The organism is Roseicella frigidaeris (assembly GCF_003258945.1).
Lineage (GTDB): Bacteria > Pseudomonadota > Alphaproteobacteria > Acetobacterales > Acetobacteraceae > Paracraurococcus > Paracraurococcus frigidaeris.
Window position 1 is genome coordinate 54,934 of the sequence record NZ_QLIX01000006.1, and the last position, 55,449, is coordinate 110,382.

Genomic DNA, 55,449 nt, shown 5'->3' on the forward strand with positions numbered 1-55,449 from the left:
AGGATGGCGTCATCGCCGAGGCGGCCATGGACGCGCCGGGCTGGGCCATCGCCAGCCTCGACCCCGCCCGGATCGAGGCGGTGCGCCGCGAGGGCGCGGTCCTCAACCACCGGGACTGGCCGCGGACACCCTTCGCCGCCGCGGCGCCGGCGGCGTTCGCGTGAGCCCCAGCCCCCGTCCCAGCCCCGGCCTTGGCGGCCCGGCCGCGACGCCGGCCCGCGCGTGACGCTGGTCTACCTCCTCGCCGGCGAGGCCAGCGGCGACCTGCTCGGCGGCCGGCTGATGGCCGCGCTGCGGCGCCGCCGACCCGACATCGCCTTCGCCGGCGTGGGCGGCGAGCGCATGGCCGAGCAGGGGTTGCAGAGCCTCTTCCCGATGCGGGAGCTGTCGTTGATGGGGCTGCTGGAGGTGGTGCCGCGGCTGCGCGGCATCGCCCGTCGCCTCGACGAGACCGAGGCCGACATCCTGGCCCGCCGTCCGGCCGTGCTGGTGACGATCGACGCGCCGAGCTTCACCCTGCGCGTCGCGGCGCGGGTGCGGCCGCGCGGCATCCCGGTGGTGCACTACGTCGCCCCGCAGGTCTGGGCCTGGCGGCCGGGGCGGGTGCGCAAGATCGCCAGCCGGGTCGACCGCATCCTGGCGCTGCTGCCCTTCGAGGCGCCCTTCTTCGAGGCGGCGGGCATCCCGGTGAGCTTCGTCGGCCATCCGGTGCTGGAAAGCGGCGCCGAGACCGGCGATGCGACCCGTTTCCGCGCGGCGCATGGCCTCGGGCCGGAGGACCGCCCGGTGCTGGTCATGCCCGGCAGCCGGCGCGGCGAGGTCCGGCGGCTGCTCGGCCTCTTCGGCGAGGCGTTGCAGCGGACGGCGGCCGCGGTGCCGGGGCTGCGGCCGGTGCTGCCGCTCGCCGGCCCTGTCGAGGCGGCGGTGCGCGAGGGCACCGCCGCCTGGCCGATCCGGCCCATCCTGGTCCGCAGCCCGGCGGAGAAGCACGACGCCTATGCGGCGGTGGCCGGATCGGGCGGCGCCGGGCTGATCAAATCCGGCACCTCCAGCCTGGAGATGGCGGTGGCCGGGGTGCCGCATGTGGTGGCCTACCGGGTCAACCCGGTGACGGCGGCGATCGTCCGGCGGCTGATCCAGGTGCCGCATGCCTCGCTGGTGAACCTGCTGGCCGAGCGCGAGGTGGTGCCGGAGCGCCTGCAGGAGGCCTGCACCCCCTCGGCCCTCGCCGGCCTGCTGAACGGCCTGTTGCAGCAGCCCGCCCGGGCCGCGGCGCAGCGCGCCGGCTTCGCCGAGGTGCTGGCGCGGCTGCGGCCGCCCGAGGGCCTGCCGAGCGAGGCCGCCGCCGCCGCGGTGCTGGCGCAGATCGACCGGGAGGGCGGCGCGGCCCGCTGACGACCAGGGCGGCTGACCTGATGCGGAATGCCAGGGCGCTTCCCGTGAACGCCGGGTCATGGGAAGCGCCTTAGGCTATTGTTTTCAGAGCATCTTCACCTGTCCGGATGAGGTCATCCGGACAGGATCTGCTCTAGGACAGGCGCGGCGCGCGGCGGCGCCGGGCGGGTTGCGGCTGGTCACCGGCCACCGCCTGCTCGATCCGCAGCGCGGCGTCGAGCGCCCGCAGCCCGACCTCGCCGCTCGCCTCCACCGGCGCGCCCTGCTCGATGCTGGCCGTGAAGGCCGTCTGCTCCGCCTCCAGGCTGTCATGCTCCGTCCAGGTGGCGCGGTCGATGCCCCAGCCGGGCATGGTGGCGACCGGCTCGGCGCCGCCGGGATGCAGGCGTTCCAGGCTGCGGGCGAGGAAATCCACCCGCGTCTCGCCCTCGGGGCCGAGTAGCCGCAGCCGCCGCTCCAGCCCGACGCTGATCCGGCTCGCGGTGATGGTCGCGGCGGCGCCGCTGGCGAAGCGGAGCTGGGCGACGACGAAATCCGGATGGTCGGACATCACCCGCCGCCCGACCGCCGCCACCTCGACGAGCGGCGAGGCGGCGAGGCTCAGGATCAGGTCGATGTCGTGGATCATCAGGTCCAGCACCACCGACACGTCGAGGCTGCGCGGGCGGAAGGGGGCGACGCGGATGGCCTCGAGGGCCAGCGCCCCCTCGGCGGCGCCGCTCTCGCGCAGGGTGCGGATGGCGGCCGAGTAGCGCTCGATATGCCCGACCTGCAGCACCAGCCCGCGATCGCGGGCGCCGCGGATGATGGCCTCGGCCTGGGCGGTGGTCGCCGCGATCGGCTTCTCGACCAGAAGATGCCGGCCGGCGGCGATCGCCTGCAAGGCATAGGCATGGTGGAAGGCGGTGGGGACGGTGATGATGACCGCGTCGCTGCCGTCGATCAGCCCGGCGGCGTCGCGGGCCTGGGAGCCGCATTCGGCCGCGACGGCCCGGGCCCGGGCCGGATCGGCGTCGTGCACGCCCGAGAGGACGCCGCGCGCCGCCAGCTTGAGGGCGTGGAAGCGCCCGAAATGCCCGGTGCCGATGACGCCGATCCTGAGAGCCATGCCGCCCGTCCGATCCCCTGGGAGGCGCCGGGCGCCGCTCCCAGCGCCTGCGGGACCAGCCGGCCGCGGCCCGGAGATCCGGTGCCGGACCGCCTGCGGTGCCAAGCGGACGGCACCTGCGGTCCGCCGCGGGGACGGAACGCCCGCCCCTGCCGGCGCCCTCTAGCGGATGGCGGCCGGGGGCTCAAATCCCGCCCGGCCGCAGGGGGTGACATGGGGCCGACATGGGGGCGGCGGCGCCCCCGTGTCTTCCTGCTCCTCGCCCCGGCCTCAGGCCGAGCGCCGCGCCACCATGCCCCAGACCGCGAGCACGATGACCGCGCCGACGATCGCGCCGATGAAGCCGGCCCCCTCGCCGGCACGGTACCAGCCGACCGCCTGGCCGAGATAGGTGGCCACCACGGCGCCGACGATGCCGAGCAGCGTCGTGATGATGAAGCCGCCCGGGTCGCGCCCCGGATGCAGGAATTTGGCGACCAGCCCGGCGAGGAAGCCGATGATGATGGTCCCGATGATGCCCATGGTGATCCCTCCAGTGCCGCCCGGTTAAGCCCCGGCGGCGACGTTGGTTGCATCGCGGAATGGCCCGCCGGCGGCGCCCCGGCCCGGGCCCGGCGCCGAGGCTTGCATCCCTCGGCCCCCGTCGTCACATTCCCGGCCGAATTTCCAGGGGGGCCGTGCCCCCGAAGGACGAGCCAGCCCATGAGCCCGACCGCGCCATGATGTATTTCGCGCGCTGGAAGACCCTCTCCATCCTGGCGGTCTGCCTGCTCGGGGCGCTGCTCTGCATCCCCAATTTCGTCCCGAAATCCGAGCTGCCCACCTGGGCGCGGCAATTCTCCCTCGGCCTCGACCTGCGCGGCGGCTCCTATCTGCTGCTGGAGGTGGATCTCGACGCCGTGGTGCGCGAGCGGCTGGAGGGGCTGGCCGATGGCGCCCGGACCCGGCTGCGGCAGCAGAATATCGGCTATTCCAACCTCGCCGCCGAGCCGGCGCAGCGGCGCCTCTCGCTCCGCGTCCGTGACACGGCCCAGGCGGCGGCCGCTGCCGGGCTGCTGCGCGAGCTGGCCAACCAGATCCCGACCGGGCTCGGCACCAGCACGCCGGACATCGAGGTCGCCAGCACGCCGGATGGCACCCTCACCGCCACACTCACCGAGGCCGGGCTGCGCGCCAAGGCCACCGGCGCGGTGGAGCAGTCGATCGAGATCGTCCGCCGGCGCATCGACGAGACCGGCGTCGCCGAGGCGCTGATCGCCCGCCAGGGGCAGAACCGCATCCTGGTGCAGCTGCCCGGCGTCGAGGACCCGAACCGCATCAAGGACCTGCTGGGCAAGACCGCCCGCATGACCTTCCATCTGCTGGACGAGAGCGCCAACCCGGCCGCGGCGACGCCGCCCCCCGGGGTGATGTTCCTCACCGGCGAGAACCGCGCCGGCCAGACCGAGCGCCATGCCGTCCGCCGGCGGGTGGAGGTGGACGGCGCCAACCTCACCGATGCCCGCGCCGGCCAGGATGGCCGCAACGGCGAATGGGTGGTGAACTTCACCTTCGATTCCATCGGCACCCGCCGCTTCGCCGAGGTCACGCGCGCCAATGTCGGGCGGCCCTTCGCCATCGTGCTCGACGACAAGGTGATCACCGCGCCCGTGATCCGTGAGCCGATCACCGGTGGCCGTGGCCAGATCAGCGGCAATTTCAACGCCAAGTCGGCCGCCGACCTGGCCGTGCTGCTGCGCGCCGGCGCGCTGCCGGCGCCGCTCACCGTGGTCGAGGAGCGGACGGTCGGGCCCGAGCTGGGGGCGGATGCGATCCGGGCCGGCATCATGGCGCTCGGCGCCGGCGCCCTCTTCGTCTTCCTCTATATGGGCTTCGCCTACGGCCTGTTCGGCTGGCTCGCCGACATCGCGCTGCTGGTCAACATCATGCTGATGCTGGCGGCGCTCTCGGTGCTGGAGGCGACGCTGACCCTGCCCGGCATCGCCGGCATCGTGCTCACCCTCGGCACCGCGCTCGATGCCAACATCCTGATCAACGAGCGCATCCGCGAGGAGGTGAAGAACGGCCGCACGCCCATCTCGGCGCTCGAGGCCGGCTTCACCAAGGCCTCCGGCACGATCATGGATTCGAACCTGACGAACCTGATCGCCATGGCCTGCCTCTACATCTTCGGCAGCGGCACGGTGAAGGGCTTCGCCGTGACGGTGGCGATCGGCACCATCGTGCAGATGTGGACCGCGACCACGCTGGTCCGCCTCATGGTCTCCTGGTGGTACCGCGCCCGGCGGCCGAAGGAGCTGCCGGTGCTCGAGGGCGGGCGCGGCCTGCTCGACCGGCTCTCGCGCCCGCTCTTCCGGCTGGTGCCGGACGTGACGACCATCCCCTTCATGCGCGGCGCCCGCGCCGGCCTCATGGTCTCGGCGGTGCTCTCCACCCTGTCGCTCATCGGCGCCTTCTATCCCGGGCTGCAGAAGGGCGTCGACTTCAAGGGCGGCATCACCATGGAGGTCCGCACGCCGGAGGCGGCGAACCTCGCGGCGTTGCGCTCGGCGGTCGCCGCCCTCGACCTCGGCGATGTCGGCTTGCAGCAATTCGGCGACGACAGCACGGTGCTGGTCCGCCTGCCGGTGCAGGGCGACGAGGCCGGCACCCAGACGGCCGTGAATGCCGTGCGCGGCGCGGTCGAGCGGGTGGCGCCGGGGACGCGCATCCTGCGCGTCGAGGCGGTGGGCAACCGGGTCTCGGACGAGCTCTTCCGCGGCGGCATGATCGCCCTCGGCCTCAGCCTCGTGGCGATGCTCTTCTATATCTGGTTCCGCTTCGAGTGGCAGTTCGCCATCGCGGCCATCGCCACCCTCATCCTCGACACCACCAAGACCGTCGGCTTCATGGTGCTGTTCGGCGTCGAGTTCAACCTGACCACCGTCGCCGCCATCCTCACCGTCATCGGCTTCTCGGCCAACGACAAGGTGGTGGTGTTCGACCGGATGCGGGAGAACCTGCGCAAATACAAGCAGATGCCGCTGCGCCAGCTGGTCGACCAGTCGATCAACGAGACGCTGAACCGCTCCCTCGGCACCTCCATGACGCTGCTGCTCTCGGCGGTGCCGCTGGCGCTCTTCGGCGGCGACACGCTGGCGGGCTTCGCCTGGGTGATGCTGTTCGGCATCGTGGTGAGCGCCTCCTCCTCGGTCTTCATCGCGGCGCCGATCGTGCTGTTCACGGGGCGGAACCGCCTGCGCCGGGGCGAGGCAAGCCCGCCCAAGCCGGCCAAGGCCGGGGCGCCGGTCGGCATTTGAGACGGCGCATCCGGAACGACAGCCACGCCCTGGGACACTCTGCACACCGAAAGAGCCCTCTCAAAATTGTCTCATCCTCGCTGAAATCTACCGTGGCCCGGGGAGCGATTCGCGGTATATTCCCGCATTAGTGTTATCGGAAGCGTGGCCGTGCACTCTTCAGGCGTATCTCCTGGCAGCACGCGTGGAGAGCAGGTCCTCGTCCTTGCCCGCGATCCCATCCAGATCGCGGCGGCCACCGCCGCCACGGCGCGCCTTGGCTGGCTGACCCGCTTCGTCCGCAGCGGTGACGAAGCGCTGGCCCGCCTGGCCGGTCCCGGCCCCGCCCCTGGTCATCTCGTCTGCGATCCCGTGGCCGCCGGCGCCGCCTGGCCCGGCCTGCTGGCGACCCTCGCAGATCCGGCCACCCGCACCGCCCTGATCCTGCTCGCCCCCGCCCCCGGTGCCGCGCATTGGGCGCCGCCCGTGCCCGGGGAGGCCGATGCGCTGGCCCGCGCCCTGGCCGCTCCCGGACCTGCACCCGGCCCCGCGGCCGGCGGCCCGCCGCAGGACGGCCATTCCGCCGGGGCGCTGCGCGAGAGCCTGGCGCGGGGCGAGATCAGCGTGCACTACCAACCGGTCGTGCGGCTGTCGGATCGCCGGCCGGTGATGGTCGAGGCGCTGGCGCGCTGGCACCGGCCGGAGGCGGCGGTGCCGCCCGATGCCTTCGTGCCGCTGGCCGAGCGGCATGGGATGGGGCGCAGCCTGTCGCTCAGCGTCGCCCGCACCGCGGCGCTCGAGATCGGCCACCTCTGGCCGCGGCTGCGGCTCGGCGTGTCGATCAACCTGCCCTTGGCGCAGCTCCTGCAGGGCGACCTGCAAACCTGGCTGCGGCAGGCGCTGGGCCGGCACGGGCTCGGGCCGCGGCAGCTGGCGCTGGAGCTGACCGAGACCACGCCGGTGCACGACCTGGCCCGGCTGCACCGCGTGCTGCTGGGGCTGCGCCAGGCCGGCTATCGCGTGCTGCTCGACGACGTCACCCCGGGCGATGGGCGGGAGGCGCTGCTTCACCTGCCCTTCGCCGGGCTGAAGCTCGACCGGTCGCTGGTGCAGCGCCTGCCGGTCGAGGCGCATGGCCGCCAGGAGGTCCGGCGGCTGGTGCGGCTGGCGCGGGCGCAGGGGCAGACGGTGGTTGCCGAGGGCATCTCCGACCGCCGCATATGGATGGCGGTCTGCGATCTCGGCGTCGATTTCGGCCAGGGCTACGCGGTCGGGCGGCCCTTGCCGGCGCCGGCGCTGTTCGGCTGGTGGGCACGCTGGCGGCGCAGCCGCCTGGCCTAGAGCAGATCCCGATCAGGTGGACCCACCTGATCGGGTGAAGAGGCCCTGAAAACAATGCTCTAGAGCCGATTGCGTTCGGATGGACCCATCCGAACGCGGGGCGATTCCCGCGTCAGCCATAGACCTTGCGGTAGAGATCGATGATCTCGGTCTCCTCCGGCACCCGGGGGTTGTTGGCCGGGCTGCCGGAGGCGAGGGCCTGGCGCGCCATCAGCGGCAGCAGCCCCTCCCAGCGATCGGCGGGGATGCCATGCTCGCGCGGCGTCGGCACGCCGAGTTCCTGGTTGAGCGCCCGCAACTCCTCGAGCAGCTTCGAGCCGGCGACCTGGTCGGCATCCTCGACCGTGGCGACGCCGATGGCCCGCGCCGCCTCGGCATAGCGCGGCAGGGCGTCGTTCAGGCCGAATTCGGTGACCGCCGGCAGCAGCATGGCGTTGGAGAGGCCGTGCGGCACATGGAAATGCGCGCCGATCGGGCGCGACATGCCATGCACCAGCGCCACCGAGGAATTCGAGAAGGCGAGCCCCGCCTGCATGGCGCCGAGCATCATCGCCTCGCGCGCCGCGGCGTTGCGCGGCTGATGGTAGGCGATGCGGAGATGCCGGCCGATCAGGCGCATGGCCGAGAGGGCGAGGCTGTCGGCATGCGGGTTGGCCCGCTTCGACACGAAGGCCTCGAGCGCATGGGTCAGGCTGTCGATGCCGGTATCGGCCGTGGTGCGCGGCGGCACGCTGAAGGTCAGCTCGTGATCGACGATGGCCGCGAGCGGCAGCGCGCCCAGGCCGGCGATCAGCATCTTCTCGTCGGTCTCGGTGTCGGTGATGACGGTGAAGCGTGTCGCCTCGCTGCCGGTCCCGGCCGTGGTCGGGATGCAGACCACCGGCACCGCCGCCCGGTCCGCCTGGGCCGGCACCTTGAAGTCGCGCATGCGCGCGCCGGCGGGCGCGGCCGCGAGGATCGCCATGGCCTTCGCCGTGTCCATGGGGCTGCCGCCGCCGAAGCCGATGAGGCTGTCGAAATCCCCGGCCTGCAGCACCGCGACGCCGGCCGCGATCACGGTATCCGTCGGGTCCGGCACGGTCTCGGCGAAGATCGCCGGCGCCAGGCCGGCGGCGCGCAACGGCGCGAGGCAGCGGTCGATGGTGCCGGAGGAGACCATCCAGGGATCGGTGACGATCAACGGCCGGGACAGGCCGAAGAGGCCGAGCACCTCGGCGATCTGGCTCACGCTCCCGCCGCCGATCCGCATCAGGCGCGGCGAGACGATGGTGGCAGGCATGCTGGCCCCTCCCCGGTTCTGGCGCGCCAGCATAGGCCGGGGCCACGGACCCGCAAGGCGAGCGGCGGCACGCCGTTTTGTGACAGCCAAGCCGCACCGGATCGCAATGTGCGCCAGGACGCAGCCAGTGGCGCCCCCGGGCGTTGCATGATGAGGACCGAGGAGGGGAGGCTGGTGTCATGACAGACATGCCGGCGCGCCGGCGTCGCCCGACCGCCCCGGAACCCCCGGTGCCGGAGGACGACGCCTTCGATCTATGGTTGCGTGAGAGCCTGCGTGTTGCCTTCGACGATATTGCCTCCGAGCCGGTCCCGGAGGATCTGCTGCGCATGATCGAGGAGGATCGCGCGGAGCGGGAGCGGCTGCGGTCCCGGCGCAGGGGCGGCCCGCCGGCCTGAGCCAGCGCCGCCCGGCCCTGCCCGCCGCGGCGTTAACGCCTCACCCCCAACGGTCTCATCGCCAGCGGAAGGTGGTGGGCGCGATCGCCTCGGCGCTGCGATGCGCCCAGTCGTGCCGCGGCACCTCCGCCTCCACGCGCTTCTGCGCCTCGTGCAGATGCGCCGCAGCAGCCGGGTAGTCCATCGTCAGCACCGTGCCATCCTCCACCACCTTGCGCCCGTCGACAAAGACGGCGCGCACCGCCCGGTCGCCCGCCGCATAGATCAGCGAGCGGAGCGGGTCGCGCGCCGGGCGCATCATCGGATGGGTGATGTCGACGAGGACAAGGTCGGCGCGGCAGCCCTCGGCCAGCCGGCCGATATCGTCGCGCCCGAGCGCCCGCGCGCCGCCGATGGTGGCCGCCTCGAAGAGCTCGGTCGTCGTCAGGCTGCGCGGATCGGTCGCCTGGGTCCGCGCCAGATAGGCGGCGAGGCGCATCTCGTCGAGCATGTTGTGCGGATAGGTATCGGTGCCGAGGCCTATCGTCACGCCGTGCCGGCGATAGCGGCCGAGATGCTTCAGGGTGATGCCGCGCCGGGCGAAGACCGTCGGGCAATGCGCGACGGTGGTGCCGGTCTCGGCCAGGATGTCGAGATCGCGGCGGGTGTGCCAGGGCGTGCTCGGATGGTCGTCGAGGAAGATGCCATGGCCGATGATGCTGCGCTCGGCGAGCAGCCCCTGCTCGTGCAGCCAGCCGATCGGCGTCAGCCCGTGGCGGCGGGTGATCTCGTGGAATTCCGAGACCGACTGCGCGGCATGGATCTGCCAGGAGACGCCGCGGCGCCGGGCCTCCTCCCGACTGTCCCGCAGCAGCTCCGGCGTGCAGGTATCGACCTGCGCCGGCACCACCATGCCGAAGAGCCGGCCGCTCTCATGCTGCTCGGCCCGCTCGACGAGGGTGAGCGCCTCGGCGAGGGCCTTCTCGCCCGCCTGCTCGTCCCATGCGTATTCGACGACATGACCGTTGCGGGTGAACCAGCGGGCGGAGCGGAACATCGGCGCGACGCAGACGCGCATACCGCTCTCGCCGAGCAGGTCGAGCCAGCCCGGATGCGCCATGGAGAGGTCGGCGAGGGTGGTGACGCCGGAGAGCAGCAGCTCCGACAGCGCCACCCGCACGCAATCCGGCACCGCCTCGGCATCGGCGCGGAAGATCGGCAGGTATTCGTAGAGCGAGGAGTTGTAGAGGCCAGGCGTCCCCACCTCGTCGGTGAAGCCCTTGTTCATCGGCTCCGAGGAGGGGTGGGCGTGGATGTTGACGAGGCCGGGCATCACCATCAGCCCGCTGCCGGACAGCGTCTCCTCCGCCGGCCCCGCATAGTCCCGGCCGACGAAGGTGAGGCGGCCGTCGGCGAAGGCGATGTCGGCGCCCGGCAGGTAGACATGCTGCCCGGCCGCCGCATCCCAGGCGATGGCGACATCCGCCTGCCGGATCACGGTGGTGGTCATGGCCCCGCCCCCTCGCCTCTCGTCCCCGCCTCAGCTCCGCCAGTCGGGCCCGTTCTCGATCAGGCGCAGCGCCGCCTGCCAGGCGATGGCGCGGATATGCTCGCCGCCGGGGCGGCGGAATTGCGAGGCCGCGTGCTCGCAGACCGCGGGCGGCGGGATGACCAGCTCCGCCCCGCCGGCGAGGGCGGCGACCTGCGCCGAGCAGGCGCGCTCGAGATAATAGAGCTCGTCATAGGCCTGCGCCGCGCTCGGGCCGCAGACCAGCAGGCCGTGGTTGCGCAGGATCATGGCGTTGTGGCTGCCGAGATCGGCGACGAGGCGCACCCGCTCCTCCTCGTCGAGCGCGATGCCCTCGTAATCATGGTAGGCGAGATGGCCGTAATACTTCATGGCGTGCTGGCTGATCGGCAGCAGCCCGTGCTTCTGCGCCGAGACCGCGATGCCGTCGCGCGTATGGGTGTGGATGACGAAATGCGCATCCTCGCGCGCCGCATGCACGGCGGAATGGATGACGAAGCCGGCCTTGTTCACCAGCTCCGTGCCGGCGTCCCGGCCCGGGGGCTCGTCCACCGGATTGCCCTGGATGTCGATCTTCACCAGGTCGCTCGCCCGCATCTCGTGATGCATGACGCCATAGCGGTTGAGCAGGAAATGGTGCTCCGGCCCCGGCACGCGCGCGCTGATATGGGTGAAGATCCAGTCGGTCCAGCGGTGATGGGCGCAGAGCCGGTACAGCGCGGCGAGGTCGCAGCGGACGCGCCATTCCTCCTCGGACCAGGGGCGCAGCGATGCCGGCGGGGTGGCGATGTTCATGACAGCCTCCACGGATGGCGGATGGTCGGCCCAGGGGCCAGGGCGCGTCAATCCGCGTTGCGCCCCCTGCCCGGCGGGGCGACGATGCCCGCCCCGTGCCCGCCGCAGGAGAGTGCCGTGCCCGACCGTCCAAGCCCCCTCCCCGGCCTCGGCCGCCGCCTGGCCGGCGCGGGCCTGGCCGCGCTGCTCGCCACCCTGGCCCCGGCGGCGGGATTGGCCCAGGCGCGGCCCGACGCGACGCTCCGGGTGGTGCTGATCAACGATCTCGGCAGCCTCGATCCGGTGCAGTCCACCGCCGCCTTCGTCCGCAATCACGGCTTCATGGTCTATGACCAGCTCTTCGCCCTCGACAGCAGGGGCGAGGCGCAGCCGCAGATGGTCGAGCGCTTCGAGCGCTCTGCGGATGGCATGCGCTGGCGCTTCACCCTGCGCGAGGGGCTCGCCTTCCATGACGGCGCGCCGGTGCGGGCGGCCGACGCCGTCGCCTCCATCCGCCGCTGGGCGCAGCGCGACGTGGTGGGCAAGGCGCTGGCCGCGGCCACCGCGGCGCTGGAGGTGGCGGACGAGCGCAGCTTCTCCCTCACCCTCGCCCGGCCCTTCGCCCTGGTGAAGGAGGCGCTGGCGCGGCCGACCGCGAGCGCCCTCTTCGTCATGCCCGAGCGCCTGGCGCAGACGCCGGCGACCACCGCGATCACCGACGCCACCGGCTCCGGCCCCTTCCTCTTCGAGGCGAAGGAGTGGCGCGCCGGCGACCGCGCCGTCTATCGCCGCAACCCCGCCTACCGGCCGCGGCCGGAGCCGCCCGATGGCCTCGCCGGCGGCAAGGTGGTGAAGATCGAGCGGCTGGAATGGCTCGCCATGCCGGATGCGGCGACGGCGGCGGCGGCCCTGCAGAGCGGCGAGATCGACCTCATCGAGCAACCCTCCCCCGATGTCATCCCGCTGCTGGAGCGGGCCCGGGGCGTCCGGCTGTTTGCGCTGAACCCTGTCGGCTACATGATCTGGCTGCGGCCGAACCACCTCGTCGCCCCCTTCAACGACCCGCGGGCGCGGCAGGCGATCCTGCACCTGGTGAACCAGCAGGAGGTGCTGCAGGCGGCTGGCATCCGGCCGAGCGAGCAACTGCCCTACTGCCCCTCCTACTTCCTCTGCGGCACGCCGCTCGAGAGCCGGGCCAGCGCCACCGGGCTGCGCGAGGCCGACCCCGCCCGCGCCCGGGTGCTGCTGCGCGAGGCGGGCTATGACGGGCGCAAGGTGGTGTTCCTCAACGCCACCGACAGCCCGATCAACAACGCGGCGACGCTGACCATCGCCGCCGCGCTGGAGCGGGGCGGCCTCGCCATGGACGTGCCGGCGATGGACTGGGCCACGCTCACCCAGCGGCGCAACCGGCGCGAGGCGCAGGACCAGGGTGGTTGGAACCTCTTCGTCACCGTCGCCAACGTGCTAGATGCCCAGGATCCGCTGAGCAACCTCTACCTCGCCAGCCCCTGCGAGGGCGGGCTGGCCGGCTGGCCCTGCGATGCCGAGCTGGAGCGGCTGCGGCGCAGCTGGTGGGAGGAGCCGGATGCGGCGAGGCGGCGGGCCCTGCTCGATGCCGTGCAGGCCCGCGCCTATCAGGTCCTGCCCTATGTCAATGCCGGCCAATTCCGCACCCTCGCCGCGCATCGCAGCAATATCGAGGGGCTGCGGCCGACCACCGTGCCGGTCTTCTGGGGGGTGGAAAAGAAATAGGGCCGTCCCCGGCTCATCCCACGATGAATTTCTGCTCCGGCGGCCCCATGACGGTGATGTCGGTGGCGATGTCGAGCGGCGCGTTCCAGTCGACCTGCAGGAAGAACTCCACGCCGCCGGTGATGCTGTCGCCGGGATTGGGGCCATGCACCCGCACATTCTTCACGGAGATCGTCGCGGCGCCCCGATGCAGCGTGATGCCGTCCACCCCGGCGATGCTGCCCGGGTTGAAGAGGCATTCGCAGGCCGAGACATGCACGACGGAGTTCGGCTGGATCGGGCCGTTCCAGTTGAAGTTCAGCCAGCCGGACTTCTGCTTGCGCCAGAAGACACGCACGGTACGCGGTTCCATCGCTTCCTCCTGCGGGAGGCGGGCCGTCCAGGCTCATCCCGGATGCCCGCCCCGGCATCCTCGGCACCCGGAGGCTGGCTGCCTGTGGCCTGGGACACATGCCGGAACGATGGTTCGCAGCACCCGGCTCACCGCCCCGATCGCGCCCGCAGCATGCCGTCGAGCGCGAGCAGGAGGATGGTGAAGAGGATCAGCAGCACCGCGACGGCCGCCATGGTCGGGTCGAGATTCTCGTTGATCCCGTCCCAGATCTTGCGCGGCAGGGTGAGCACCCGGCGGCTGGCGATGAACAGCACCAGCACCAGCTCGTCCCAGGAGTGGATGAAGGCGAAGATCGCCCCCGAGGCGATGCCGGGCGCGATGCGCGGCAGGATCACCCAGCGCAGCGTCTGCCCCAGGCTCGCCCCCATGCCGCGCGCCGCCTGCTCCAGCCGCGGGTCGAAGGCGGCGAGCGCGGTGGAGACGGTGATGACCACATAGGGGATGCCGGTGACGCCATGCGCCAGCGTCACGCCGAGGACGCGGTCGAGCAGGTCGAGCCAGCCGAACCAGCGATAGAGGCCGATGGCATAGACGATGCCGGGGATGATCAGCGGCAGCAGCATCAGCACCCGGACCAGCTCGCTGCTGCGCCGGCCGATGCGCCAGCAGCCGATGGCGCAGAGCGTCCCGGCGGCGACGGCGACGGCGGTGGCGCCGAGCGCGATCCAGAGGCTCTGGCCGATGGCCGAGAGCCAGGCCTCCGAGCCGAACAGCCTGGCATAGTGCTGCAGGCTCAGCCCCTCCTCCGGCAGGGAGAGGTAGCGCCGGTCGGTCAGCGAAACCGGGATGACGATGGTGATCGGCAGGAGCAGGTAGAGCACCGTGCCCCAGGCGAGGAGCCGGGCCAGCGGCCCGGCCGGATGGCCGCCCGTCATGCGCCGTCCTCCCGCCTCATCGCCCGCCCCCGAAGAGGCGGCGGAGGTCGAGCAGGCGCGAGAAGACGCCGAGCAGGGTGAGGATGGTCACCACCAGCATCGTCGCCAGCATCGCCCCCATGCCCCAGCGGACCAGGTCGAGGATCTGCAGCTTGATCCACTCGGCCGCCATCAGCGTCTTGCCGCCGCCGAGGATCGCCGGGGTGATGTAGAAGCCGAGCGAGACGATGAAGACCAGCAGCCCCGCCGCGACGAGGCCAGGCGCCGAGAGCGGCAGGAAGACGCGGCGGAAGGCGGTGCCGCGCGAGGCGCCGAGGCCGCGCGCCGCCGCCAGCAGCCGCGGATCGATCTCGCGCATCGCCGCCAGCATCGGCAGCACGGCATAGGGCACCATGTAGTGCACCATGCCGACGACGATGCCGAATTCGTTCCAGACCAGGGGCAGCGGCGCCTCGATCAGCCCGAGGGAGAGCAGCCCTTCGTTCACCAGCCCCTGGCGCCGCAGCAGCGTCACCCAGGCAAAGGCGCGCACCAGCACGCTGATCCAGAGCGGCAGCAGCACGCCGAGCAGCCACCAGCGCCGCGCCCGCGGCGAGGCCAGGGCGATGACATAGGACAGGGCGTAGCCGAGCAGCAGCGAGACCAGAGTGGTGATGAGGCAGATGCGCAGCGTGGTGCCGATCACCCGCTGCAGGCCGGGGCTGGTGAGGAGGCGTTCGTAATTGCCGAGCCCCGGCGCCGGCTCGGTCACCGAGATGGCCAGCACCTGTAGGATCGGCGCCAGATAGAGCACCGTCATCAGCAGGAAGGCCGGCAGCAGCAGCAGCCACCAGCCGGTCTCGCGCGGCAGGGCGAAGCCGCTGCGCGCGGCCGGCGCCGCCGGCAGCACGGCCGCGTCACGCGGCATCGCCATCCTCCAGCACCGGCACCGCGGCATCGGCGGCCCAGCCGAGCCGGACCGGCAGCCCCTCGCTCGGGGCGATCGGCGCCCGCCAGGCCGGCAGGGCGACGCGCAGCGCGCCAAGGTCGCTCGTCCGCACGGTGAGGCTGAAGCCGGCGCCGAGATAGGCCCAGGCGGCGATGCTGCCCGTGACCTGGTTCGCCGCCGCCTCGCCGGCGCCGAGCAGGGCGATCTTCTCCGGCCGGAGGGAGAGCAGCGCCGTCGCGCCTGGTGGCAGGTCGCCGCCCGCCTGCCGCAGCCGCGTCTCGCCGGCCCGCAGCTGCATCTCTCCGCCGCCCGCCGCTTCCACCTGGCCGCGCAGGAAATTCGAGGTGCCCAGGAAATCGGCGACGAAGCGCGTGCGCGGCCGCTCGTACAACGCCTCGGGGGCGCCCATCTGCACCAGCCGGCCATGGTTGAGGATGGCGACCTGGTCGGAGAGGGAGAGCGCTTCCTCCTGGTCATGCGTGACATTGACGAAGGTGCGGCCGACGCGGCGGTGCAGCGCCTTCAGCTCGTCCTGCAACTCGGCGCGCAGCTTCTTGTCGAGCGCCGAGAGCGGTTCGTCGAGCAGCAGCAGGTCGGGGTCGAAGACCAGGGCGCGCGCCAGCGCCACGCGCTGCTGCTGGCCGCCCGAAAGCTGCGCCGGCCGGCGCTCGGCGAAGCGGTCGAGCTGCACCAGGTCGAGCGCGGCGCGCACCTTGGCCTCGCGCTCCGCCCGCGAAAGCCGCCGCACGCGCAAGGGGAAGGCGACATTCTCGGCCACCGTCATGTGCGGGAACAGCGCATAGCCCTGGAAGACCATGCCGAAATCCCGCCGCTCCGGCGGCAGCGCCGTGATGTCGCGGCCATCGAGCAGCACCGCCCCCTCGCTCGGCGCGACGAAGCCGGCGATGGCCATCAGGATGGTGGTCTTGCCGCTGCCCGAGGGGCCGAGCAGCGTGAGGAATTGGCCGCGCTCGATGCCGAGCGAGACGGCATCGACCGCGGTGAAGCTGCCATAGCGCTTGCTCAGCCCGCGCAGCTCGAGCGCATGGCCGACGCCCCGGCCCGGCCGGCCCGCCAGCGCCGGGGCCGCCGCCGCGGCGCTCAATCCTTGTAGTCCGGCTGCTCGCGGTCGAGCTTGCGGCGCAGCGCCTGCCAGGGCAGCCAGCCCTTGGTCGGGCCGGTGCTGAACTGCGCCCGCGTCCGCTCCACCGTGCCGCGCGAGGGAATGTCGAGCGCGGCGCCGCCGGCCCGGGCGGCGAGCTGGATGCGGCAGGATTGCTCCAGATAGTACATCCAGTAGAAGGCTTCGGCGACGCTGCGCCCGACCGTCAGCAGCCCGTGATGGCGCAGCACCATGCAGGGCTTGTCGCCGAGGTCGCGCACCAGCCGCTCGCGCTCGGCGAGGTTGTCGTCCGCCGCCACGCCTTCGTAGTCGTGATAGGCGAGCCGGCCGTCGAACTCCATGGACATCTGGTTCAGCGGCAGCAGCCCGCCCTGCTGCGCCGCGATGGCCATGCCGGCGAGCGTATGGGTGTGCATGACGCACTGCGCATCGGCGCGGCCGCGATGCACGGCCGAGTGGATGACGAAGCCGGCGGGGTTGACCGGCCAGCTCGTCGCCTGCGCCGGCTCGCCCTCGGCATCCACCTCCACCAGGCTGCTCGCCGTGACCTCCTCGAAGAGCAGGCCATAGGGGTTCACCAGGAAGCGGTGGCCCTCTCCCGGCATGCGCGCCGAGAGATGGGTGAAGACCAGGTCGGTCATGCCATGCAGCGCCAGCAGCCGGTAGGCGGCGGCGAGATCCTCGCGCAGCTCGCGCTCGCTCGGCACATGGTCGGGATCGGGGCGGCGTGGGGGTGGCGGCAAGGGCATCTCAATAGCCTCGCGCAGGATCGAAGAGGTTGGGCAGGGGCTCGCCGCGCTCGAAGCCGGCGATGCAGCGGGCGACGTAGCCGGCGCGCTCGGCGCGGCTCGGCAGGCTGGCGACATGCGGGGTGACGATCGCCTTCGGATGCGACCAGAGCGGATGCCCGGGCGGCAGCGGCTCCGGCTCGAAGACATCGAGCACGGCACCGGAGAGCTGGCCGGAATCGAGGGCGGCCAGCACGTCGTCCAGCCGATGGTGCAGCCCGCGGCCGAGCCCGACATAGACGGCGCCGCGCGGCAGCAGGGCGAGGGTCTCGGCGCGGATGATGCCGCGCGTCTCCGGCGTCGCCGGCAGCAGGCAGACCAGGATATGGCTGCGGCCGAGGAAGGCCGGCAGGCCGGCGGCCCCGACATGGCCCTCGACGCCGGGCAGGGATTTCGCCGTGCGCGACCAACCGATCACCGGGAAGCCGAGGCCCTGCAGCATGGCGGCGCAGCGCGCGCCCATGGCGCCGAGGCCCATCAGCCCGACGGTGCGCAGGTCGGCCCGGTGCGGCGGCTCGAAATAGTCCCAGACGCCCGCGGCCTGGGCGATGGCCAGCCGACGCGCCTCCTTCAGCAGGGACAGCACCGCCCAGCAGCAGAACTCGCCCATGCGCTGCGCCGCCTCGGGGATCGCCATGCGGACCAGCGGCACCTGCAGCGGCAGGTCCGGGTCGGCAAGCAGCCCGTCGATGCCGGCCCCGGCCCCGAAGATGACGCGCAGCCGCGGCAGCCGCGCCAACTCGCCCGGCCCGGGGTCCCAGACCAGCGCGTAATCCACGATCTCGGGCCGCCGCAGCGCCTCCGCCCAGGGCAGCAATTCCAGCCCGGGGTCGAGCGCGGCGAAGCAGTCCCGCCATTCGGCGAAGGCTGCCGCGCCGCCCGATTTCACGGCCATCACCCGGCCGGCCATGCGCACCTCACAGCAACACCCGGTCCAGCCTAGCAGGAACCGGGCCAGCCCCGCCCGGCCGGGTGCGGGCCGGGCGCTGGCCGATCAGCCGGTGACCGCGTCCAGGTAGTCCTGGTTCACCGCCTGGTAGTGCTCCCCCCACCAGTCGCCGTTGAACATGACCTGCTGCGGCGCATTCGCCGGATCGGTGGGGTTGAAGCGCTTCAGCGCCTCCGGCACCAGCGCCGCCGCCTTCGGATTGGTCGGCCCGTTGCCGAGCAGGCCGAGCAGCCCGACCTGCGGCTCCGGCTTCGCCAGCATGCTGGCCAGCAGCCGCTGCGCCATCTCGCCGCCCGGATTGCCCTTCGGGATGACGAAGATGCCGGGCTGCAGGATGCCCTGGTTCCAGATGAATTTCAGCCGGCCCTTGCTCTCCTTCTCGAGCACCGAGGCGCGGGTGTGCCAGATCTGGCCCATCACCGCCTCCCCGGTGCGCATGAGCTGCTCGCTCTCCGCGCCGTTGGTCCAGAAGATGAGGTTGCGCCGCAGCTCCGAGACCCGCTTGATGCCGGCCTGCCTGTCGATCGGGTAGAGATCCTTGGCCGGCGTGCCGAGCGACATCAGCGCCGCTTCCAGCGTGCAGGCGGCGTCGCGCCGCAGCAGGCGGGTGCCGGGGAAGCGCTTCAGGTCCCAGAAATCCGCCCAGGAGGTCGGCGGCGTCGGGAATTTGGCGCTGTCGTAGACCAGCACCGAGCTGAAGGAGTAGGGCGCCGCGCCATGCTCCAGCGCGAAGCCGGGCGCGATCACGTTCTCCCGGTCGAGGATCCCGTAATCGAGCTTCGTCGCCAGCCCGAGCCGGCCCAGCAGGTTGGCGCCGCTCGCCGAGCTGTCGCAGAGATCCCAGGTGACCCGGCCGCTCTCGACCATGCTGCGGATGCGCCCGGTGGCGGGGCCCGAACTGTCCTGCACCACCTTCCAGCCCGGAGTCTCGGCCAGGAAGGGGCCGGCATAGAAGCGGCCGAACCCCTCATTGGCGAGGCCGCCCCAGTTCACCATCACCAGCTCGCGCGCCGCCTGCGCGCGCGCCGGTCCGGCCGCCGCCGCGCCGAGCGCGGCCAGCGCCTGCAGCAGCCCGCGGCGGGAGATGCGGCCACGGCGATGCTGCTGCAGCGCCAGCGCGATGCAATCCTGCTGGAATCTCTGCATGGGGTCCCTCTTGCGGTTGGCAGCCGCCGGCGTGAACCTCTCCCGCGCGCATCAAAGCGCATCCATGGCCGCCTGGGAAATCCCCCGCATGACGCATGCCCTGCTCGCTCCCGGGTTCAAGACCAGCCCCTGGTGGTGGGAGGCGGCCGAGCCGCCGCGGCGGGACGCCACCCTGCCCGACCGGGCGCCGGTGGTCGTGGTCGGCGGCGGCTATGCCGGGCTCTCGGCGGCGCTGACCCTGCAGCGGCTCGGCCAGCAGGTGGTGGTGCTGGATGCCGAGCGGATCGGCTGGGGCGCCTCCTCGCGCAATGGCGGGATGGTCTCGGGCGGGCTGAAGGTGGCGGGCAGCGGCCTCGAGCAACGCTACGGGCCGGAGCAGGCGCAGGCGATCACCGCGACGGCGGCGGCGAGCTTCCCCTTCATCGAGGAGACCATCGCCCGCGAGGGGATCGATTGCGACTATGTCCGCTGCGGCCGCTTCTCCGCCGCCTGGTCGCGGGGCCATTACGAGGCCATGGCGCGCCGGGTGGAGGGGCTCGAGCAGATCACCGGCCTGCCGGCCCGCATGCTGCCGCGGGAGCGGCAGCGCGAAGCGCTGGGCAGCGACCATTACCATGGCGGCATGCTCGTCGCCGCGACCGGCAGCCTGCATCCCGGCAAATACGCCCGCGGCCTGGCCGCCGCCGCCGAACGCGTCGGAGCGCGGCTGGTCGATGGCGTGCGCGTCCAGGGTATCCGCGAGGAGGCAGGCGGCTACCGCATCGCCACCGATCGCGGCGAGCTCCGCAGCGAGGCGGTGCTGGTCACCACCAACGGTTATTCCCGGGATGCGCGCGGCACCGCCCTGCCCTGGCTGGCGCGCCGGCTGGTGCCGCTCAACAGCTACATCATCGCCACCGAGGAGCTGGGCGAGGCGGTGATCGACCGCCTCTTCCCCGGACGGCGCATGGTCTCGGACAGCAAGCGGGTGCTGAACTATTTCCGCCCCTCGCCGGACGGCAAGCGGGTGCTCTGGGGCGGCCGGGCGAGCTTCCGCGCCGCCACCGCCGAGGACACGGCGCCGGCCCTGCATGGCTACATGACGGACTGCTTCCCGGAGCTGAAATCCACCCGCATCACCCATGCCTGGACCGGCCATGTCGCCTTCACCTTCGACCACCTGCCGCATATCGGCGCCGAGCGCGGCATCCATTACGCCGCCGGCTGCCAGGGCAGCGGCGTCGCCATGGCCACCTGGCTCGGCCACAACGTGGCGCTGAAGCTGGCCGGCGCGGCCAATGCCCGCTTCGCGCTGGATGGCCTGCCCTTCCCGACCCGGCCCTTCTACAGCGGCGACCCCGCCTGGGTGCTGCCCTTCATCGGCGGCTGGTACCGGCTGCGCGACCGGATCGACCGGCTGGCGGCCTGAGGGCGGCCGGTCCTGCGTCGTCGGCATGGCGGCGGCGCCAGGGCGTAACAGCGGCGCGTGGAAGATCCTGCTATAAGTTAGCCGAATGAGCTGATTAAGCTCCTATGGGCTCCCTCACTGGAAGGCAGAGACCGGCGCGCCCAGAGCCGGTCCCGGGAATGCATGTCGAACCAACCTCCTGATCTGGCCCCCTCGCCCGTCGTCGCGGTCGGCCCCGTCCGCTTCGCCAATGACGCGCCGCTCGCCCTCATCGCCGGCCCCTGCCAGATGGAGAGCCGGGCGCATGCGCTCGAGATGGCGGAGGCCCTGCAGGGCATCGCCCGGCGTCTCGGCATCGGCCTCGTCTTCAAGGCCTCCTACGACAAGGCGAACCGCACCAGCCTCGCCGGCGCCCGCGGCATCGGCATGGCTGGCGCGCTCGCCGTCTTCGCCGAGATCCGCGAGCGCCTCGGCCTGCCGGTACTGACCGATGTGCACGAGCCGGGGCATTGCGCGCCGGTGGCCGAGGCGGTGGACATCCTGCAGATCCCGGCCTTCCTCTGCCGCCAGACCGACCTCCTCGTCGCCGCCGCCGTCACCGACCGGGTGGTGAACATCAAGAAGGGGCAGTTCCTCGCCCCCTGGGACATGAAGAACGTCATCGCCAAGGTCACCGGCTCGGGCAACCCGAATGTGCTGGCGACCGAGCGCGGCACCAGCTTCGGCTACAACACGCTGGTCACCGACATGCGCGGCCTGCCGCAGATGGCGGCGATGGGCGCGCCGGTGATCTTCGACGCGACGCATTCCGTGCAGCAGCCGGGCGGGCTCGGCGGCGCCTCCGGCGGGCAGCGGGAATTCGTGCCGGTGCTGGCCCGCGCCGCCGTCGCGGTCGGCGTCGCCGGCCTGTTCATCGAGACGCACGAGGCCCCGGAGCGGGCGCCCTCGGATGGGCCCAACATGGTGCCACTGCGGGATTTCCCGGCCCTGATCGAAGATCTGATGGCCTTCGACGCGCTCGCCAAGGCGCGGCGGATCGTGCTGCCGGCATGAGGCCGCTGGTCCTGATCCCGGCGCGGCTGGCCAGCACGCGCCTGCCCGACAAGCCGCTGCTCGACATCCACGGCCTGCCGATGATCGTGCATGTGCTGCGGCGAGCGCAGGAGGCGGATGTCGGCGAGGTCGCCGTCGCCACCGACACGCCGGCGATCGCCGAGGCGGTGCGGGCGCATGGCGGCACCGCGGTGATGACCGGCACGCATCACGCCTCCGGCTCCGACCGCATCTTCGAGGCGCTGGGCACGCTCGACCCGGATGGGCGACACGACGTGCTGGTCAATGTCCAGGGCGACCTCCCGACCATCTCGCGCGCCGCCATCCGCGCCTCGCTCCGGCCGATGGCCGAGCCGGCGGTGGCGCTGGCGACGCTGATCGCCGAGATCCACGACGCCGCCGACCGCACCGCCCCGCAGGTGGTGAAGTTCGTCGGCACCGCGCTCGGCGGCGGCCGGCACCGCGCCCTCTACTTCACCCGTGCCACCGCGCCCACGGGCGAGGGGCCGCTCTGGCATCATATCGGCCTTTATGCCTGGCGGCGCGAGGCGCTGGCCCGCTTCGTCGCCCTGCCCCCCTCGCCGCTGGAGCTGCGCGAGAAGCTGGAGCAGCTCCGCGCGCTCGAGGCCGGCATGCGCATCGATGCCATGGAGGTGGCGGAGGTGCCGCTCGGCGTCGACACCCCGGCCGATCTCGAGAAGGCGCGGCGGATGCTGGCGCCGCGGCCGGGAGACGCCGCATGAACGCGCATCTCGCCAACGCCGCCCTGCGGCACGATCCGGCGGATGGCGCGGCGATCCGCGCCGCCGCGCTCCGCACCCTGGCGGTCGAGGCGAAGGGCCTCGGGGAGTTGCAGCGGGCCATGGAAGGGCCGCTCGGCGAGGCCTTCGTCCGGGCGGTCGAGGCGATCCACGCCGCGAAGGGCCGGCTGATCGTCACCGGCATGGGCAAGAGCGGCCATGTCGGCAACAAGATCACCGCGACCCTCGCCTCCACCGGCACGCCCTGCTTCTTCCTGCACCCGGCCGAGGCCAGCCATGGCGATCTCGGCATGGTCACCTCGGGCGATGTCATCCTGGCGCTGTCCTGGTCCGGCGAGACGGCCGAGCTCCGGGACATCATCCACTACTCCCGCCGCCACCGCGTGCCGCTCATCGCCATCACCGCGGGGGCGGAGAGCGCGCTCGGCCGGGCGGCCGATATCCCGCTGATCCTGCCGCGGGCGGAGGAGGCCTGCCCGCACGGCCTGGCGCCAACCACCTCGACCACGCTGCAGCTCGTGCTCGGCGACGCGATCGCCATGGCGCTGCTGGAGCGGCGCGGCTTCACCCCGGCGCATTTCCATCAGTTCCACCCGGGCGGCAAGCTCGGCGCCCAGCTCCTGACCGTGGGCGACCTGATGAAGCGCGCCCCCGACCTGCCGCTGGTGCGGGAGGACATGGACATGGGCGCGGTCATCGTGGCCATGACCGGGCACAGCCTCGGCTGCGCCATCGTGGTGGACGAGGCCGGGGCGCTGGCCGGCATCATCACCGATGGCGACCTGCGCCGCCACATGGCGCCCGACATCCTGGCGCGGCAGGCCCGCACGCTGATGACGCGCGACCCGCACAGCACGGTGCCGGAGATGCTGGCGAGCGCCGCGCTGAAGGAGATGAACGAGCGGAAGATCTCGGTGCTGGTGGCGCTCGAGGGCAACCGGCCGGTCGGGGCGCTGCACATGCACGCCCTGCTGCAGGCGGGCGTGGCCTGACGCCTCGTCTGGGCGCGTGATCCGCGCCTTCGGTGAGTCCACCTCGGGCGCTCACGCTGCGGCCCCCCGCCGCGGGCCGGCCCACGGCGGAGCGGCTACAGCGCGTAGCCGAGGCGCAGGCCCACCGAGTTCAGGCCCTGGTTGCGCTTCGCCGTGCCGCCATTCGAGTCGTGGTCGACGAAGGCGGAGACGGACCAAGTGCGGTTGAACTGGTAGCCGATCTCCCCGCCGACATGGAACAGCAGGTTGCCGCCGAGATCCTTACGGTCCGGCAGGCGACGGTCGTGATAGCCGTCATTGACCGAGCCGCCGAAGAGGAAGTCGAAGCGGATGCCATCGCCCGGGCGGAACACGTCGCGCGCGAGCATCGTCGTCCAGGTGAGGCCGAAATACCCCTTGCTGGTCTTGCCCTCGGTGTTGGCGGTGAAGCCGAGATGCAGCCGCGGCTCGAGAACCTAGCGATAGAGCGGGTCGAGCCCCTCGGTCAGCCGCGCCGGCACCGGGCTGGCGAAGAGCCATTCGCCGTTCACCGCGAAGCTCGATTCCTTGGCGTTCGGATCGTGCCAGATCGCCCCGCCCCGGACCTCGCTGAGGAGGCCGGTCAGCCCCTCCCCGGCATGGATGCGCGGACCCGCCGCCTCCTGCGCGTGGCCGGCGCAGGGCAGCGCCAGGACCATCAGAAGCATCGCCTTACCCACTCGCCGCACTGCAACCCTCCACGCCATCGGGCGCCTCATGTCGAGGGGCATGGTAGCGGGCCGAGACGCCGCATCAAGCGGCACGGGATGCGGTCAGACGTGGAAACTTTCCCCGCAGCCGCACCGACCCTTTTCATTCGGATTGGTGAAGGTGAAGCCGGCCGACATGGCCTTGATTTCGTAATCCATCACGGTGCCGATGAGAAATAGGCTCGCCTTGCTGTCGACCAGCACGGTGACGCCCTTGTCGGTCACCTGCTCGTCGCCCTTCTGCGGCGCCGCCACCCAGGAGAGGTCGTAGGACAGCCCCGAGCAGCCCTTGGTCTTGACGCTGACGCGCAGCAGCCGCCCCGCCTCGCCGCCGGCATAGAGCGCCCGCAGCCGCTCGGCCGCGGCGTCGGTCAGCTGCATCAGCGGCGGCAGGGCCCGCCTCGGCCGGCCGGGGGACATGGTTGTGGTGCTCATCGATCCGGCCCCGTTCAGTACATGTTCAAGGCGAGGCGCGCATCCTCGCTCATCCGGCTCTGGTCCCAGGGCGGGTCCCAGACGACCTCCACATCGACGTCGCTGACGCCGGGGACCATGCGCACCGCCTCCTCGACCTGGCTCGGCAATTCCTGCGCCGAGGGGCAGGAGGGCGTGGTCAGCGTCATCTCGATCTTGACCTTGCCGTCATCGGCGATCTCGACCGCGTAGATCAGGCCGAGCTCGAAGATGTCGACCGGAATCTCGGGGTCGAAGACCGTCTTCAGCATGGCGATGACCGCATCCTCATCGAGGCCGGGCGCCGCCGGCGGCGTCTCGCCATCCGGCGTCCAGGCCCCATGGGTCGGTGCGGCGGTGTCGTCACTCACTGCTCGCCTCCTTCGCCCCGTCGAGGGCGGCATTGAGGGTGTGCCAGGCGAGGGTCGCGCATTTCACCCGGCTCGGGAATTCGTGCACGCCCGAGAGCGGCTGCAGGCGCTCCATCTCCTCCGACAGCGCCTCGCCGCAATCCGGGCAGCTTCCGGTCATGGCGAGCGCCCGGAACTGATCCGAGAGGGCATGCGCCTGCGCCGCCGACTTGCCCGTCACGGTCTCGGTCATCAGCGAGGCGCTCGCGGTCGAGATCGCGCAGCCGCGCCCCTGGAAGGCCGCCTCGGCGATCGAGCCGTCGGGGGCCAGCTTCAGGAACAGCTCCAGCCGGTCGCCGCACATCGGGTTGTCGCCGCGCGCGGTCCGGTCGGCATCCTCCAGCCGGCGGAAATTGCGCGGCCGGCGACCGTGGTCGAGGATGACTTCCTGGTAGAGGTCGCGCAAGTCGTCGAACATCAGCACACCTCCGAGGGATGTCGCGGCGCCTTCATGCGAAGAAGGCCCGGGCCTTGGTCAATGCCTCGGCGAGATAGTCGACCTCGCCCTCCGTCGTGTACAGGCCGAAGCTGGCCCGGACCGTGCCGGCCTCGACGCCGAAGCGGGCATGCAGCGGCTCGGCGCAGTGGCGGCCCGCCCGGACGGCGATGCCGGCCCGGTCGAGCAGCGTCGCCAGGTCATGCGCATGCGCCTTGTCGAGCGAGAAGGCGAAGACGCCGCCGCGATCCTGCGCATGGCCGAGCAGCGCGAGCCCCTCGATATCGGACAGCCGCCGCATCGCATGGTCGACGAGGCGGCGCTCATGCGCCTCGATCGCCGGCATGCCGATGGCCGAGACATAGTCGATGGCCGCATGCAGCCCGACCGCCTCGACGATCGGCGGCGTGCCTGCCTCGAATTTGGCGGGCGGCGGCGCCCATTCAACCCGGTCGAGCGTGACGAGCGAGATCATGTCGCCGCCGCCCATGAAGGGCGGCATCCGCTCCTGGTGCTCGAGCCGCGCCCAGAGCACGCCGATGCCGGTCGGGCCATAGAGCTTGTGGCCGGTGAAGGCGTAGAAATCGGCGCCGAGCGCCTGCATGTCGATCGGCCGGTGCACCGCGGCCTGCGAGCCGTCGAACAGGATCTTGGCGCCGGCCGCATGCGCCATCCGCACCAGCCGCTCGGCGGGCGTCACCGTGCCGAGCACGTTGGACATGTGGGTGATGGCGACCAGCCCGACCTTGCCGTCCGTCAGCTTCGCCGCGACGTCCTCGAGATCGAGTTCGCCCGCATCGGTCACGCGGGCGACGCGCAGCTCGATCCCCCGCCCCTCGTCGCGCAGCATCTGCCAGGGCACCAGGTTGGCGTGGTGCTCCATCTCGCTGACCAGCACCGCCTGGCCCGGCTGCAGCACGCCGCGGCCCCAGCTATGCGCCACGAGGTTGATGGCGGCGGTGCTGTTACCGGTGAAGATGACCTCGCGCGGGTCGCCGGCATGGATGAAGCGGGCGACGGCGGCGCGCGCGGCCTCATAGGCCTCGGTCGCCGCCTCGCTCAGGAAATAGGCGCCGCGATGGACGTTGGCGTAGCGCGCCTCCATGCAGCGCACCATCGCCTCGATCACCTGCCGCGGCTTCTGCGCCGAGGCGCCGCTGTCGAGGAAGACGAGCGGCTTGCCGCGGATCTTGCGCTGCAGGATCGGGAAATCCGCGCGGATGCGCGCGACGTCGAAGCTCACGCCGCCCTCTCCTGCCGCTGCCACCAGCCGGTCACCGCGGCATCGAGCGCGCCGCGCGCCGTCTCGTCCTGCACGCCCTCGATCGCCTCCTTGAGGAAGGCCTCGACCAGCAGCGCCCGGGCCCGGGCCTCGGGGATGCCGCGGGAGCGCAGGTAGAAGAGCTGCTCGGCATCGATCTCGCCGACCGTCGCGCCATGGCTGCACTTCACGTCGTCGGCATAGATCTCCAGCTGCGGCTTGCTGTCGATCTCGGCCTCGGGGCTGAGCAGCAGCGCCTGGTTCATCTGGTAGCCATCGGTGCGCTGGGCGATCTGGTGCACATGGATCTTGCCCTGGAAGACGCCGCGCGAGCGCCCGGCCAGTACCGTCTTGTAGGTCTGCCGGCTGGCGCAGTCCGGCGCCGCATGGTCGAGCACCGTGGTGGTGTCGGCATGCTGGCCGTCCTGCAGCAGCTGCGCGCCGTTCATGTGGCAGGCCGCCTTCGGGCCGGCGAGGATGGCGTGGATCTCGTTCCGCACCAGCCGGGCGCCGGCATTCAGGGTGAAGTTGTCGTAGGTGCCGCCCTCATCCACCCGGGCGTAGACGGTCGAGAGCTGGAAGCCGGCATCGCCCTCCTGCTGCAGCTGCGCATGCGTCAGCGCGGCCCCCGCCGCCACCTCGATCTCATAGACGGGGTTGTGCAGGTAGCGCGCCTTGGCCGGGCCGGTGGCGGTCTCGATCAGGGTGAGGCTGGCGCCCGCCCCCAGGCGGATCAGGTGCCGCGGATGGAAGGCCTCCGGCCGTTCGGAAGCGGTCGCCACCGAGACCAGGTCCAGCACGCCGCCGGCGACGCCGGCCGGCACGGTCACCACCAGCCCGTCCTCGAACAGCATGGTGTTCAGCGCCACCATGGGCTGCGCGTCGATCCGCGCCAGGCCGCCGAGCCGGCCGGCGAGGCCCGGCAGCGTCTCGGCCAGGCTCCGCGCGGCATAGGGCAGGCCGTCGAGCGCCGACAGATCCTCGCGGAAGCGGCCATCGACGAACACCGCCCGGGCCGCGCCATGGGCCGGGGGCAGGTCCGGCGCGCTGTCGACCGCGGTCAGCGGCTCGTCGAAGCCGGCGGCCGCCAGCGGGCGCAGGTCGGTGTATTTCCAGGCCTCGACCCGGCGCGTCGGGAAGCCCTGCTGGCGGAAGGCCTCGGCCGCCTCGCCGCGCAGCGCGTCGACGAAGCCGAGCCGGGCGCCCGGCAGGCGCGCGCGCAGCCCCTCGAAGCGGTGCAGGAAGCCGGCGGCGCCGGAGGGATGGCCGGAGGGTTGCGCCGTCATGCCGCGGCCTGCACGGAGGCATAGCCCTCCGCCTCGAGCTGCTTCGCCAGCTCCGGCCCGCCGGACTGCACGATGCGGCCCTGCATCAGCACATGCACCCGGTCGGGCACGATGTAGTCGAGCAGCCGCTGGTAATGGGTGATGACCAGGGCCGAGAAGCCGGGCGCGCGCAGCGCGTTCACGCCATCCGCCACGATCTTCAGCGCATCGATGTCGAGGCCGCTGTCGGTCTCGTCGAGGATCGCCAGCTTCGGCTGCAGCAGCGCCATCTGCAGCACCTCGTTGCGCTTCTTCTCGCCGCCGGAGAAGCCGACATTGACGCCGCGCTTCAGCATGTCCTCCGAGATGTGCAGCGCCTTCAGCCGCTCGCGCGCCAGCTTGAGGAATTGCATGGCGTCGAGCTCGGACTCGCCGCGCGCCTTGCGCACCGCGTTCAGCGCCGTCCGCAGGAACAGCGCGTTGCCGACGCCCGGCAGCTCCACCGGGTACTGGAAGGCCAGGAAGAGCCCGGCCGCGGCCCGCTCCTCCGGCTCCATCGCCAGCAGGTCGACGCCGTTGAAGCTCACCGAGCCGCCGGTGATCTCGTAGCCCTCGCGGCCCGACAGCACATAGGACAGCGTCGACTTGCCGGAGCCGTTCGGCCCCATGATGGCGTGGATCTCGCCGGCAGGCACCTCGAGGTCGACCCCCTTCAGGATCTGCTTGCCCTCGACCTCGGCGGTCAGTCCTTCGATCTTCAGCATCTCTCGTTCCTCTGGATCAGCCCACCGAGCCTTCGAGGCTGATCTGCAGCAGCTTCTGCGCCTCGACCGCGAATTCCATCGGCAGCTCCTTCAGCACCTCGCGGCAGAAGCCGTTGACGATGAGCCCGACCGCGTCCTCCTCCGACAGGCCGCGCTGGCGGCAGTAGAAGAGCTGGTCCTCGGCGATGCGGCTCGTCGTCGCCTCGTGCTCGACCTTCGCGGTCATGCAGCGGTTCTCGATATAGGGCACGGTATGGGCGCCGCACTGGTCGCCGATCAGCAGCGAATCGCACTGGGTGAAGTTGCGCGCGCTGCCCGCGGTCGGGGCCACCCGCACCAGGCCGCGGTAGGTGTTCTGCCCGCGCCCGGCCGAGATGCCCTTCGAGACGATGGTGCTCGTCGTCCGCTTGCCGACATGGATCATCTTGGTGCCGGTATCGGCCTGCTGGCGGTTGTTGGTGATGGCGACCGAGTAGAACTCGCCCACCGAATCATCGCCGAGCAGCACGCAGGACGGGTACTTCCAGGTGATCGCGGAGCCGGTCTCCACCTGCGTCCAGCTCACCTTGGAGCGCCGGCCGCGGCACTGCGCCCGCTTGGTGACGAAGTTGTAGATGCCGCCGCGCCCCTCGGCATCGCCGGGATACCAGTTCTGCACGGTGCTGTACTTGATGGTGGCGTCGTCCAGCGCCACCAGCTCCACCACTGCGGCATGCAGCTGGTTCTCGTCGCGCATCGGCGCGGTGCAGCCCTCCAGGTAGGAGACGGTGCTGCCCTCGTCGGCGATGATCAGCGTCCGCTCGAACTGGCCGGTGCTCTTCGCATTGATGCGGAAATAGGTGCTGAGCTCCATCGGGCAGCGCACCCCCTTCGGGATGTAGACGAAGCTGCCGTCGGTGAAGACCGCGCTGTTCAGCGCCGCGTAGAAATTGTCGCCCTGCGGCACCACGGTGCCGAGATACTGCCGCACCAGCTCCGGGTGGTTCTGCACCGCCTCGGAGATGGAGCAGAAGATGATCCCCTCCTTCTCCAGCCGCGCCTTAAAGGTGGTGGCGACGGAGACGCTGTCGAAGACGGCATCCACCGCGACCGGCATCCGCCCGCCCTCGGACGGCGTCTCGCCCGCGCCCTCGACGCCGGCCAGGATCGCCTGCTCCTTCAGCGGGATGCCGAGCTTCGCATAGGTCTTCAGCAGCTCGGGATCGACCTCGTCCAGCGACCTCGGCTTCACCGTCTGCTTCGGCGCCGCGTAGTAATAGGCGTCCTGGTAGTCGATCGGCGGGTAGGAGACGGCCGGCCAGCGCGGCTCCTCGATCTTCTGCCACATCGCGAAGGCCTTCAGCCGCCAGTCCAGCAGCCAGGCCGGCTCGTTCTTCTTGCGCGAGATGAAGCGGACGATGTCCTCGTTCAGCCCCTTCGGCGCGAACTCCATCTCGATATCCGTCTCGAAGCCCCACTTGTAGGCGCCCTCGGTGACGGACTGGACAGTGTCGATCGTCTCGGTGACGGCAGGCATGCGGGGTCCTATTCGGCAGGAATGGCAGCGGAAGCGGTGGCGGGGGCGAGGCCCGGGCGGGCGCAGCAGCCCGGCCCGGCGAGATCGGCCAGGGTGATGCTCGACAGCGCGGCGCGGATGGCGTCGTTCACCGGGTCCCAACGGCCGCGAACGGCGCAGAAGGCCTCCGCCTCGCAGGCGCCGGCGCCGCCATCGACGCAGGCGGTCAGCGCGATCGGGCCATCCACCGCGGCGATCACCTCGGCCAGCGGCACCGCCGGCAGCAGCCGCGTCAGGCGGTAGCCGCCGCGCGCGCCGCGGACGCCTTCGACCAGCCCGGCCTGGCCGAGGATCTTCAGCACCTTGGCCACCGTCGGCTCGGCGATGCCGGTGGCCGCGGCCAGGCCCGGCGCGGTCTGCACCCGGCCATCCGGCCCGGCGCCCTCCCGGGCGAGCCGCGCCATGATGACCACGGCGTAATCGGTCAGCTTCGACAACCTCAACACGGCATCCGCCCTCTCGTCAGGATCAAATAGGACTGATTGGGTCCTCTTTGAACCCCCGATCCGCGAGGCAGGCATGCGCTGCCTGCGGAACGGGGCGGGGGGATCGCATTCCGCGTTGGTCAATCTGCCGATCCTCACGCAAAAGGTTCTTTTCCCCACCCGCTGCCCCGCCGCGCCTCGCGCCGGGGCGGCCCCATGCCGATCCTGCCCGGGCCATGCCGGCGCGGCGGCCGCACTGCCCGGATCGTGCCGGAAGGGCAATCCCCATTCCGGGCGACGCCGTCCGGCGATTCCGCCGTGCCTGGAAATGCCCTAGCCTCGGCCAGCCGCTGCTGGAGGTGCCCTGCGATGCCGATGGTCCGGACCGAGGATGGGGTCGAGCTGCATGTCGAGGAGGTCGGCAGCGGCACGCCCCTGATCTTCGTCCACGAGTTCGCCGGCGACGCCCGGAGCTGGGAGCCGCAGCTCCGCTTCTTCGCCCGCCGCTACCGCTGCCTCGCCTTCAATGCCCGCGGCTACCCGCCGAGCGACGTGCCGCACGACCCGGCGGCCTATTCGCAAGACCGCGCGACCGACGACATCGCCGCGGTGATCCGCGGCCTCGACCTGGCGCCGGCGCATGTCGTCGGCCTCTCGATGGGCGCCTTCGCCACCCTGCATCTCGGCCTGCGGCATCCGCACTTGGTCCGCAGCCTGACCGCCGCCGGCGTCGGCTATGGCGCCGCGCCGGGCAAGCGGGCGCAGTTCCAGGCCGAGGTGGACGCCACCGCCGCCCGCATCGCCGAGGAGGGGATGTGGAAGATGGCCCGCAGCTATGGCCGCGGCCCCACCCGCCTGGTCTTCGAGGAGAAGGACCCGCGCGGCTATGCCGAGTTCCTCTCCCAGCTCGCCGAGCACGACACGGATGGCGCGGCGCTGACCATGCGCGGGGTGCAGCGGGAGCGGCCGAGCCTCTTCGAGCTGGAGCCGGCCTTCCGCCGCATGCGCCTGCCCTGCCTGGTCATCTGCGGCGACGAGGACGACCCGACCCTCGAGCCGGGCCTGTTCCTCAAGCGCAGCATCCCGACCAGCGCCCTCCTCGTCATGCCGCGCTGCGGCCATGCGATGAATCTCGAGGACCCCGACGCCTTCAACCGGGCGGTGCTCGACTTCATCACCTGGGTCGATGCCGGGCGCTGGTGGGAGCGCAACCCGGAAACCCTCTCGGGCGCGATCATCGCCGGCCCGAGCGGCACCGCCGGCCGCTGAGGCGGGGGCCGGCCCCGAGGCCGCGGCCGGCGGGTTTCGCTTCGGTCCGGCGAGGGATCCGGGCTAGGCTCCCCGGGTGCCGCGCGCAGACGCGGCCCCGTCCAGGGAGAAGCTCGACCCATGAATGCCATGCCCGACCGGCGTGCCCTGCAATTGCCGCTGGACCGGTTCGACATGAGCGACCCCGCGCTCTACCAGAACCAGAGCCATTTCGCCTATTTCGACCGGCTGCGGCGGGAGGACCCCGTGCATTGGTGCGCCGAGAGCCGCTTCGGCCCCTACTGGTCCGTCACCCGCTACAAGGACATCGTGGCGGCGGAGGTGAACCACCAGGTCTTCTCCTCCGAGCTCGGCGGCATCCAGGTCCTCGACCAGCCGAAGGATATGCAGCGGCCGAGCTTCATCCGCATGGACCCGCCGAAGCATGACGAGCAGCGCAAGGTGGTGCAGCCGATCGTCGCGCCCGGCAACCTCGCCAACATGGAGCCGCTGATCCGCGAGCGGACGCGGATGGTGCTGGACGGGCTGCCGCGCAACGAGGAATTCGACTGGGTGGAGCGCGTCTCCATCGAGCTGACCACGCTGATGCTGGCCACGCTCTTCGACTTCCCGATCGAGGAGCGCCGCAAGCTCACCTTCTGGTCCGATGTCGCGATCGCCGACGTCACCGACCCGGAGGCGCCGGTGCAGTCCGAGGAGGCGCGCTTCGCCGAGCTGCGGGTGATGGCCGAGACCATGGGCCGCCTTTTCGACGAGCGGCGCGAGCGGCCGCCGGGCTTCGACCTCCTCTCCATGCTGGCGCATGGCGCGGCGACGCGCGACATGCCGCTGCGCGAGTTCATGGGCAACCTCGCCCTGCTCATCGTCGGCGGCAACGACACCACCCGCAACTCCATGTCCGGCGGCCTCTATGCGCTGCACCAGAACCCGGCGGAATGGGACAAGCTGCGGGCCGATCCCGGGCTGATCCCGAACATGGTCTCGGAGATGATCCGCTGGGTGACGCCGGTGATCCATATGCGCCGCACCGCCAGCCGCGACTTCGCCTTCGGCGGCAAGCAGATCCGCGAGGGCGACAAGGTCTGCCTCTGGTATGCCTCGGGCAACCGCGACCCCGACGCGATCGAGGACCCCGACCGCTTCCGCATCGACCGGCCGCGGGCGCGGCAGCACCTCTCCTTCGGCTTCGGCGTGCATCGCTGCGTCGGCAACCGGCTGGCCGAGCTGCAGCTCCGCATCCTCTGGGAGGAGATCCTGGCGCGCTTCCCGCAGATCGAGGTGCTGGCGCCGCCGAAGCGCATCTATTCCAACTTCATCCAGGGCATTCGCAGCCTGCCGGTGCGCATCCCGGGCTGAACGGCAGCCTCGGCCCAGGGCCCCGCCCCTGGACCGTGGTCCGCCCCCATGGGGTCGCCGACCTAGAGCAGATCCCGATCAGGTGGACGCAGCTGATCGGGTGAAGATGCTTTGAAAACAGTAGCTAGGGCGCGTCCCGCGAACCGGCGTTCACGGGATGCGCCCTAACGCGCCGCGCCCGGCTTTGCCACGGGCGGCGCGGCCGTCCGCGTCGCGGCCAGCAACGTCCTGCCGAAGCTGGCGAGCATCCCGTCCGACCAGCCCGGGGCGGCGGCCGGCAGCGTCATCCGCAGCTTCAGGCGATGCTCGCCGACCCGGCCGAGGCAGACATAGCTGTCGGCCCGCTGGCCGGTCTCGAAGGCGAGCAGCAGCGCCTCGCAGCGCAGGCCGGGCCCGCCCTCGGGGCCGGCGACGAGGCTCTCCCGGCCGCGCCCGGCCAGGGCGAAATGCCGGATCGGGCCGAGGGCCGCGACCTCGTCGACCGCCTGGCGGATCTCGTCCACCGGCGGGTCGCCACGGCCGCGATCGTAGAGATAGACCGTCGCCACGCCGGCGCCCCCGGCGAGCGGCCGGTATTCGATCGCGGCGCCGAGCCCGGCCCCGGCGAAGCGGGCGTCGAAATCGAGCACCGCGCCGCGCTGCCAGCCGGCGATCTCGGCCGGCAGCGCCGCGGCCGCCTCGGCCAGGGACTGGCCCATGGCCGGGGCCTGCACCGCCAGGCCGCCGAGCAGCCCCAGGAACCCGCGCCGCATCCCGTCCTCCCCGCCGGCGCCCGCGCCGCCACCGCAAGGCGCAGCATGCTGCGGAGCCGCAGGCCGGGCCACAGGGGCGGGCGATTCCCCCTCGAAAGTGACCCTATCCAGTGCGCGGCCGAACCTGCACTCTCGCGCGATGCGATGCCTGTCCTGTGTCCTTGTCCTCGTCCTCCTCCTCGCCCCGCCCGCCCGGGCCGCCGAGCTCAAGCTGGCGAGCTGGAACCTCGCCTGGCTGACGCTCCGGCCGGCGGGCGACCCGGCGCTGCCGCAGGACCTGCGGCCACGCGAGCCCGGCGATTTTGCGGCGCTGGCCCGCTACGCCCGGCGGCTGGATGCCGATATCGTCGCGCTGCAGGAGGTGGATGGCCCGGAGGCGGCCGGGCGCGTCTTCGACCCCGCCACCTATGCCTTCTTCTTCGCCGCCGAACAGGACGTCCAGCGCACCGGCTTCGCGGTCCGGCGGTCGCTGCCGGTGGTGCAGAACCCCGATCTCGCCGCGCTCGACCTCTATCCCCATGCCCGCTACTCGCTCCGGCGCGGCACCGACATCACGGTCGAGGTCGGGCGGCAGCAGCTGCGGCTGCTCTCCGTCCATCTCGATGCCGGCTGCCGCGACGCGCCGCTCTCGACCCCGGACCGCGACTGCGAATCGCTCGGCCGGCAGGCGCAGATCCTGGCCGGCTGGGCCGCCGAGCGGCGCCGGGAGGGCATCGGCTTCGCCATCCTCGGCGATTTCAACCGCGCCATCGGCGGGCCGGAGGACGACCTGCTGCGCAGCCTCGGCGCCGCGGGGCCCTGGCGACGCGCCACCGAGGGCTTCTCCGATCCCTGCTGGGCCGGGGCGCGCGGCCCGCGGCGCTTCATCGACCATGTCCTGCTCGGCGGCCCGGCGGCGGGCTGGATGCAGCCGGACAGCCTGCGCGTGCTGGTCTATGCCGAGCGCGAGCGAAGCTGGCGCCGCCGCCTGTCCGATCACTGCCCGCTCAGCCTGCGGCTGAGCCTTCCCTGACAGGCCGCGCCCGCCCATCGCCGGCCCCGGTGCGCCCTGAGGCGCGCCCTGAGGCGCGCCCTGAGGAACGCCATCCGCCGCGGGCCTTTGTGGCGGGGAGGGCCATGGCCCCGGGCGGTCGCACCCGGCGTGATCCGCGTCGGGTTTCGAGGGAGAGGGTCCGCATGGACATCAAGCGCGTGAACAAGCTGGCGGCGCGGTACCGCATCGAGAACGGCAAGGGCTTCCACCTGAAGGATTACGAGCCCGGCGACACCGCCGGCCTCGACCTCGGCAAGGGCGAGGCCAATTCGCTGCTGCAGGATGGCATCGCGCTGTTGCGGGAGCTGCAGGACAAGCTCTACGCACAGGATCGCTGGGCCGTGCTCTGCATCTTCCAGGCGATGGATGCCGCCGGCAAGGACGGCGCCATCAAGCATGTCTTCTCGGGCGTCAACCCGCAGGGCGTGCGCGTGGCGAGTTTCAAGGCGCCGTCGGCGGCCGAGCGCGACCACGACTTCCTCTGGCGGCATGTCTGCGCCCTGCCGGCGCGCGGCGAGATCGGCATCCACAACCGCTCCTGGTACGAGGAGGTGCTGGTCGCGCGCATCCACCCGGAGATCCTCGCCGCGCAGGCCCTGCCCGCCGCGGTCAGGACCAAGCGGATCTGGGAGGAGCGGCTGCAGGACATCGCCGGCTTCGAGCGCTACCTGGCGCGGCAGGGCACGGTCGTGCTCAAATTCTTCCTGCACCTCAGCAAGGAGGAGCAGCGGCGGCGCTTCCTCTCCCGCATCGACGAGCCGGAGAAGAACTGGAAATTCAGCCTCGCCGACGTCAAGGAGCGGGCCTATTGGGACGAGTACCAGACCGCCTATGAGAAGGCGATCCGCGCCACCGCGGAAACGCATGCCCCGTGGTATGTCGTTCCCGCGGACAACAAGTGGTTCACCCGGCTCGTGGTCGCGGCCGCCCTCGCCACCGCCCTCGACGCGCTCAAGCTGCACTACCCGGTCCTGAGCCCCGAGGCGATGTCGCATCTTCACGAGGCGCGCCGGGACCTGGCCGAGGGCGACGGCGCCAACCCCGCAGGCGACGCTTGACGCCGGCTTCGCCGGTTGCGATCCAGGGGATGTGAGGGATCTCGTCAGCGTCGGCCGCAGCGACGACGACACGCTCTGGGCTGTCTATGCGACCATCGGCCGCACCAGCCGCGTCGCCGAGGTCTTCCGCAGCCGGGCGGCCGCCCTGGCCGACCGCGACTGGCGCACCCAGCAGGTCCGCGCCTATGAGGATTTCCTGCGGCGGTCCCGGCAGCCGGTCCCGCATTACAGCGTGGCGCCGATCAACCGGCACGACCTGCCGCGCAAATGGACCCCGCTGCCGGCCCTGGGCTTCCTGCGCGGGCAGTTCATCTGACGGCCTGATGCCCTCCGGCCGATGCCCTGGCCGCTGATGCCCTGGCCGCGGCAGGGCCCGGGCCGGTGCCGCAGGGCGGCGGCCACCGCCGTCCAGGCCCGTCAGCGCGGCGGCCCCTCCCGCAGCAGGGCCGTTGCGATCGCCGCCCATTCGGCCTCGAGGCCCTCCGCGGGGCGGCGCCGGCCGGCGCGGCGATACCAGTAATCGGCATTGCCGAGGTCGCCTTCGATCCGGTGCAGATAGGCATGCACCCAGGCGCTGGCCGCATCCTCGCCCGCCTGGGCGGCAGCATGGGCCTGCTCCCAGTCGCCCCGCGCCGCCCACCACAGCGCCTGGAGCGGGCCGGACAGCCCGGTGGGCAGGGCCTCTCCCAGGCGGGCCGACTCGCGGAAGGCGTCTGGCGTCATGGTTCTCTCTCCCCCGGCCGGACTGTCCGCGCGCGCCAGGCATCCCGCAAGCCGCCAACGGCCCCACCATTACACGAAAATGGATCGTTGTTATTCGACCCGGGCTCTGAAGCAGGGCTTTGGCGATCGCCGGCAGGACTATCCCGATGCCTGTCCGCCACCGCTCGGATCAAATGCGTCCTTCAGTGCGCCTTATCCCGATTTACACTTGATTATCGTGCATATGGCGCCATTGATACCTCCGATAGCGTGGATAGGCGCCTCGCCACGCACCGCATCGGAGTTCCTTCGGCGATGTCCTCGACCCTTTCCTGCCCGGCTCTCCAGCATCGCGGCATCGCGCTCCGACCCCTGCACCCGACCTTCGGGGTCGAGGTGCAGGGGCTGGATCTCGCCGCGCCGCTCGCCGCGCCGGTGCTCGAGGTTCTGCACGACGCGCTGATCGAGCATGGCGTCCTGCTGCTGCGCGGCCAGCACGGCCTGCCCGAGGCCCTGGCGCGGCGGCTGGCGGCGCTGGAGGCCTCGCTTCTCGGCCAGGCGCTGCACCAGGCCTCGCCCGCCCTGCCGCTCTCCGTCGGCGCCGTGCCGGACCTGCCGCCGCCGGGCTGGGCCGCCGGCCCCTTCTGGCATGCCGATCGCAGCTACGCGGCCGAGCCCGGCCTCGCCTGCCTCCTGCGCGCCGGCGAGGCCGGCGGCGAAATCGCCTTCGCCGACCAGCGCCGCGCCCTGGCGGCCCTGCCGGCGGGGCTCCGCGACCGGGCCGGCACGCTGCGGGCGGTGCATGCCAACCCATGGGACCCGGCGGCCCGCGCCGAGCATCCGGTCCTGCGCCGGCACCCGGTGACCGGGGAACCCGCGCTCTACGTCAACCCGGCCTTCACCACCCGTCTCCTCAACCTGCCCGAGGCGGAGAGCCGCCGCCTGCTGCAGGCCCTACTCGCCGCCGCGACGGCGGAGGCGGTGGTCTGGCGCCATTCGTGGCAGGCGGGCGACGTTCTGATCTGGGACAATCGCAGCCTGCTGCACACCGCGAGCATCTGCCCGTCCCTGCAGGCGCTGCGCATCGAGGGCGACCAGCCGGCCGCGGCCGCGGCCTTCGAGATGCCCTGGGTCGTCGCCGGCTGACACGGCCTCCCCCGCATGCTTGAAGCGGTCCCGCACTGCCGGGACCGCGCATGCATATCCTGCTGATCGCCTGTCATCCCCGCGAGGACAGCTACAACGCGGCGCTGCGCCAGGCCGTGCAGGCGGCGCTCGAAGGCCAGGGGCACGAGATCCGCCTGCGCGACCTCTATGCCGAGGGCTTCCGCCCCGCCCTCTCGGCGGCGGAACACCGGGTGACGAACGAGCCGGGCCGCAACCGCGCCGGCATCGAGCGCGAGGTCGAGGACCTGCGCTGGGCCGAGGCGCTGATCCTGATCTACCCGACCTGGTGGTACGGCATGCCGGCCATGCTGAAGGGCTGGTTCGACCGGGTCTGGCTGCCGGGTGTCGCCTTCCGCATCGGCCCCGGCGCCATCGAGCCCCTGCTGACCCGGATCCGCCGCATCGCCGTCGTCACCACCTATGGCTCGCCGGTCTGGCTGCTCTGGTATCTCGGCTGGCCCGACCGGCGGGTGGTGGGCCGCGGCCTCCGCCGCCTCTGCGCCCGCGGCTGCCGGCTGGACTGGCACTGCCTGACGGATATGGACCGCCGCGAGCCCTGGGAGCTGGACCGCTTCCTCGTCCGCATCCGGCAGGCCTTCGCCGCCTGGTAGGGCGGCCGCGCCCCGCCCCCTATCGCAGCAGCCGCCGCATGGCGGCGAGGAAGGCCGCGACATCGGCCTCGTCGTTGTAGACATGCGGGCTGATGCGCATCCGGCCGAGGCGCGGCGCGACATGCACGCCCGCCGCCGCCAGCCCCTCGACCAGCCCCGCCGGCATGCCGCCGGGAAAGCCGAGGCTCAGCACATGCGGCGCCCGCACCCGCGTCGCCGGCACCTCGACCGGCAGCCCGTCAAGCCCGGCGGCGATCGTCTCGGTCAGCATGGCGAGGCGGGCGGTGATGGCGGCATGGCCCCAGGCGGCCATCATCTCCATCCCGACCGACGCCATCTCCAGGGAGATGAAATGGTCGCGCTCGCCCATGTCGAAGCGCTGCGCCCCCTCGGCGAAGGCGAGGTCGGCGAAATAGGGCGCCCGCTCCGCCGCGACGGATTTCCGGGAGTAGCTGGTCTGCTCGAGCGGCACCCCGTCCTGCCAGCGCTTCGCCACGTAGAGGAAGGCGCGGCCATAGGGGCCGAGGACCCATTTGTAGGTCGGGAAGATCAGGATGTCCGGATCGAGCCGCGCCACGTCGATGGGCAGCACGCCGGCATGGTGGGTGGCATCGACCAGCAGCGCCGCCCCCTGCCGCCGCAGCGCCGGCCGCAGCGCGTCGAGATCCACCAGCCCCCCATCCGACCAATGCACCGAGGAGATGGAGGCGAGGGCCAGCGGCGGGGCGCCGGGCCGCTCGATCGCCGCGAGCAGCGCCGCCGTCCAGTCGCCATCCGCCGGCCGGGCCACCGCCTCGGTCACGAAGCCGCCCGCCGGCGCCCGCTGCATCCATTCGAGGGTCGGCGAGCTGTGGTCGTCGGCCAGGAGCAGCACCCGGCTGCCCGCCGGCACCGGCAGGAGCTTCGCCGCGGTGGCGACGCCATAGCCGACCGAGGAGACGAGCGCGATGTCCTCGGCGGCGGCCCCGATCAGCGCCGCCGCCGTGGCGCGGGCGCGGGCGAACTGCCCCGCCTGCTCCGCCGCGCCCCAGCGCCAGGGCTGGGCCTTGCGGGCGACGCCGGCATGCCCCGCCTCCTGCACCGCCCGCGGCAGCGGGCTCCAGGAGGCGGCGTTGAGATAGGCGACCTCGCGCGGGATGTCGAAGAGCGGGCGTTGCGAGGCGAGCATGCGATGCCTTTCCAGAAGGAGGGCGACGGGCCGTCCGGCATTCTCGGCCGGCGGCGCGCGGATGCAAGGACCGGCCGCCGCGGCGGGCGCCCAGCATGTTTCAGCCCGGCATGCCTTACCCCGGCCCGGTGCCGAGCACGGCATCGAGCTCCCGCCAGTCGGGCAGCTCGGCCTGCAGCACGCGGCCGTCGCGCAGCACGATCCGGTCGCTCTGCGGCCGGCTGAGCCACTCGGTCATGCCGCGGGCGCGAAACAACAGCAGGTCGGCCGCGGCGCCCGGCCGCAGCCAGCCCGCCCCCGGCAGCCCCATCGCCGCCGCCGGGGTGGCGCAGGCGGCGCGCGGCCAATCGGCCGCCGCATGGTCGAGGTGCAGGATCCGCACCGCCTCCCGGTACACCTCGACCATGTCGAGGTCGCCATAGGCGTAGAAGGGGTCGCGGGTGTTGTCGGAGGCGACGGAGACCGGCACGCCGGCGGCCCGGAACTCGTGCGCCAGGGTGACGCCGCGCCAGCGCGGCGTGCGGCCCGGCACCCGGTCCTGCAGGTACATGTTGCACATCGGCAGGACGATGATGCTGATCCCGGCCTCGGCGCAGGCGGCGATGGTCTCGCGGGCGAAGGCCTCGGGCTGCAGCGCCAGGGCGCAGCAATGGCCGCACTGGATGCGGCCGCGGAAGCCGCGCCGCAGGGCGGTGCGGGCGATCTCGCGGAGCGCCCGGGCGCCGGTCTCGCCGCTCTCGTCCACATGCAGGTCGAGATCGAGGCCGCGCGCCTCGGCCAGGGCGAAGAAATGCTCCAGCATGGGCTGGAAATCCTCCGGCAGCCGGTCATGCACCCCGCCGGAGAGGCGGGTGACCATGCCGAGCACGCCGCCCGCCTCCGCCACGATGTCGGCGAGCCGCGCCCCGGCCTCGCCCCCGAAGCGGTCGAGCGGCGCGATGGAGCAGCCCTGCAGCGCGATGCGGCCCGCCCAGCGCTCCCGCAGCCGCCGGAAGACGCGCCAGGAGCCGGGATCCTCGGGGCTGAAGCTCTCCAGATGCGTGCGGATCGCCACCGTCCCATGCGCATGCGCCGCGCGCAGGCTCCAGTCGAAGCGGGCCTCGATATCGGCATCGGTCCAGCCCGCGCGGTCCTCGGCGCAGGCGGCGAGCGCACCGGCGAAATCGCCGCTCGGATTGGCGTGGCGCGGCCAGATATGGCCCTTGTCGAGATGGGTGTGGCCATCGACGAGGCCGGGCCAGACCTGCCCCCCCCTCGAGATCGGGGCCCTCGGTGGCGGTGCCCGCCGGCGCCAGCGCGGCGATCCGGCCGCCCGCGATGCGGAGATCGAGGCGGACCAGGCCCTGCCCATCGGCCGGCCCGGGCAGGTCGCCGGCGACCAGCGCCGCGGGGGCCCGGGCATCGCGCAGCCAATAGGCGTCGCCGCCGGCCAGGATCGCCTGCCGCAGCCGCTGCATCGCCCCGCTCATCGCCGCTCTCCTCCCTCGATGGCGCTCTCGTGCCAGCGCCGCAGCACCAGGTGCGACAGCAGGCTCAGCAGCAGGAAGATGGCGATGCCGGCCGCCGAGATCAGCACCAGCGCGGCGAACATGCGCGGGATGCGGAGCTGGTAGCCCGCCTCCAGGATGCGGTAGGCGAGGCCCGAGGCGCGGCCGCCGGTGCCGAGGACGAACTCGGCGACGATGGCGCCGATCAGGGCGAGGCCGCCCGAGATCCGCAGGCCAGCGAGGAAATAGGGCATCGCCGCCGGCAGCCGCAGCCGCCAGAGCACCTGCCAGCGCCCGGCGCCGTAGAGGCGGAAGAGGTCGAGCAGGTTGGGATCGGTGCTGTTCAGCCCGACCGTGGTGTTCGAGAGCACGGGGAAGAAGGCGACGATCCAGGCGCAGATCAGCAGGGAGAGGGTGACGTCGTCCACCCAGATGATGATGAGCGGCGCGATGGCGACCACCGGCGTCACCTGCAGGATGACGGCATAGGGATAGAGCGCCAGGGCGAGGAGGCGCGACTGGGCGAAGAGCACCGCCAGCAGCAGGCCGAGCGAGGCGGCGAGCAGCAGGGCGAGGCCGGTGACCTTCAGCGTCACCAGCAGCGAGGCGGCGAGCGTCGCCCAGTCCTCGGCCAGCGCCCGGGCGATGGCGACCGGCCCCGGCACGACATAGGGCGGGATGCCGGCGAGGCGCAGCCAGGCCTCCCACAGGCCGAGCAGCAGCAGGCCGAGGCCGAGCGGCGCCAGGATGCGCAGCCCGCGCCGGCCGGAGAGGCGGCCGCTCATGCCGGCGAGACCGCCATCGCCTCGCCGAGCGTCGCCGAGACGGCGCGGCATTGCGCGGCATACTCGGCCGAGGTGCGGAAGGCCTCGCCGCGCGGCGCCGGCGCTGTGACGGCGAGCTCGGCATGGATGCGGCCCGGCCGCGGCGCCATGACCGCGATGCGGCGGGCCAGGTAGACGCTCTCGAAGACCGAATGGGTGACGAAGAGCACGGTGAAGCGGGCCGCCTCCCAGAGCGCCAGCAGGTCGTTGTTCAGCCGGTGCCGGGTGATCTCGTCGAGGGCCGCGAAGGGCTCGTCCATCAGCAGCAGGCGCGGCCGCGTCGCCAGGGCGCGGGCGATGGAGACGCGCATCCGCATGCCGCCCGAGAGGGCGCGGGGATAGGCCTCCTCGAAGCCGCGCAGCTCGACGCGGGCGAGCGAGTCGGCGGCCCGGTCCCTGGCCTCGCGCCGCGGCATCCCGGCGAGGCGCAGCGGCAGCGCGACATTGGCCAGCGCCGTCGCCCAGGGCATGAGCGTCGGCTCCTGGAAGACGAAGCCGATGTCGCGCGGCCCGGGCGGGCCCAGGGGCCAGTCGATATGCCCCTCGCTCGGCGCCGCCAGCCGGGCGATCAGGCGCAGCAGCGTCGACTTGCCGCAGCCCGAGGGGCCGAGCAGGGCCAGGAAATCGCCCTCCGCCACCGTCAGGTCGATGCCCTGCACGGCCAGCGTCCCGGTGGCGTAGCGCTTGCCGATGCCGCGCAGCGCGACGAGGCTGGCCGTCACGCGCCGGCCCGCCCGGCCATCGCATCCGCTGCCCGCATGCACCCCCCTCGCCGAAGACCCGGCGCAGCATGCCGCAGCGGGGCGGCGAGCGGAATGCGCCGCGTCCGGCGCGACCTGCCACCGAGCCGCCGCCCTGGCAGGCCACCGGAGCATCACCGCCCCTGCGCGCGTCTCCACGCGAGCCGGACCCGCCCCAGGCCATTGTTTGGTCGCGTGCGTCGCGCCTTCGGTGAGTCCCCCTCAGGCGATCACGCTCGAGCCCGCCATGGCGACCTCGCGGAACAGCGCGGCGTAGCGGGCGGCGGAGCGGCGCCAGGACACGTCGCAGCGCATGGCATTGCCGCGGATCCGGGCCCAGAGCGCGGCATCGCCGATCAGCGCCGCGGCATGGCGCAGCGCGCCGGCGAGCATCGCCGCATCGCCGGGCGCGAATTGCAGCCCCGTCGCGCAGCCCGCCGCCAGCGCCATCTCGTTGGCATCGATCACCGTATCGGCGAGGCCGCCGGTGCGGGCGACGACGGGCGGCGCGCCATAGCGCAGGGCGCAAAGCTGGGCGAGGCCGCAGGGCTCGAAGCGCGAGGGCACCAGCACCGCATCGGCGCCGCCATAGCAGAGCCGCGCCAGCGCCTCGTCGAAGCCGATCGCGGCGCCGACGCGGCCGGGATGCGCCGCCGCCGCGCCGCGGCACTGCGCCTCCAGCCCCGGCTCGCCGGTACCGAGGATGGCGAGCTGGCCACCGATCTCGAGCAGGGTCGGCAGGGCCGCGAGGACGAGATCCATGCCCTTCTGCCAGGCGAGGCGGCCGACGAAGGCGAAGAGCGGCGCCGCGGGATCGGGGACGAGGCCGAAGCGCGCCTGCAGCGCCGCCTTGTTCGCCGCCCGGGCCTCCGGCGCGGCGGCGGTGAAGCGGGCGGCCAGCGCCGGGTCCGTCGCGGGGTCCCAGGCCGCGTCGTCGAGGCCATTCAGAATGCCGCTCACCACCCCGGCGCGGCCGCGCAGCAGCCCGTCGAGCCCCATGCCGCCCGCTGGCGTGCGGATCTCGGCGGCGTAGCTGGGGGAGACGGTGGTGATGCGGTCGGCATACCAGAGCCCCGCCTTGAGGAAGCCGACGCTGCCGAAATACTCCACCCCCGCGGTGCTCCAGGCGGCGGCCGGCAGGCCGAGCCGTGGGAAGAGCGCGGGCGGGAATTGCCCCTGGAAGGCCAGGTTGTGGATGGTGAAGACGGTCGGGATCGGCCGCGGCGCCAGGTGCCGCAGATAGGCGCCGGCCAGCCCCGCCTGCCAGTCATGCGCGTGCACCGCCTGGACGCCGAGCGCCGTCGCCGCCTCCGCCGCGGCGAGGCCGAGGGCGGCGAAGCGTTCGCCATTGTCCGGCCAGTCGCCGCCCTCCGGCGCGGCATAGGGGTTGCCCGGCCGGTCGAAGAGATGCGGCGCCTCCAGCGCCAGCAGGTCGAGCGCCCCGACTTGCGCCCGGCGCAGGCGCGCCGGGCCGAAGCGGTCGGGCAGCGTGAGCACCGCCGGCGCCTCGCCGATCGCCCGCAGCACCGCCGGATAGCCAGGCAGCAGGGTGGTGACGGCGATCCCCTCCCCGGCCAGCGCCGCCGGCAGCGCGCCCACGACATCGGCGAGGCCGCCGGTCTTGACCAGGGGATAGGCCTCGGAGGCGACGGCGAGGACCCGCAGCGTCATGCCTCGATCCGGTCGAGCATCGCCTGGGTGATGAGGCAGATGCCCCGGTCGGTGCGCCGGAAGCGCCGCGCATCCAGCGCCGGCTCCTCGCCGACCACGAGCCCCTCCGGGATATGGACGCCGCGATCGACGACGACGTTGCGCAGCCGGGCATGCCGGCCGACATCGACGCCGGGCAGCAGCACCGCGCCGTCGATCTGCGCATAGGAGTGCAGGCGCACGCCGGTGAAGAGCAGCGAGCGCCGCGCCGCCGCGCCGGAGACGATGCAGCCGCCCGAGACCAGGGAGGAGATCGCCTCGCCGCGGCGGCCATCGACGTCATGGACGAATTTGGCGGGCGGCACCACCTCGCCATAGGTCCAGATCGGCCAGTCCTTGTCGAAGATGTCGAGCGGCGGGACGATATCGGTCAGGTCGATATTGGCCTCCCAATAGGCATCGACCGTGCCGACGTCGCGCCAATAGGGCGAGGTCTCCATCGCCGAGCGGACGCAGCTCTCCTCGAAGCGGTGCGCCTGCGCCGAGCCCTCCCGCACCATGCGGGGGATGATGTCCTTGCCGAAATCATGCGAGGAGTTGGGATCGGCGGCGTCGCGGCGAAGCTGCTCGATCAGCACCCGCGTCTCGAAGACATAGATGCCCATGCTGACGAAGGCGCTCTCGGGCGCGTCCGGCAGTCCGGGCGGATCGGCCGGCTTCTCGATGAAGTCGACGATCCGGTCGGCGGCGTCGACCTTGACCACGCCGAAGGCGCTGGCCTCGGACCGCGGCACGGTCATGCAGGAGACGGTGACGTCGGCGCGGCGGTCAAGGTGCTGCTGCAGCATCACCTCGTAATCCATCTTGTAGACGTGGTCGCCGGCCAGGATGACGATGTGGCGCGGCGCCAGGTCCTCGATGATGTCGATGTTCTGGTACACCGCGTCGGCGGTGCCGAGATACCAGTTGTGCTCCGAGACGCGCTGGCTCGCGGGCAGGATGTCGAAGCTCTCGTTCCGCTCCGGCCGGAGGAAGGTCCAGGCGCGCTGCAGGTGCCGGATCAGGCTGTGCGCCTTGTACTGGGTGGCGACGGCCATGCGCCGCACCCCCGAGTTCAGGGCGTTCGAGAGGGCGAAGTCGATGATGCGCGACTTGCCCCCGAAGAAGACGGCGGGCTTGGCCCGCTTGTCGGTCAGCTCCATCAGCCGGCTGCCGCGGCCTCCGGCCAGGACGAAGGCCATGGCAGTCCGGGCGAGCGGCCCCTCGCTGCGCAGGTGGGATTGCGGCATCGTTCCTCCCTATCGCTCCCCCCTCCGGCGGGCGTTCAGCGGCGCACCGGCACGTTCCAGATCTCGGCGGCATACTCGGCGATGGTGCGGTCCGAGGAGAACCAGCCGACCCGCGCCGTGTTCAGCGCCGCGCTGCGCAGCCAGGCGGCGCGGTCGCGCCAGCGCAGGTCGGCCTGGCGCTGCGCCTGGAAGTAGCTGTCGAAATCCGAGGCCACCATGAAGTAGTCATGCCCGCGGATCGAGGCCATCAGCTCGCGGTAGCGGCCGCGGTCGTCGGGCGAGAAGACGCCGGCCTCGATCGCCTCCAGCACCTCCGCCAGCCGCGGCGAGGCCTGCACCGCGGCGAGGCCGTGCGTGCCGTCGCGCCGCCGCGCCTCCACCTCCTCGGTGGTCAGGCCGAAGATGAAGATGTTCGGCTCGCCCACATGCTCGAGGATCTCGACATTGGCGCCGTCCAGCGTGCCCATGGTGAGCGCGCCGTTCAGCGCCAGCTTCATGTTGCCGGTGCCGGAGGCCTCCATGCCCGCGGTCGAGATCTGCTCGGAGAGGTCGGCCGCCGGCACGATGGTCTCGGCGAGGGAGACGTTGTAATTCGGCAGGAAGGCGACCTTCAGGCGGTCGCGCACCGTCGGGTCGCCGTTCACCACCCGCGCCACGTCGTGCGCGAGCTTGATGATCAGCTTCGCGCGGTGGTAGCTCGCCGCCGCCTTGCCGGCGAAGATCTTCACCCGCGGCGCCCAGTCGAGATGCGGCTGCGAGCGGATGGCGTCGTAGAGCGCGACCGTCTCGAGGATGTTGAGCAGCTGGCGCTTGTACTCGTGGATGCGCTTGATCTGCACGTCGAACATCGCGTCCGGGTCGACCCGCAGGTCGAGCTGCTGCCGGATCAGCGCCGCCAGCGCCTCCTTGTTGCTGCGCTTGACGGACGCGAAGCGGTCGCGGAAGCCGGCATCGTCGGCCTGCTTCGCCAGCCCCTCCAGCAGCCCGGCGTCGTCGAGCACGCCCGGCCCGACGGCTTCGACCAGCAGCCCGGTCAGCCCGGGATTGGACTGCTGCAGCCAGCGGCGGAAGGTGACGCCGTTGGTCTTGTTGACGATGCGGTCGGGCGCGAGAAGGTGGAAGTCGCGGAAGACGGTCTTCTTCAGCAGCTCGGAATGCAGCGCCGAGACGCCGTTGACCTTGTGCGAGCCGACGAAGGCGAGATGGCCCATGCGCACCCGCCTGCCATGCCCCTCCTCGATCAGCGAGACGGAGGAGAGCAGCCGCACGTCGCCCGGCCACCTGGCGCGGACGGAATCGAGGTGGTGGGCGTTGATCAGGTAGATGATCTGCATGTGCCGCGGCAGCAGCCGCTCCATCAGCGGCACCGACCAGCTCTCCAGCGCCTCCGGCAGCAGGGTGTGGTTGGTGTAGCTGATGGCGCCGCGCGTCACCTCCCAGGCTTCGTCCCAGGGGATGCCGTGCAGATCGACGCAGATGCGCATCAGCTCGGCGACGGCGATCGCCGGATGCGTGTCGTTGAGCTGGATCGCCACCTTGTCGGGCAGCGAGCGGAGGTCGCCATAGACCCTGAGATGCCGCCGCACCAGGTCCTGCAGGGCGGCCGAGGTGAAGAAATACTCCTGCCGCAGGCGCAGCTCCTGCCCGGCCGGCGATTCGTCCGACGGGTAGAGGACCTTGCTGATCGCCTCCTGCCGCACCCGGTCGGCCAGCGCACCGACATGGTCGCCGTAATTGAAGGCCTCGAGCTTCAGCGGGTCGAGCGCCCGGGCCGACCAGAGCCGCAGCGTGTTGATGTGGCGGCCGCGCCAGCCGACCACCGGCGTGTCGTAGGCGACCGCCTGCACCGTCTCGGCGGGATGCCAGACATGGCGCATCTCGGTCTCCGAGACCCGCACCGCCTCCACCGAGCCGCCGAAGCCGATATCGTGCGCGATCTCGGGCCGGGCGAACTCCCAGGGGTTGCCGAAGGTCAGCCAGTCCTCCGGGTATTCGTGCTGCCAGCCCTCGTGCAGGATCTGGCGGAACAGCCCGTGCTCGTAGCGGATGCCGTAGCCGAAAGCCGGGATGCCGAGGCTCGCCAGGCTCTCCATGAAGCAGGCGGCCAGCCGCCCGAGGCCGCCATTGCCGAGCGCCGCGTCCGGCTCCTCCTGGCGCATGGCGTCGAAATCGACCCCGAGCGTCTGCAGCGCCTCGCGCAGCGGCTCGAGCAGGCCGAGATTGCTGACATTGTCCCGCAGCAGCCGGCCGACAAGGAATTCCAGGCTGAGGTAGTAGACCTGCTTCTCGCCCTGCTCGTAGGCGGCGCGCGTCGCCTCCAGCCAGCGGTCGATGACCCGGTTGCGCACCGCCAGGGCCGTCGCCAGGAACCAGTCGCGCTCGCGCGCGCCGCTCCGGCTCTTGCCCATCTCATAGGTCAGCTTGCGGACGATGGCATCGCGGAGGGAGGTCGCGTCAGCGGCCTGATCGTGTGTCATCATGGCATCAGTCACTGGATCGCGCTGCCTTTCGCCTGGGGGCGGTCCCGTTGCCCGGCCCGGCCTCTGTATCTGCCCGAACGTTACGGCAGATTGAAGCAAAAGCGACCTCCCCTGCCCGTCCGTTGCAGCGCCGGGGCGCCCGGACTCGCCGGGCCTGGCCGGCACGACCCTGGCCCGCCGCCGCGGCGCCGTCCAGGCCGCCCCGCGCCGGCGCCGGACGGGCCCGGCCGCGGGGCGTTCCCGGCCCGCGACAATCGCCCCGGTTCGCGGCGCAGGGTCCAGCGCGCTGCTTGAGCCCATGATTCGCGCCTTCGGCGATTTCACCCCAGGCGATCACGCTCTAGTCTTCGCCGCGCCAGTGTCCTGCCCGCGGGACGCGACAAAGGGAGAGGAACCGGCATGTCGGCACAGGAGAGCAAGGGACCGGGGGCGGAGACAGAGGCCAGGGGCGGCCCGCTCGCCGGCATTCGCGTGCTCGACCTCACCGCCGTGGTGCTCGGCCCGCTCGCCACGCAGACGCTCGGCGACTGGGGCGCCGAGGTGATCAAGATCGAGACGATCACCGGCGACCTGGTGCGCAATTCCGGGGTGTTCCGCAACCGAGGCATGGCCTCGGTCTTCCTCGGGGTGAACCGCAACAAGCGCTCGGTGGCGCTCGACCTGAAGACGCCGGAGGGCGCCGATATCCTGCGCCGGCTGATCCCGACCGTCGACGTGCTGGTGACCAACATCCGCCCCGCCGGCATGGCGCGGCTCGGCTTCGGGCCGGAGCAGTGCCGGGCGCTCAACCCGCGCATGGTCTTCGCGGTCGCCACCGGCTTCGGTCAGGACGGGCCGCACCGCGCCCGCCCGGCCTTCGACGAGATCATCCAGGCCGCCTCGGGGCTCGCCGACATCGTCGGGCAGGAGGAGGGGCGGCCGCGCTTCGTGCCCTCCCTCGTCGCCGACAAGATCACGGGCATGGCGCTGGTCTCGGCGGTGCTGGCGGCGCTGCTGCACCGCGAGCGCACCGGCGAGGCGCAGCTCGTCGAGGTGCCGATGCTCGAGACCATGGCCGCCTTCGTCGCCGTCGAGCACCAGGGCGGCCATGCCTTCACCCCGCCGATCGGCGAGCCGGGCTACAAGCGCCTGCAGCACCGCAAGCCGGTGCCGACCCAGGATGGGTGGATGACCCTGCTGCCCTACAGCTCGGCCAATTGGTGCGCCTTCTTCCGGGCGGCGGGGCGGGAGGAGCTGATCGAGCAGCTCTCGGTCGAGGATCCGGTGAAGCGCAACGCCCAGATCGACCGCGTCTATGCCGCCGTCGCCGAGATCGCGCCGGGGCGCACCACCGAGGAATGGCTCGCGCTCTGCGAGGCGCACGACATCCCGGCCACCGCCTTCTCGACCATCGAGGACATGCCGTCGCATCCGCATATCGCGGGCGTCGGCCTGTTCCAGCCGATGCAGCACCCGAGCGAGGGGGAGCTGCGCATGGCCCGGCCGCCGACCCGCTTCGCCGCCACGCCGGCCAGCATCCGCCGGCATCCGCCGCGACTCGGCGAGCATACGGAGGAGGTGCTGGCCGAGCTCGGCTACGGCCCGGAGGAGATCGCCGCCCTGGCGGAGCGCCGCGCGATTCGCCGCGGCTGAACCGCCCGCCCGGCCGGCCCGCCGGTCAGGCTGAACGCCCCTCCCGCGCCGGCGCGCAAGCCTGCCGGGCTCCGCGTCTTGTGCGGGGCCAGGACCGGCCGCGCATGCGGAATCGCACAGCGGAACGGCATGGCACGCGCTATATCGTTTCGATGTCGAGGCGAGCAGCCGGTGGCGGCGGACAGCAGAGGGCTCACATTTCCGTGTTGACAGACCTCACGAATAGTTCAATGTATGAAGCATTGGATTTGAGGTCCCGAATGCTCGCGGCTTCATCTTATGCCCCTGGCATTTCCACCCTGCCGCAAGGCGGCCCGGTCTCGGCGCTCCGCCGGTGCCTGCTGCTCCTGCCCCATTGGATGCAGCCCGGCCGCTACCGTCCGGAACGCCATTACATGCGGGGCGGCAACACCCCTGGCTCGCGCAGCCTCGCCGCCGCGCATGCCCGCATCGCCGGCCGCGGCTGAGGCCGAAGCCGGGCCGGTCCGCCCCTAGGGGAGCCCTGTCCGGCCCGGCGGCGGCGCCGGGTCCGGGCGCAGCCGCGGCGCCCCGCCCGCTGGACGCGCCGCCCGCGCCGGTGGAAGGGTCCGGCCATGTCCATGCCGCCGCCCCTCTCGCCCCGGATCGAGGCGACCGACCCGCCCCCCATCCCCGCCGCCCGCGCCTGGGCGGCGCGCTATGCCGGCGGCGCCGGGCCGGCCATCGACCTGACCCAGGCGGTGCCGGGCTACCCGCCGCCCGCCTCGCTGCTCGATCGGCTGGCCGAGGCCGGCGGCAGCCGCGCCGCCGCCGGCTACGGCCCGATCGACGGCGACCCGGCCCTGCGCGAGGCGCTGGCCGCCGATGCCGCCGCCTTCTACGGCGCGCCGCTCGGCGCCGCCGATGTGGCGATCACCGCCGGCTGCAACCTCGCCTTCGCCATGGCGATGGCGGTGCTGGCGGCGGGCGCCGAGGGCGGCGTCATCCTGCCCACGCCCTGGTACTTCAACCACCGTATGGCGCTGGCGATGCAGGGCATCCCTGCCCTGCCCCTGCCCTGCCGCGCCGAGGACGGCTTCCTCCCCGATCCGGTGCGGCTGGCGCCGCTGCTGGCCGGCGGGGCCCGCGTGCTGGTGCTGGTCACCCCCAACAACCCGACCGGCGCGGTCTATCCCCCGGCGGTGATCGAGGCCTGCGCCGCGCTGTGCCGGCGGCACGGCGCCTGGCTGGTGATCGACGAGACCTATCGCGACTTCCTGCCGGCCGCCGCCCTGCCGCCGCACCGCCTGTTCCAGGACCCGGACTGGCGCGAGGGGGTGGTGCATCTCTACAGCTTCTCCAAGGCCTACTGCATCCCCGGGCACCGGGTCGGCGCGATCCTGGCCGGGCCGCGGATGCGGGCCGGCCTGATGAAGGCGCTCGACACCTGGCAGATCTGCGCCCCGCGGCCGGCCCAGGCGGCGCTCGCTTGGGCGGTGCCGGCCCTGGCCGCCTGGCGCGCCGGCAACCGCGACCTGATGGCCGAGCGCGCCGGGCTGTTCCGCAGGGTGGCGGCGCAGGTGCCCGGCTGGCGGCTGGACGCGCTCGGCGCCTATTTCGCCTATCTCCGGGTGCCGGAGGCCGGGCCCGATGCCATGGCGGTCGCCGAGCGCCTGGCGACCGAGCGCGGCCTCCTCACCCTGCCCGGCCCCTTCTTCGGTCCGGGCCAGGAGCGGCATGTCCGCCTCGCCTTCGCCAATGCCGGGCCGGAGGCGATCGCCGAGGTGCCGGGCCGCCTCGCCGGCTGCTGAGAGGCGGCGCCCCGCCCTCGATGCCGGGCGCAGGACGATCCGGGCTCGGCCCGGAGCGGTGTCGTGCCCCTTCCGCCCGTCAGGCCACCGTCAGGCGGACATCGAGGTTGTTGCGGGTGGCGTTGGAATAGGGGCAGACCTGATGCGCCTGCTCCACCAGCGCCTCGGCCTGCTCCCGCGGCACCCCCGGCAGGCTCACCGCCAGCGCCACCTCGAGCCCGAAGCCGCCCTCGCTGCGCGGGCCGATGCCGACCGTCGCCGTCACCGTCGCATCGTTCGGCACCTTCGCCGTGCCGCCCTGCGCCGCGACAAACTTCATCGCCCCGATGAAGCAGGCCGCATAGCCGGCGGCGAAGAGCTGCTCAGGGTTGTTGCCCGGGCCGCCACCGCCCCCGAGCGCCTTCGGCGTCGAGAGCCGCAGCTCCAGCCCGCCCTCCTCGATCCGCGCCACCCCGTCGCGGCCGCCGGTCGCGGTCGCGCTGGTCCGATATTTCACGTCAACGGACATCGTCGTTCTCCTCCCCGACGACCGCCTGAATGTCCCGCCCCGTCGCCGGGTTGCATGACCGGTCCCGCCTCGCCGGCCAGGCGCCCGCCCCGTGCGTGCCCAGCATTTGTTTCCGGGGCGGCTTCCCCCGATAAGGGGCACCGGGCCGGGCCCCGCCCTGGCCGAGGAGGACCGCCATGACCGCCCGCCGCCGCGCCCAGGAATTCTGCGACCGCTTCGGCCTGCGCCTGCCGATCCTGCAGGCGCCGATGGCCGGGGCCTGCCCGGCGGCCCTCGCCGCCGCCGTCGCCAGTGCCGGCGGCCTCGGCGGCTTCGGCGCGCTGATGTCCTCGCCGGGGCAGATGCGCGACTGGGCGGCGCAATTCCGCGCCGCCAGCAATGGCGGCTTCCAGATCAATCTCTGGATCCCCGATCCCGCCCCGCGGCGCGACCCGGCGCAGGAGGAGCGGGTGCGCGGCGCCCTCGAGGCGCTGGCCGGCCTGCCGGTGCCGGAGCCGGGGCCCGGCCCCTTCGTGCAGGATTTCGCCGCCCAGTGCGAGGCGCTGCTCGAGGCGGGGCCGGCCGTCGCCTCCAGCATCATGGGCCTCTTCCCGCCCGAGATCGCGGCGCGGCTGCGGGAGCGCGGCATCGCCTGGTTCTGCAACGCGACCACCGTGGAGGAGGCGCGCCTCGCCGAGGCCGCCGGCGCCGCCGCCGTGCTGGCGCAGGGGGCCGAGGCCGGCGGCCATCGCGGCAGCTTCGAGGATGCGGCGGCGGAGCGCTCGCAGATCGGCCTCTTCGCCCTGCTGCCGCAGATGGCCGATGCGGTGCGCATCCCAGTCATCGCCACCGGCGGCATCATGGACGGGCGCGGCATCGCCGCGGCGCTGACCCTCGGCGCCAGCGCGGTGCAGATGGGCACCGGCTTCCTGCGCTGCCCGGAGGCCGGCATCCACCCGGCCTGGCGCGACGCCCTGCCGCGCACCCGGCCCGAGGACACCGTGCCGACCCGCGGCTTCTCCGGCCGGCTCGGCCGCGGCATCCGCAACCAGGTGACCGAGCTGTTCGGCGAGGCGCTGGCGCCGGCGCCCTATCCCGTGCAGCGGGCGCTGATGGTCAAGGTGCGGGCGGCGGCCGAGGCGGCGGGCGAGCTCGGCCGCATGCAGGCCTGGGCCGGCCAGGGCGCGGCCCTGGCCGCGGCGGAGCCGGCGGGCGCGCTGGTCCGGCGCCTCTGGGCGGAGGCGGAGGCGCTGCTGCCCTGAGGCGCGCGGCGCGGGCCGGGCGCGGGCGGGGCGCCCCGCCCCTTGCGCCGCCCGGCCCGGCGCGGCAAGGCTGCGGCCAGGGAGGGACGCCGGCCGCACCACGCCAGGACCGGGAACACCGTCATGCTCCGTCGAACCCTGCTCACCGGCGCCGCCAGCGCCGTCTTCGCGCCGGCACTGGCGCAATCCCCCGCGGCGAAGCTGCTGCGCTACGTGCCGCAATCCGACCTCACCGTCCTCGATCCCGTCTTCACCACCGCCTACATCACCCGCCACCACGCGCTCATGGTCTATGACCAGCTCTACGGGCTGGATGCGCAATTGCGGCCGCAGCCGCAGATGGTCGAAGGCCATGCGGTGGAGGAGGATGGGCTGCTCTGGCGGTTCCGCCTGCGCGAGGGGCTGCGCTTCCACGATGGCGAGCCGGTGCGCGGGCGCGACTGCATCGCCTCCCTCCGCCGCTGGGCGCAGCGGGACGGTCTGGGCCAGGTGCTGCTCGCCCGCACCGCCGAGATGACGGCGCCCGACGACCGCAGCTTCGCCATCCGTCTCACCCGCCGCTTCGGCCCGATGCTGGAGACCCTGGCGAAGATCGGCCCCAGCGCCCTGTTCATCATGCCGGAGCGGATCGCGGCGACCGATCCCAACACCCAGATCCGCGAGACCATCGGCAGCGGCCCCTTCCGCTTCAAGGCGGATGAGCGGGTGGTGGGCGCGAAGGTGGTCTATGAGCGCAACCCGGACTACCGGCCGCGGCCGGAGCCGCCGAGCTGGGCCGCGGGCGGCAAGCAGGTCTTCTTCGACCGGGTCGAATGGACGGTGATGCCCGATCCCGGCACCGCCGCGGCGGCGCTGCAGAGCGGCGAGGTGGACTGGTGGGAGAACCCGCCGAACGACCTCGCCCCGATGCTGAAGCGGGCGCGGGAGGTGGTGATCAAGCGCGGCAGCCCGCTCGGCACCATCGGCACCGGCATCTTCAACACCCTGCACCCGCCCTTCGACAAGCCGGCGATCCGCCGCGCCGTGCTGCGGGCGATGAGCCAGGAGGATTTCATGAGCGCCGCGGCCGGCGCCGACCCGTCGCTCTGGAACGCGAAGGCCGGGGTCTTCACCCCCGGCACGCCGCTCGCCAGCGAGGTCGGGATCGAGGCGATCACCGGCCCGCGCGACCTCGCCCGCTCGCGCCGCGAGCTGCAGGCGGCGGGCTACAAGGGCGAGACGGTGGTGCTCCTCGCCCCCTCCGACCAGCCGGCGCTCTCGGCGCTCTCCGAGGTGCAGCTCGACCTCTTCAAGAAGCTCGGCATGGCGGTGGACTACCGCGTCTCCGACTGGGGCACGCTGGTGCAGCGGCGGTCGAGCCGCGAGCCGGTGGAGAAGGGCGGCTGGAGCATGTTCCACACCACCTGGAACGGCCTCGACGGCGTCAATCCGGGCGTCATGACCTGGCTGCGCGCCAACGGCGCGAAGGCCTGGTTCGGCTGGCCGGAGGTGCCGCGGCTGGACGCGCTGCGGGAGGCCTGGTTCGACGCCCCCGACCTCGCCGGGCAGCAGGCGATCGCCGCCGACATCCAGCGCGCGGTCTTCGAGGAGGCGCCCTACCTGCCGACGGGGCAGTATTTCGCCAACACCGCCTACCGCAAGTCGATCAGCGAGCCGATCTCCGAGGTCCTCGCCTTCTGGGGCGTGAAGCGGGTATAGGGCGAAGGGCCGGCGGCGGCTCAGGCCGCCGGGTCCTCGGAAACGCAATCCGCCAGCCCCGGCATGGGCCGGCCGGCGCGGATCGGCAGGCAGGCCTCGGGCGGCACGGCGAGGAAGGCGACGCCGCGGTCCTGCCAGGTGCCGAGCACCCGGTCGAGATGCCGCATGGCGCCGTTCGGCAGGTCGTGCAGCACCATCAGCACCGGCGCCGTCGCCGCGGCCTGCTGCGCCAGCGCCCGCTCCGGCCAGCCCTCGGGATCGGCGAAGTCACGCGGGATGGCGTTCCAGAGCACGACGGTATGGCCCCCGGCCTGCAGGTGCCGCGCCGCCGAGCGGTTCAGCAGATGCGGCCCGAGCGCGCCGCCGCCGCCATTCGGGCGGAACAGCCGCTCCGGCTCGCGCAACGGCCCGAGCAGATCGTCGCAGCGCGCGATCTCGGCGACCGCCTCGGCGCCGCCGCGCCGGCCGAGCGGCGTGCCATGGCTGA

54 protein-coding genes (2 of these 54 cut by a window edge) are annotated in these 55,449 nt (G+C 72.5%); 21 read left to right on the top strand and 33 right to left on the bottom strand.

The annotated features are described in order from the left end of the window. A protein-coding gene (locus DOO78_RS10450) for a carbon-nitrogen hydrolase family protein (protein ID WP_111469710.1) crosses the window boundary here: on the top strand, positions 1–164 show its 3' portion. The gene continues 718 nt to the left of window position 1, outside the view; 164 of the gene's 882 nt are visible here — the last part of the coding sequence; the start codon falls outside the window, past its left edge; it ends in the stop codon at positions 162–164. Between the two features lie 58 nt (positions 165–222). After that, positions 223–1,395: a lipid-A-disaccharide synthase gene (lpxB, locus tag DOO78_RS10455; RefSeq protein ID WP_111469711.1), complete on the top strand. Its 1,173-nt coding sequence runs from the start codon at positions 223–225 to the stop codon at positions 1,393–1,395. Between the two features lie 133 nt (positions 1,396–1,528). Here the strand turns inward: lpxB and DOO78_RS10460 are convergent, their stop codons facing one another. Both DOO78_RS10460 and DOO78_RS10465 read right to left on the bottom strand, forming a co-directional pair. Then, positions 1,529–2,503 (bottom strand): Gfo/Idh/MocA family protein, encoded by a 975-nt coding sequence (locus tag DOO78_RS10460; protein ID WP_111469712.1) that lies wholly within the window; start codon positions 2,501–2,503, stop codon positions 1,529–1,531. A gap of 270 nt (positions 2,504–2,773) precedes the next feature. Beyond that, positions 2,774–3,025: a GlsB/YeaQ/YmgE family stress response membrane protein gene (locus DOO78_RS10465; RefSeq protein ID WP_111469713.1), complete on the bottom strand. Its 252-nt coding sequence runs from the start codon at positions 3,023–3,025 to the stop codon at positions 2,774–2,776. A gap of 197 nt (positions 3,026–3,222) precedes the next feature. Here DOO78_RS10465 and secD point away from each other — a divergent pair, with 197 nt between their 5' ends. Both secD and DOO78_RS10475 read left to right on the top strand, forming a co-directional pair. Continuing rightward, a complete protein-coding gene (gene secD / locus DOO78_RS10470; RefSeq protein ID WP_111469714.1) occupies positions 3,223–5,802 on the top strand; it encodes a protein translocase subunit SecD in 2,580 nt (859 codons plus the stop codon). A 150-nt stretch (positions 5,803–5,952) separates the two neighbouring features. Further along, on the top strand, positions 5,953–7,122 hold the full coding sequence (locus tag DOO78_RS10475) for an EAL domain-containing protein (protein WP_165838828.1): 1,170 nt from the start codon (positions 5,953–5,955) through the stop codon (positions 7,120–7,122). A 112-nt stretch (positions 7,123–7,234) separates the two neighbouring features. On the opposite strand, the gene DOO78_RS10480 is transcribed toward DOO78_RS10475, so the two are convergent. Continuing rightward, a complete protein-coding gene (locus DOO78_RS10480; RefSeq protein ID WP_111469716.1) occupies positions 7,235–8,401 on the bottom strand; it encodes an iron-containing alcohol dehydrogenase in 1,167 nt (388 codons plus the stop codon). Positions 8,402–8,580: 179 nt separating this feature from the next. On the opposite strand from DOO78_RS10480, the gene DOO78_RS10485 reads away from it, so the two are divergent. Beyond that, positions 8,581–8,799, top strand: coding sequence for a hypothetical protein (locus DOO78_RS10485; RefSeq protein WP_111469717.1), 219 nt, complete (start codon positions 8,581–8,583; stop codon positions 8,797–8,799). Positions 8,800–8,854: 55 nt separating this feature from the next. On the opposite strand, the gene DOO78_RS10490 is transcribed toward DOO78_RS10485, so the two are convergent. Next, on the bottom strand, positions 8,855–10,288 hold the full coding sequence (locus DOO78_RS10490) for an amidohydrolase family protein (protein ID WP_111469718.1): 1,434 nt from the start codon (positions 10,286–10,288) through the stop codon (positions 8,855–8,857). A 30-nt stretch (positions 10,289–10,318) separates the two neighbouring features. Further along, a complete protein-coding gene (locus tag DOO78_RS10495) occupies positions 10,319–11,101 on the bottom strand; it encodes a class II aldolase/adducin family protein (protein ID WP_111469719.1) in 783 nt (260 codons plus the stop codon). 117 nt (positions 11,102–11,218) lie between these two features. Between DOO78_RS10495 and DOO78_RS10500 the strand changes: the two genes are divergently transcribed. Further along, positions 11,219–12,835, top strand: coding sequence for an ABC transporter substrate-binding protein (locus tag DOO78_RS10500; protein WP_243634498.1), 1,617 nt, complete (start codon positions 11,219–11,221; stop codon positions 12,833–12,835). A gap of 13 nt (positions 12,836–12,848) precedes the next feature. Here DOO78_RS10500 and DOO78_RS10505 read toward each other — a convergent pair whose 3' ends face one another. From DOO78_RS10505 to DOO78_RS10535, 7 genes are all read right to left on the bottom strand, one after another. After that, positions 12,849–13,187, bottom strand: coding sequence for a hypothetical protein (locus DOO78_RS10505; RefSeq protein WP_111469720.1), 339 nt, complete (start codon positions 13,185–13,187; stop codon positions 12,849–12,851). A gap of 128 nt (positions 13,188–13,315) precedes the next feature. Beyond that, entirely contained in the window at positions 13,316–14,104 is a 789-nt protein-coding gene (locus DOO78_RS10510) for an ABC transporter permease (protein WP_111469721.1), read from the bottom strand. Positions 14,105–14,120: 16 nt separating this feature from the next. Next, entirely contained in the window at positions 14,121–15,011 is an 891-nt protein-coding gene (locus DOO78_RS10515; RefSeq protein WP_111469722.1) for an ABC transporter permease, read from the bottom strand. Beyond that, positions 15,001–16,137 carry an ABC transporter ATP-binding protein gene (locus tag DOO78_RS10520; protein WP_111469723.1) on the bottom strand — a complete coding sequence of 379 codons (1,137 nt, stop codon included), beginning with the start codon at positions 16,135–16,137 and terminating at the stop codon, positions 15,001–15,003. Before DOO78_RS10520 ends, DOO78_RS10515 begins: the two co-directional genes overlap by 11 nt. Further along, positions 16,134–16,904 carry a class II aldolase/adducin family protein gene (locus tag DOO78_RS10525; protein ID WP_111469724.1) on the bottom strand — a complete coding sequence of 257 codons (771 nt, stop codon included), beginning with the start codon at positions 16,902–16,904 and terminating at the stop codon, positions 16,134–16,136. Before DOO78_RS10525 ends, DOO78_RS10520 begins: the two co-directional genes overlap by 4 nt. Before the next feature lies 1 nt (position 16,905). Continuing rightward, positions 16,906–17,853 (bottom strand): 2-hydroxyacid dehydrogenase, encoded by a 948-nt coding sequence (locus DOO78_RS10530; RefSeq protein ID WP_243634499.1) that lies wholly within the window; start codon positions 17,851–17,853, stop codon positions 16,906–16,908. Between the two features lie 84 nt (positions 17,854–17,937). Next, a complete protein-coding gene (locus tag DOO78_RS10535) occupies positions 17,938–19,038 on the bottom strand; it encodes an extracellular solute-binding protein (protein WP_111469725.1) in 1,101 nt (366 codons plus the stop codon). A gap of 88 nt (positions 19,039–19,126) precedes the next feature. Between DOO78_RS10535 and DOO78_RS10540 the strand changes: the two genes are divergently transcribed. The 4 genes from DOO78_RS10540 (at position 19,127) to DOO78_RS10555 (ending at position 23,231) form a co-directional block, all read left to right on the top strand. Next, on the top strand, positions 19,127–20,446 hold the full coding sequence (locus DOO78_RS10540) for an NAD(P)/FAD-dependent oxidoreductase (protein WP_111469726.1): 1,320 nt from the start codon (positions 19,127–19,129) through the stop codon (positions 20,444–20,446). Positions 20,447–20,608: 162 nt separating this feature from the next. Next, entirely contained in the window at positions 20,609–21,478 is an 870-nt protein-coding gene (kdsA, locus tag DOO78_RS10545) for a 3-deoxy-8-phosphooctulonate synthase (RefSeq protein WP_111469727.1), read from the top strand. Next, entirely contained in the window at positions 21,475–22,221 is a 747-nt protein-coding gene (locus tag DOO78_RS10550) for a 3-deoxy-manno-octulosonate cytidylyltransferase (protein ID WP_111469728.1), read from the top strand. The genes kdsA and DOO78_RS10550 overlap by 4 nt, the downstream gene beginning before the upstream one ends. Further along, complete coding sequence (locus tag DOO78_RS10555) at positions 22,218–23,231, top strand: KpsF/GutQ family sugar-phosphate isomerase (protein WP_111469729.1); 1,014 nt, start codon at positions 22,218–22,220, stop codon at positions 23,229–23,231. The genes DOO78_RS10550 and DOO78_RS10555 overlap by 4 nt, the downstream gene beginning before the upstream one ends. Positions 23,232–23,326: 95 nt before the next feature. Here the strand turns inward: DOO78_RS10555 and DOO78_RS10560 are convergent, their stop codons facing one another. From DOO78_RS10560 to DOO78_RS10605, 10 genes are all read right to left on the bottom strand, one after another. Next, positions 23,327–23,599, bottom strand: a complete 273-nt coding sequence (locus DOO78_RS10560; RefSeq protein ID WP_111469730.1) for an acyloxyacyl hydrolase — start codon at positions 23,597–23,599, stop codon at positions 23,327–23,329. An 87-nt stretch (positions 23,600–23,686) separates the two neighbouring features. Beyond that, positions 23,687–23,917: a hypothetical protein gene (locus DOO78_RS10565; protein WP_111469731.1), complete on the bottom strand. Its 231-nt coding sequence runs from the start codon at positions 23,915–23,917 to the stop codon at positions 23,687–23,689. A gap of 105 nt (positions 23,918–24,022) precedes the next feature. Next, complete coding sequence (locus DOO78_RS10570; protein WP_111469732.1) at positions 24,023–24,394, bottom strand: HesB/IscA family protein; 372 nt, start codon at positions 24,392–24,394, stop codon at positions 24,023–24,025. A gap of 14 nt (positions 24,395–24,408) precedes the next feature. Further along, the gene (locus tag DOO78_RS10575) at positions 24,409–24,816 is read right to left on the bottom strand and encodes an SUF system Fe-S cluster assembly protein (protein WP_111469733.1); all 408 of its coding nucleotides are present in this window, start codon (positions 24,814–24,816) and stop codon (positions 24,409–24,411) included. Beyond that, positions 24,776–25,240 (bottom strand): Fe-S cluster assembly sulfur transfer protein SufU, encoded by a 465-nt coding sequence (sufU, locus tag DOO78_RS10580; RefSeq protein WP_111469734.1) that lies wholly within the window; start codon positions 25,238–25,240, stop codon positions 24,776–24,778. Before sufU ends, DOO78_RS10575 begins: the two co-directional genes overlap by 41 nt. Positions 25,241–25,271: 31 nt before the next feature. Next, positions 25,272–26,501, bottom strand: a complete 1,230-nt coding sequence (locus DOO78_RS10585) for an aminotransferase class V-fold PLP-dependent enzyme (RefSeq protein WP_111469735.1) — start codon at positions 26,499–26,501, stop codon at positions 25,272–25,274. Continuing rightward, entirely contained in the window at positions 26,498–27,805 is a 1,308-nt protein-coding gene (gene sufD / locus DOO78_RS10590; RefSeq protein WP_111469736.1) for a Fe-S cluster assembly protein SufD, read from the bottom strand. The genes DOO78_RS10585 and sufD overlap by 4 nt, the downstream gene beginning before the upstream one ends. After that, on the bottom strand, positions 27,802–28,548 hold the full coding sequence (gene sufC, locus DOO78_RS10595; protein ID WP_111469737.1) for a Fe-S cluster assembly ATPase SufC: 747 nt from the start codon (positions 28,546–28,548) through the stop codon (positions 27,802–27,804). Before sufC ends, sufD begins: the two co-directional genes overlap by 4 nt. A gap of 16 nt (positions 28,549–28,564) precedes the next feature. Continuing rightward, positions 28,565–30,064, bottom strand: coding sequence for a Fe-S cluster assembly protein SufB (gene sufB / locus DOO78_RS10600; RefSeq protein ID WP_111469738.1), 1,500 nt, complete (start codon positions 30,062–30,064; stop codon positions 28,565–28,567). An 8-nt stretch (positions 30,065–30,072) separates the two neighbouring features. Beyond that, positions 30,073–30,549: an SUF system Fe-S cluster assembly regulator gene (locus DOO78_RS10605; RefSeq protein WP_111469739.1), complete on the bottom strand. Its 477-nt coding sequence runs from the start codon at positions 30,547–30,549 to the stop codon at positions 30,073–30,075. Positions 30,550–30,897: 348 nt separating this feature from the next. Between DOO78_RS10605 and DOO78_RS10610 the strand changes: the two genes are divergently transcribed. Both DOO78_RS10610 and DOO78_RS10615 read left to right on the top strand, forming a co-directional pair. Further along, complete coding sequence (locus DOO78_RS10610; RefSeq protein ID WP_111469740.1) at positions 30,898–31,797, top strand: alpha/beta fold hydrolase; 900 nt, start codon at positions 30,898–30,900, stop codon at positions 31,795–31,797. 120 nt (positions 31,798–31,917) lie between these two features. Next, positions 31,918–33,153 carry a cytochrome P450 gene (locus DOO78_RS10615; RefSeq protein ID WP_111469741.1) on the top strand — a complete coding sequence of 412 codons (1,236 nt, stop codon included), beginning with the start codon at positions 31,918–31,920 and terminating at the stop codon, positions 33,151–33,153. A gap of 164 nt (positions 33,154–33,317) precedes the next feature. On the opposite strand, the gene DOO78_RS10620 is transcribed toward DOO78_RS10615, so the two are convergent. Beyond that, positions 33,318–33,905, bottom strand: coding sequence for a hypothetical protein (locus DOO78_RS10620; protein WP_111469742.1), 588 nt, complete (start codon positions 33,903–33,905; stop codon positions 33,318–33,320). Positions 33,906–34,044: 139 nt separating this feature from the next. On the opposite strand from DOO78_RS10620, the gene DOO78_RS10625 reads away from it, so the two are divergent. The 3 genes from DOO78_RS10625 to DOO78_RS10635 all read left to right on the top strand — a co-directional run bounded on the left by DOO78_RS10625 (position 34,045) and on the right by DOO78_RS10635 (position 36,312). Further along, positions 34,045–34,917, top strand: coding sequence for an endonuclease/exonuclease/phosphatase family protein (locus DOO78_RS10625; RefSeq protein ID WP_111469743.1), 873 nt, complete (start codon positions 34,045–34,047; stop codon positions 34,915–34,917). A gap of 164 nt (positions 34,918–35,081) precedes the next feature. Further along, complete coding sequence (locus DOO78_RS10630) at positions 35,082–35,996, top strand: polyphosphate kinase 2 family protein (protein ID WP_111469744.1); 915 nt, start codon at positions 35,082–35,084, stop codon at positions 35,994–35,996. 31 nt (positions 35,997–36,027) lie between these two features. Beyond that, on the top strand, positions 36,028–36,312 hold the full coding sequence (locus DOO78_RS10635) for a hypothetical protein (protein ID WP_111469745.1): 285 nt from the start codon (positions 36,028–36,030) through the stop codon (positions 36,310–36,312). A gap of 101 nt (positions 36,313–36,413) precedes the next feature. Here DOO78_RS10635 and DOO78_RS10640 read toward each other — a convergent pair whose 3' ends face one another. Further along, a complete protein-coding gene (locus tag DOO78_RS10640) occupies positions 36,414–36,719 on the bottom strand; it encodes a hypothetical protein (protein WP_111469746.1) in 306 nt (101 codons plus the stop codon). Positions 36,720–37,013: 294 nt separating this feature from the next. Between DOO78_RS10640 and DOO78_RS10645 the strand changes: the two genes are divergently transcribed. Both DOO78_RS10645 and DOO78_RS10650 read left to right on the top strand, forming a co-directional pair. Further along, complete coding sequence (locus DOO78_RS10645) at positions 37,014–37,844, top strand: TauD/TfdA dioxygenase family protein (protein WP_111469747.1); 831 nt, start codon at positions 37,014–37,016, stop codon at positions 37,842–37,844. Between the two features lie 50 nt (positions 37,845–37,894). Then, complete coding sequence (locus tag DOO78_RS10650; protein ID WP_111469748.1) at positions 37,895–38,476, top strand: NAD(P)H-dependent oxidoreductase; 582 nt, start codon at positions 37,895–37,897, stop codon at positions 38,474–38,476. Positions 38,477–38,495: 19 nt separating this feature from the next. Here the strand turns inward: DOO78_RS10650 and DOO78_RS10655 are convergent, their stop codons facing one another. The 7 genes from DOO78_RS10655 to DOO78_RS10685 form a co-directional block, all read right to left on the bottom strand. Then, positions 38,496–39,644 (bottom strand): aminotransferase class V-fold PLP-dependent enzyme, encoded by a 1,149-nt coding sequence (locus DOO78_RS10655; RefSeq protein ID WP_111469749.1) that lies wholly within the window; start codon positions 39,642–39,644, stop codon positions 38,496–38,498. A gap of 115 nt (positions 39,645–39,759) precedes the next feature. After that, complete coding sequence (locus tag DOO78_RS10660) at positions 39,760–41,046, bottom strand: cytosine deaminase (RefSeq protein ID WP_111469750.1); 1,287 nt, start codon at positions 41,044–41,046, stop codon at positions 39,760–39,762. 63 nt (positions 41,047–41,109) lie between these two features. Next, positions 41,110–41,916: an ABC transporter permease gene (locus tag DOO78_RS10665; RefSeq protein WP_111469751.1), complete on the bottom strand. Its 807-nt coding sequence runs from the start codon at positions 41,914–41,916 to the stop codon at positions 41,110–41,112. Then, positions 41,913–42,677 carry an ABC transporter ATP-binding protein gene (locus tag DOO78_RS10670; protein WP_243634500.1) on the bottom strand — a complete coding sequence of 255 codons (765 nt, stop codon included), beginning with the start codon at positions 42,675–42,677 and terminating at the stop codon, positions 41,913–41,915. Before DOO78_RS10670 ends, DOO78_RS10665 begins: the two co-directional genes overlap by 4 nt. Before the next feature lie 240 nt (positions 42,678–42,917). Beyond that, positions 42,918–44,360 (bottom strand): glycogen synthase GlgA, encoded by a 1,443-nt coding sequence (gene glgA / locus DOO78_RS10675; RefSeq protein WP_111469877.1) that lies wholly within the window; start codon positions 44,358–44,360, stop codon positions 42,918–42,920. Positions 44,361–44,362: 2 nt separating this feature from the next. Beyond that, positions 44,363–45,634: a glucose-1-phosphate adenylyltransferase gene (glgC, locus tag DOO78_RS10680; protein ID WP_111469753.1), complete on the bottom strand. Its 1,272-nt coding sequence runs from the start codon at positions 45,632–45,634 to the stop codon at positions 44,363–44,365. Between the two features lie 35 nt (positions 45,635–45,669). Further along, positions 45,670–48,111, bottom strand: coding sequence for a glycogen/starch/alpha-glucan phosphorylase (locus tag DOO78_RS10685; protein ID WP_243634501.1), 2,442 nt, complete (start codon positions 48,109–48,111; stop codon positions 45,670–45,672). 402 nt (positions 48,112–48,513) lie between these two features. Here DOO78_RS10685 and DOO78_RS10690 point away from each other — a divergent pair, with 402 nt between their 5' ends. Next, positions 48,514–49,746: a CaiB/BaiF CoA transferase family protein gene (locus tag DOO78_RS10690; RefSeq protein WP_111469755.1), complete on the top strand. Its 1,233-nt coding sequence runs from the start codon at positions 48,514–48,516 to the stop codon at positions 49,744–49,746. A gap of 593 nt (positions 49,747–50,339) precedes the next feature. After that, a complete protein-coding gene (locus DOO78_RS10700) occupies positions 50,340–51,515 on the top strand; it encodes an aminotransferase (RefSeq protein ID WP_243634502.1) in 1,176 nt (391 codons plus the stop codon). Between the two features lie 79 nt (positions 51,516–51,594). On the opposite strand, the gene DOO78_RS10705 is transcribed toward DOO78_RS10700, so the two are convergent. Then, complete coding sequence (locus tag DOO78_RS10705; RefSeq protein ID WP_111469757.1) at positions 51,595–52,023, bottom strand: organic hydroperoxide resistance protein; 429 nt, start codon at positions 52,021–52,023, stop codon at positions 51,595–51,597. 176 nt (positions 52,024–52,199) lie between these two features. On the opposite strand from DOO78_RS10705, the gene DOO78_RS10710 reads away from it, so the two are divergent. Both DOO78_RS10710 and DOO78_RS10715 read left to right on the top strand, forming a co-directional pair. Beyond that, positions 52,200–53,264 carry an NAD(P)H-dependent flavin oxidoreductase gene (locus DOO78_RS10710; protein WP_111469758.1) on the top strand — a complete coding sequence of 355 codons (1,065 nt, stop codon included), beginning with the start codon at positions 52,200–52,202 and terminating at the stop codon, positions 53,262–53,264. Between the two features lie 123 nt (positions 53,265–53,387). Then, positions 53,388–54,962 (top strand): ABC transporter substrate-binding protein, encoded by a 1,575-nt coding sequence (locus DOO78_RS10715; RefSeq protein WP_111469759.1) that lies wholly within the window; start codon positions 53,388–53,390, stop codon positions 54,960–54,962. 20 nt (positions 54,963–54,982) lie between these two features. On the opposite strand, the gene DOO78_RS10720 is transcribed toward DOO78_RS10715, so the two are convergent. Next, positions 54,983–55,449, bottom strand: the 3' portion of a protein-coding gene (locus tag DOO78_RS10720) for a polysaccharide deacetylase family protein (protein WP_111469760.1). It continues 190 nt past the right edge of the window; only the last 467 of its 657 coding nucleotides appear in the window; its start codon lies off the right edge, out of view; it ends in the stop codon at positions 54,983–54,985.

Coding starts and splice junctions, on each gene's coding strand:
- DOO78_RS10460 (WP_111469712.1), bottom strand. CDS start 2,503: ATGGCTCTCAGGATCGGCGTCATCGGCACCGGGCATTTCGGGCGCTTC.
- DOO78_RS10465 (WP_111469713.1), bottom strand. CDS start 3,025: ATGGGCATCATCGGGACCATCATCATCGGCTTCCTCGCCGGGCTGGTC.
- secD (WP_111469714.1), top strand. CDS start 3,223: ATGATGTATTTCGCGCGCTGGAAGACCCTCTCCATCCTGGCGGTCTGC.
- DOO78_RS10480 (WP_111469716.1), bottom strand. CDS start 8,401: ATGCCTGCCACCATCGTCTCGCCGCGCCTGATGCGGATCGGCGGCGGG.
- DOO78_RS10485 (WP_111469717.1), top strand. CDS start 8,581: ATGACAGACATGCCGGCGCGCCGGCGTCGCCCGACCGCCCCGGAACCC.
- DOO78_RS10490 (WP_111469718.1), bottom strand. CDS start 10,288: ATGACCACCACCGTGATCCGGCAGGCGGATGTCGCCATCGCCTGGGAT.
- DOO78_RS10495 (WP_111469719.1), bottom strand. CDS start 11,101: ATGAACATCGCCACCCCGCCGGCATCGCTGCGCCCCTGGTCCGAGGAG.
- DOO78_RS10505 (WP_111469720.1), bottom strand. CDS start 13,187: ATGGAACCGCGTACCGTGCGTGTCTTCTGGCGCAAGCAGAAGTCCGGC.
- DOO78_RS10510 (WP_111469721.1), bottom strand. CDS start 14,104: ATGACGGGCGGCCATCCGGCCGGGCCGCTGGCCCGGCTCCTCGCCTGG.
- DOO78_RS10515 (WP_111469722.1), bottom strand. CDS start 15,011: ATGCCGCGTGACGCGGCCGTGCTGCCGGCGGCGCCGGCCGCGCGCAGC.
- DOO78_RS10525 (WP_111469724.1), bottom strand. CDS start 16,904: ATGCCCTTGCCGCCACCCCCACGCCGCCCCGATCCCGACCATGTGCCG.
- DOO78_RS10530 (WP_243634499.1), bottom strand. CDS start 17,853: ATGGCCGGCCGGGTGATGGCCGTGAAATCGGGCGGCGCGGCAGCCTTC.
- DOO78_RS10535 (WP_111469725.1), bottom strand. CDS start 19,038: ATGCAGAGATTCCAGCAGGATTGCATCGCGCTGGCGCTGCAGCAGCAT.
- DOO78_RS10540 (WP_111469726.1), top strand. CDS start 19,127: ATGACGCATGCCCTGCTCGCTCCCGGGTTCAAGACCAGCCCCTGGTGG.
- kdsA (WP_111469727.1), top strand. CDS start 20,609: ATGTCGAACCAACCTCCTGATCTGGCCCCCTCGCCCGTCGTCGCGGTC.
- DOO78_RS10550 (WP_111469728.1), top strand. CDS start 21,475: ATGAGGCCGCTGGTCCTGATCCCGGCGCGGCTGGCCAGCACGCGCCTG.
- DOO78_RS10555 (WP_111469729.1), top strand. CDS start 22,218: ATGAACGCGCATCTCGCCAACGCCGCCCTGCGGCACGATCCGGCGGAT.
- DOO78_RS10560 (WP_111469730.1), bottom strand. CDS start 23,599: ATGCTCGCGCGCGACGTGTTCCGCCCGGGCGATGGCATCCGCTTCGAC.
- DOO78_RS10565 (WP_111469731.1), bottom strand. CDS start 23,917: ATGCTTCTGATGGTCCTGGCGCTGCCCTGCGCCGGCCACGCGCAGGAG.
- DOO78_RS10570 (WP_111469732.1), bottom strand. CDS start 24,394: ATGAGCACCACAACCATGTCCCCCGGCCGGCCGAGGCGGGCCCTGCCG.
- DOO78_RS10575 (WP_111469733.1), bottom strand. CDS start 24,816: ATGCCGCCCTCGACGGGGCGAAGGAGGCGAGCAGTGAGTGACGACACC.
- sufU (WP_111469734.1), bottom strand. CDS start 25,240: ATGTTCGACGACTTGCGCGACCTCTACCAGGAAGTCATCCTCGACCAC.
- sufD (WP_111469736.1), bottom strand. CDS start 27,805: ATGACGGCGCAACCCTCCGGCCATCCCTCCGGCGCCGCCGGCTTCCTG.
- sufC (WP_111469737.1), bottom strand. CDS start 28,548: ATGCTGAAGATCGAAGGACTGACCGCCGAGGTCGAGGGCAAGCAGATC.
- sufB (WP_111469738.1), bottom strand. CDS start 30,064: ATGCCTGCCGTCACCGAGACGATCGACACTGTCCAGTCCGTCACCGAG.
- DOO78_RS10610 (WP_111469740.1), top strand. CDS start 30,898: ATGCCGATGGTCCGGACCGAGGATGGGGTCGAGCTGCATGTCGAGGAG.
- DOO78_RS10615 (WP_111469741.1), top strand. CDS start 31,918: ATGAATGCCATGCCCGACCGGCGTGCCCTGCAATTGCCGCTGGACCGG.
- DOO78_RS10620 (WP_111469742.1), bottom strand. CDS start 33,905: ATGCGGCGCGGGTTCCTGGGGCTGCTCGGCGGCCTGGCGGTGCAGGCC.
- DOO78_RS10625 (WP_111469743.1), top strand. CDS start 34,045: ATGCGATGCCTGTCCTGTGTCCTTGTCCTCGTCCTCCTCCTCGCCCCG.
- DOO78_RS10630 (WP_111469744.1), top strand. CDS start 35,082: ATGGACATCAAGCGCGTGAACAAGCTGGCGGCGCGGTACCGCATCGAG.
- DOO78_RS10640 (WP_111469746.1), bottom strand. CDS start 36,719: ATGACGCCAGACGCCTTCCGCGAGTCGGCCCGCCTGGGAGAGGCCCTG.
- DOO78_RS10645 (WP_111469747.1), top strand. CDS start 37,014: ATGTCCTCGACCCTTTCCTGCCCGGCTCTCCAGCATCGCGGCATCGCG.
- DOO78_RS10650 (WP_111469748.1), top strand. CDS start 37,895: ATGCATATCCTGCTGATCGCCTGTCATCCCCGCGAGGACAGCTACAAC.
- DOO78_RS10655 (WP_111469749.1), bottom strand. CDS start 39,644: ATGCTCGCCTCGCAACGCCCGCTCTTCGACATCCCGCGCGAGGTCGCC.
- DOO78_RS10660 (WP_111469750.1), bottom strand. CDS start 41,046: ATGCCCGGGCCCCCGCGGCGCTGGTCGCCGGCGACCTGCCCGGGCCGG.
- DOO78_RS10665 (WP_111469751.1), bottom strand. CDS start 41,916: ATGAGCGGCCGCCTCTCCGGCCGGCGCGGGCTGCGCATCCTGGCGCCG.
- glgC (WP_111469753.1), bottom strand. CDS start 45,634: ATGCCGCAATCCCACCTGCGCAGCGAGGGGCCGCTCGCCCGGACTGCC.
- DOO78_RS10685 (WP_243634501.1), bottom strand. CDS start 48,111: ATGACACACGATCAGGCCGCTGACGCGACCTCCCTCCGCGATGCCATC.
- DOO78_RS10690 (WP_111469755.1), top strand. CDS start 48,514: ATGTCGGCACAGGAGAGCAAGGGACCGGGGGCGGAGACAGAGGCCAGG.
- DOO78_RS10700 (WP_243634502.1), top strand. CDS start 50,340: ATGTCCATGCCGCCGCCCCTCTCGCCCCGGATCGAGGCGACCGACCCG.
- DOO78_RS10705 (WP_111469757.1), bottom strand. CDS start 52,023: ATGTCCGTTGACGTGAAATATCGGACCAGCGCGACCGCGACCGGCGGC.
- DOO78_RS10710 (WP_111469758.1), top strand. CDS start 52,200: ATGACCGCCCGCCGCCGCGCCCAGGAATTCTGCGACCGCTTCGGCCTG.
- DOO78_RS10715 (WP_111469759.1), top strand. CDS start 53,388: ATGCTCCGTCGAACCCTGCTCACCGGCGCCGCCAGCGCCGTCTTCGCG.